51 protein-coding genes (1 of these 51 only partly in view) are annotated in these 55,622 nt (G+C 55.7%); 24 read left to right on the forward strand and 27 right to left on the reverse strand.

The annotated features are described in order from the left end of the window. From rarA to lrp, 4 genes are all read right to left on the reverse strand, one after another. A protein-coding gene (gene rarA, locus ACSEMK_RS16900; RefSeq protein ID WP_113374875.1) for a replication-associated recombination protein RarA crosses the window boundary here: on the reverse strand, positions 1 to 894 show its 5' portion. It extends 450 nt beyond the left edge of the window; only the first 894 of its 1,344 coding nucleotides appear in the window; it begins with the start codon at positions 892 to 894; its stop codon lies beyond the left edge, outside the window. An 8-nt stretch (positions 895 to 902) separates the two neighbouring features. Further along, positions 903 to 1,514 carry an outer membrane lipoprotein chaperone LolA gene (gene lolA / locus ACSEMK_RS16905; RefSeq protein ID WP_015367486.1) on the reverse strand — a complete coding sequence of 204 codons (612 nt, stop codon included), beginning with the start codon at positions 1,512 to 1,514 and terminating at the stop codon, positions 903 to 905. A gap of 122 nt (positions 1,515 to 1,636) precedes the next feature. After that, positions 1,637 to 5,677 (reverse strand): DNA translocase FtsK, encoded by a 4,041-nt coding sequence (ftsK, locus tag ACSEMK_RS16910; protein WP_316424467.1) that lies wholly within the window; start codon positions 5,675 to 5,677, stop codon positions 1,637 to 1,639. A gap of 135 nt (positions 5,678 to 5,812) precedes the next feature. Further along, the gene (gene lrp, locus ACSEMK_RS16915) at positions 5,813 to 6,307 is read right to left on the reverse strand and encodes a leucine-responsive transcriptional regulator Lrp (RefSeq protein WP_000228469.1); all 495 of its coding nucleotides are present in this window, start codon (positions 6,305 to 6,307) and stop codon (positions 5,813 to 5,815) included. A gap of 532 nt (positions 6,308 to 6,839) precedes the next feature. Between lrp and trxB the strand changes: the two genes are divergently transcribed. The 5 genes from trxB (at position 6,840) to infA (ending at position 12,736) form a co-directional block, all read left to right on the forward strand. Next, positions 6,840 to 7,808 carry a thioredoxin-disulfide reductase gene (gene trxB / locus ACSEMK_RS16920; protein ID WP_045374041.1) on the forward strand — a complete coding sequence of 323 codons (969 nt, stop codon included), beginning with the start codon at positions 6,840 to 6,842 and terminating at the stop codon, positions 7,806 to 7,808. Positions 7,809 to 7,922: 114 nt separating this feature from the next. Continuing rightward, positions 7,923 to 9,689: a heme ABC transporter permease/ATP-binding protein CydD gene (cydD, locus tag ACSEMK_RS16925; protein WP_430914971.1), complete on the forward strand. Its 1,767-nt coding sequence runs from the start codon at positions 7,923 to 7,925 to the stop codon at positions 9,687 to 9,689. Then, entirely contained in the window at positions 9,690 to 11,411 is a 1,722-nt protein-coding gene (gene cydC, locus ACSEMK_RS16930; RefSeq protein ID WP_430914970.1) for a heme ABC transporter ATP-binding protein/permease CydC, read from the forward strand. A gap of 42 nt (positions 11,412 to 11,453) precedes the next feature. Further along, positions 11,454 to 12,158, forward strand: coding sequence for a leucyl/phenylalanyl-tRNA--protein transferase (aat, locus tag ACSEMK_RS16935; protein ID WP_430914969.1), 705 nt, complete (start codon positions 11,454 to 11,456; stop codon positions 12,156 to 12,158). A gap of 359 nt (positions 12,159 to 12,517) precedes the next feature. Beyond that, entirely contained in the window at positions 12,518 to 12,736 is a 219-nt protein-coding gene (infA, locus tag ACSEMK_RS16940) for a translation initiation factor IF-1 (RefSeq protein ID WP_001040187.1), read from the forward strand. A 78-nt stretch (positions 12,737 to 12,814) separates the two neighbouring features. Here the strand turns inward: infA and ACSEMK_RS16945 are convergent, their stop codons facing one another. The 3 genes from ACSEMK_RS16945 to clpS form a co-directional block, all read right to left on the reverse strand. Continuing rightward, positions 12,815 to 13,294: a hypothetical protein gene (locus ACSEMK_RS16945; protein WP_087859966.1), complete on the reverse strand. Its 480-nt coding sequence runs from the start codon at positions 13,292 to 13,294 to the stop codon at positions 12,815 to 12,817. A gap of 99 nt (positions 13,295 to 13,393) precedes the next feature. Then, the gene (gene clpA, locus ACSEMK_RS16950; RefSeq protein ID WP_015367493.1) at positions 13,394 to 15,673 is read right to left on the reverse strand and encodes an ATP-dependent Clp protease ATP-binding subunit ClpA; all 2,280 of its coding nucleotides are present in this window, start codon (positions 15,671 to 15,673) and stop codon (positions 13,394 to 13,396) included. A gap of 30 nt (positions 15,674 to 15,703) precedes the next feature. Continuing rightward, positions 15,704 to 16,021, reverse strand: a complete 318-nt coding sequence (gene clpS / locus ACSEMK_RS16955) for an ATP-dependent Clp protease adapter ClpS (RefSeq protein ID WP_015367494.1) — start codon at positions 16,019 to 16,021, stop codon at positions 15,704 to 15,706. A 325-nt stretch (positions 16,022 to 16,346) separates the two neighbouring features. On the opposite strand from clpS, the gene cspD reads away from it, so the two are divergent. Continuing rightward, positions 16,347 to 16,568 carry a cold shock-like protein CspD gene (gene cspD, locus ACSEMK_RS16960; protein ID WP_015367495.1) on the forward strand — a complete coding sequence of 74 codons (222 nt, stop codon included), beginning with the start codon at positions 16,347 to 16,349 and terminating at the stop codon, positions 16,566 to 16,568. Positions 16,569 to 16,636: 68 nt separating this feature from the next. Here the strand turns inward: cspD and macB are convergent, their stop codons facing one another. From macB to ACSEMK_RS16975, 3 genes are all read right to left on the reverse strand, one after another. After that, entirely contained in the window at positions 16,637 to 18,583 is a 1,947-nt protein-coding gene (gene macB / locus ACSEMK_RS16965) for a macrolide ABC transporter ATP-binding protein/permease MacB (protein ID WP_213317966.1), read from the reverse strand. Further along, positions 18,580 to 19,695: a macrolide transporter subunit MacA gene (gene macA / locus ACSEMK_RS16970; protein ID WP_430914968.1), complete on the reverse strand. Its 1,116-nt coding sequence runs from the start codon at positions 19,693 to 19,695 to the stop codon at positions 18,580 to 18,582. The genes macB and macA overlap by 4 nt, the downstream gene beginning before the upstream one ends. Before the next feature lie 154 nt (positions 19,696 to 19,849). Further along, complete coding sequence (locus ACSEMK_RS16975) at positions 19,850 to 21,508, reverse strand: ATP-dependent endonuclease (RefSeq protein WP_430914967.1); 1,659 nt, start codon at positions 21,506 to 21,508, stop codon at positions 19,850 to 19,852. A gap of 395 nt (positions 21,509 to 21,903) precedes the next feature. On the opposite strand from ACSEMK_RS16975, the gene aqpZ reads away from it, so the two are divergent. The 4 genes from aqpZ (at position 21,904) to hcr (ending at position 26,393) form a co-directional block, all read left to right on the forward strand. Further along, on the forward strand, positions 21,904 to 22,599 hold the full coding sequence (aqpZ, locus tag ACSEMK_RS16980) for an aquaporin Z (protein WP_015367500.1): 696 nt from the start codon (positions 21,904 to 21,906) through the stop codon (positions 22,597 to 22,599). 117 nt (positions 22,600 to 22,716) lie between these two features. Beyond that, positions 22,717 to 23,616: a lysine exporter LysO family protein gene (locus tag ACSEMK_RS16985; RefSeq protein ID WP_047065549.1), complete on the forward strand. Its 900-nt coding sequence runs from the start codon at positions 22,717 to 22,719 to the stop codon at positions 23,614 to 23,616. 144 nt (positions 23,617 to 23,760) lie between these two features. Then, positions 23,761 to 25,413, forward strand: a complete 1,653-nt coding sequence (gene hcp, locus ACSEMK_RS16990; RefSeq protein WP_087859971.1) for a hydroxylamine reductase — start codon at positions 23,761 to 23,763, stop codon at positions 25,411 to 25,413. A gap of 11 nt (positions 25,414 to 25,424) precedes the next feature. Next, the gene (hcr, locus tag ACSEMK_RS16995; RefSeq protein WP_087859972.1) at positions 25,425 to 26,393 is read left to right on the forward strand and encodes an NADH oxidoreductase; all 969 of its coding nucleotides are present in this window, start codon (positions 25,425 to 25,427) and stop codon (positions 26,391 to 26,393) included. 225 nt (positions 26,394 to 26,618) lie between these two features. On the opposite strand, the gene ACSEMK_RS17000 is transcribed toward hcr, so the two are convergent. Then, complete coding sequence (locus tag ACSEMK_RS17000; RefSeq protein ID WP_435336610.1) at positions 26,619 to 26,849, reverse strand: hypothetical protein; 231 nt, start codon at positions 26,847 to 26,849, stop codon at positions 26,619 to 26,621. Between the two features lie 11 nt (positions 26,850 to 26,860). Next, positions 26,861 to 27,295 carry a DoxX family protein gene (locus ACSEMK_RS17005; protein WP_087859974.1) on the reverse strand — a complete coding sequence of 145 codons (435 nt, stop codon included), beginning with the start codon at positions 27,293 to 27,295 and terminating at the stop codon, positions 26,861 to 26,863. A 152-nt stretch (positions 27,296 to 27,447) separates the two neighbouring features. Between ACSEMK_RS17005 and poxB the strand changes: the two genes are divergently transcribed. The 4 genes from poxB to ACSEMK_RS17025 all read left to right on the forward strand — a co-directional run bounded on the left by poxB (position 27,448) and on the right by ACSEMK_RS17025 (position 32,760). Then, positions 27,448 to 29,166: a ubiquinone-dependent pyruvate dehydrogenase gene (gene poxB, locus ACSEMK_RS17010; RefSeq protein WP_213794656.1), complete on the forward strand. Its 1,719-nt coding sequence runs from the start codon at positions 27,448 to 27,450 to the stop codon at positions 29,164 to 29,166. Positions 29,167 to 29,204: 38 nt separating this feature from the next. Next, positions 29,205 to 30,206: a low-specificity L-threonine aldolase gene (gene ltaE / locus ACSEMK_RS17015; RefSeq protein WP_087859976.1), complete on the forward strand. Its 1,002-nt coding sequence runs from the start codon at positions 29,205 to 29,207 to the stop codon at positions 30,204 to 30,206. Positions 30,207 to 30,216: 10 nt separating this feature from the next. Beyond that, a complete protein-coding gene (locus ACSEMK_RS17020) occupies positions 30,217 to 31,659 on the forward strand; it encodes an SDR family oxidoreductase (RefSeq protein ID WP_087859977.1) in 1,443 nt (480 codons plus the stop codon). An 87-nt stretch (positions 31,660 to 31,746) separates the two neighbouring features. Next, positions 31,747 to 32,760: an NAD-dependent epimerase/dehydratase family protein gene (locus ACSEMK_RS17025; RefSeq protein ID WP_087859978.1), complete on the forward strand. Its 1,014-nt coding sequence runs from the start codon at positions 31,747 to 31,749 to the stop codon at positions 32,758 to 32,760. A gap of 45 nt (positions 32,761 to 32,805) precedes the next feature. Here ACSEMK_RS17025 and ACSEMK_RS17030 read toward each other — a convergent pair whose 3' ends face one another. Together ACSEMK_RS17030 and ACSEMK_RS17035 are read right to left on the reverse strand one after the other, a co-directional pair. Then, positions 32,806 to 33,648 (reverse strand): N-acetylmuramoyl-L-alanine amidase, encoded by an 843-nt coding sequence (locus ACSEMK_RS17030; RefSeq protein WP_087859979.1) that lies wholly within the window; start codon positions 33,646 to 33,648, stop codon positions 32,806 to 32,808. Next, positions 33,636 to 34,775 carry a GGDEF domain-containing protein gene (locus tag ACSEMK_RS17035; protein ID WP_087859980.1) on the reverse strand — a complete coding sequence of 380 codons (1,140 nt, stop codon included), beginning with the start codon at positions 34,773 to 34,775 and terminating at the stop codon, positions 33,636 to 33,638. Before ACSEMK_RS17035 ends, ACSEMK_RS17030 begins: the two co-directional genes overlap by 13 nt. Before the next feature lie 364 nt (positions 34,776 to 35,139). Here ACSEMK_RS17035 and yahO point away from each other — a divergent pair, with 364 nt between their 5' ends. The 8 genes from yahO to artJ all read left to right on the forward strand — a co-directional run bounded on the left by yahO (position 35,140) and on the right by artJ (position 41,571). After that, positions 35,140 to 35,412: a DUF1471 family periplasmic protein YahO gene (gene yahO, locus ACSEMK_RS17040; RefSeq protein WP_045396302.1), complete on the forward strand. Its 273-nt coding sequence runs from the start codon at positions 35,140 to 35,142 to the stop codon at positions 35,410 to 35,412. Between the two features lie 301 nt (positions 35,413 to 35,713). Then, positions 35,714 to 36,901, forward strand: coding sequence for an OmpP1/FadL family transporter (locus ACSEMK_RS17045; protein ID WP_411326041.1), 1,188 nt, complete (start codon positions 35,714 to 35,716; stop codon positions 36,899 to 36,901). 146 nt (positions 36,902 to 37,047) lie between these two features. Beyond that, complete coding sequence (locus ACSEMK_RS17050; RefSeq protein WP_015367514.1) at positions 37,048 to 37,563, forward strand: lipoprotein; 516 nt, start codon at positions 37,048 to 37,050, stop codon at positions 37,561 to 37,563. Positions 37,564 to 37,789: 226 nt separating this feature from the next. Next, a complete protein-coding gene (gene artP, locus ACSEMK_RS17055; RefSeq protein WP_015367515.1) occupies positions 37,790 to 38,518 on the forward strand; it encodes an arginine ABC transporter ATP-binding protein ArtP in 729 nt (242 codons plus the stop codon). 19 nt (positions 38,519 to 38,537) lie between these two features. Then, positions 38,538 to 39,269 carry an arginine ABC transporter substrate-binding protein ArtI gene (artI, locus tag ACSEMK_RS17060; RefSeq protein WP_015367516.1) on the forward strand — a complete coding sequence of 244 codons (732 nt, stop codon included), beginning with the start codon at positions 38,538 to 38,540 and terminating at the stop codon, positions 39,267 to 39,269. A 6-nt stretch (positions 39,270 to 39,275) separates the two neighbouring features. Beyond that, positions 39,276 to 39,992 (forward strand): arginine ABC transporter permease ArtQ, encoded by a 717-nt coding sequence (gene artQ, locus ACSEMK_RS17065; protein ID WP_015367517.1) that lies wholly within the window; start codon positions 39,276 to 39,278, stop codon positions 39,990 to 39,992. Next, entirely contained in the window at positions 39,992 to 40,660 is a 669-nt protein-coding gene (artM, locus tag ACSEMK_RS17070; RefSeq protein ID WP_015704859.1) for an arginine ABC transporter permease ArtM, read from the forward strand. Before artQ ends, artM begins: the two co-directional genes overlap by 1 nt. Positions 40,661 to 40,839: 179 nt before the next feature. Beyond that, positions 40,840 to 41,571: an arginine ABC transporter substrate-binding protein ArtJ gene (gene artJ / locus ACSEMK_RS17075; protein WP_015367519.1), complete on the forward strand. Its 732-nt coding sequence runs from the start codon at positions 40,840 to 40,842 to the stop codon at positions 41,569 to 41,571. 62 nt (positions 41,572 to 41,633) lie between these two features. Here the strand turns inward: artJ and ACSEMK_RS17080 are convergent, their stop codons facing one another. The 12 genes from ACSEMK_RS17080 to ACSEMK_RS17135 form a co-directional block, all read right to left on the reverse strand. After that, positions 41,634 to 43,106, reverse strand: coding sequence for an ATP-binding protein (locus ACSEMK_RS17080; protein WP_430914966.1), 1,473 nt, complete (start codon positions 43,104 to 43,106; stop codon positions 41,634 to 41,636). Then, complete coding sequence (locus ACSEMK_RS17085; RefSeq protein ID WP_015704857.1) at positions 43,103 to 43,819, reverse strand: response regulator transcription factor; 717 nt, start codon at positions 43,817 to 43,819, stop codon at positions 43,103 to 43,105. Before ACSEMK_RS17085 ends, ACSEMK_RS17080 begins: the two co-directional genes overlap by 4 nt. Before the next feature lie 77 nt (positions 43,820 to 43,896). After that, positions 43,897 to 45,024, reverse strand: a complete 1,128-nt coding sequence (gene rlmC, locus ACSEMK_RS17090) for a 23S rRNA (uracil(747)-C(5))-methyltransferase RlmC (protein ID WP_430914965.1) — start codon at positions 45,022 to 45,024, stop codon at positions 43,897 to 43,899. Between the two features lie 42 nt (positions 45,025 to 45,066). Then, positions 45,067 to 45,555: a YbjO family protein gene (locus tag ACSEMK_RS17095; RefSeq protein ID WP_430914964.1), complete on the reverse strand. Its 489-nt coding sequence runs from the start codon at positions 45,553 to 45,555 to the stop codon at positions 45,067 to 45,069. A 58-nt stretch (positions 45,556 to 45,613) separates the two neighbouring features. After that, the gene (gene potI, locus ACSEMK_RS17100) at positions 45,614 to 46,459 is read right to left on the reverse strand and encodes a putrescine ABC transporter permease PotI (RefSeq protein WP_015367524.1); all 846 of its coding nucleotides are present in this window, start codon (positions 46,457 to 46,459) and stop codon (positions 45,614 to 45,616) included. Continuing rightward, the gene (potH, locus tag ACSEMK_RS17105) at positions 46,456 to 47,409 is read right to left on the reverse strand and encodes a putrescine ABC transporter permease PotH (protein WP_015367525.1); all 954 of its coding nucleotides are present in this window, start codon (positions 47,407 to 47,409) and stop codon (positions 46,456 to 46,458) included. The genes potI and potH overlap by 4 nt, the downstream gene beginning before the upstream one ends. Positions 47,410 to 47,419: 10 nt before the next feature. Next, the gene (gene potG / locus ACSEMK_RS17110) at positions 47,420 to 48,553 is read right to left on the reverse strand and encodes a putrescine ABC transporter ATP-binding subunit PotG (RefSeq protein ID WP_015367526.1); all 1,134 of its coding nucleotides are present in this window, start codon (positions 48,551 to 48,553) and stop codon (positions 47,420 to 47,422) included. A 123-nt stretch (positions 48,554 to 48,676) separates the two neighbouring features. Continuing rightward, the gene (gene potF, locus ACSEMK_RS17115) at positions 48,677 to 49,789 is read right to left on the reverse strand and encodes a spermidine/putrescine ABC transporter substrate-binding protein PotF (protein ID WP_032711260.1); all 1,113 of its coding nucleotides are present in this window, start codon (positions 49,787 to 49,789) and stop codon (positions 48,677 to 48,679) included. Positions 49,790 to 50,119: 330 nt separating this feature from the next. Continuing rightward, the gene (locus ACSEMK_RS17120) at positions 50,120 to 50,605 is read right to left on the reverse strand and encodes a YbjN domain-containing protein (protein WP_015367528.1); all 486 of its coding nucleotides are present in this window, start codon (positions 50,603 to 50,605) and stop codon (positions 50,120 to 50,122) included. Between the two features lie 88 nt (positions 50,606 to 50,693). Beyond that, the gene (gene rimK, locus ACSEMK_RS17125; protein ID WP_015367529.1) at positions 50,694 to 51,596 is read right to left on the reverse strand and encodes a 30S ribosomal protein S6--L-glutamate ligase; all 903 of its coding nucleotides are present in this window, start codon (positions 51,594 to 51,596) and stop codon (positions 50,694 to 50,696) included. A gap of 66 nt (positions 51,597 to 51,662) precedes the next feature. Continuing rightward, entirely contained in the window at positions 51,663 to 52,385 is a 723-nt protein-coding gene (gene nfsA / locus ACSEMK_RS17130; RefSeq protein WP_430914963.1) for a nitroreductase NfsA, read from the reverse strand. Next, a complete protein-coding gene (locus ACSEMK_RS17135) occupies positions 52,369 to 52,659 on the reverse strand; it encodes a YbjC family protein (protein ID WP_047065002.1) in 291 nt (96 codons plus the stop codon). The genes nfsA and ACSEMK_RS17135 overlap by 17 nt, the downstream gene beginning before the upstream one ends. A gap of 186 nt (positions 52,660 to 52,845) precedes the next feature. Between ACSEMK_RS17135 and ACSEMK_RS17140 the strand changes: the two genes are divergently transcribed. Next, a complete protein-coding gene (locus ACSEMK_RS17140; protein WP_015367533.1) occupies positions 52,846 to 53,109 on the forward strand; it encodes a GrxA family glutaredoxin in 264 nt (87 codons plus the stop codon). 6 nt (positions 53,110 to 53,115) lie between these two features. On the opposite strand, the gene ACSEMK_RS17145 is transcribed toward ACSEMK_RS17140, so the two are convergent. Further along, entirely contained in the window at positions 53,116 to 53,499 is a 384-nt protein-coding gene (locus ACSEMK_RS17145) for an inner membrane protein YbjM (RefSeq protein WP_047065001.1), read from the reverse strand. Between the two features lie 266 nt (positions 53,500 to 53,765). Here ACSEMK_RS17145 and ACSEMK_RS17150 point away from each other — a divergent pair, with 266 nt between their 5' ends. Continuing rightward, positions 53,766 to 55,451: an aspartate:alanine antiporter gene (locus ACSEMK_RS17150; RefSeq protein WP_285177975.1), complete on the forward strand. Its 1,686-nt coding sequence runs from the start codon at positions 53,766 to 53,768 to the stop codon at positions 55,449 to 55,451. Positions 55,452 to 55,622: the final 171 nt, after the last annotated feature.

Genomic DNA, 55,622 nt, shown 5'->3' on the forward strand with positions numbered 1-55,622 from the left:
GATAGCTAGACAACGGCGCGCAACATACAGCGGGTCGCCGCCCGCGGTAATGATCCGTGCGTACCAGTACAGCGCCGCATCCGGCGCGCTTCCGCGCACGGACTTATGTAGCGCGGAGATCAGATCGTAAAAACGGTCGCCTTTATTATCAAAACGCGCGCTACGCTCGCCGGCGATTTCGGTAAGCAACTCTGCCTTCAGCACTCGCTTGCCCGAATCATCGTTTTCAGCCATATCGGCCATCATTTCCAGCGTATTCAACGCCCGGCGCGCGTCGCCGTTAACCAGTTCGGCAATCGCCTTGCGGGTTTCATCCGGCAGGACAATATCCTGTCCGCCGTAACCTCGCGCTTTGTCGCTCATCGCCTGGTTGAGCACCTGCTCGATATCGTCCGTGGTCAGTGATTTGAGCAAATAGACGCGAGCGCGGGAGAGCAAAGCGGAATTAAGTTCAAATGACGGATTTTCGGTCGTCGCGCCAATAAAAGTAATAGTGCCGTCTTCGATGTGCGGCAGAAAGGCGTCCTGCTGACTTTTATTGAAACGATGCACTTCATCAACAAACAGGATAGTGCGTCGGCCGGCGTTGCGGTTTTGCCGCGCGCGCTCGATAGCTTCGCGGATCTCTTTGACGCCAGAGGTGACAGCCGAGATACGTTCAACATCGGCATTAGCATAGCGGGCGATCACTTCCGCAAGGGTAGTTTTACCGGTGCCCGGCGGCCCCCACAGGATCATCGAGTGCAGATGCCCGGCCTCAATCGCCCGCGGCAGCGGTTTGCCCGGCGCCAGCAGGTGCTGCTGGCCAATGTACTGCGCTAAATTTTCTGGCCGCATACGGGCGGCCAGAGGTTGAAATGCATTATCGGAAAAATCGAGCGAAAAGTTGCTCACATTCGCCTCTACTTACGTTGATCGTCCACCGTCACCCCTTGCGGCGGCGTAAAAGTGAACTTAGATGCATCGACGGCGCCATTCTGCTGCGACTTCAGCTGATAGCTGCTGCGCTGGTCGTCCTGCTCAACGGCGCTGAACTGATGGATAGTGCCGTCACGACCGACATTGATCGTGAACTGCTTCAGATTGCCGTTACCGCTTTTTGGCGTCAGCACAAAATCATCGCCGTTTTGCTTGATATTATATTGCTGCCAGTCCGCTGACTGGTTGCGGGCGATCAGCATGAACGGCGTGTTGCTGGTCGCGTTTTTCAGCCAGGTCGCGGTTGCCTGCTCGACAAACGGGTTGTAGAACCACAGCGTTTTCCCATCCGACACCAGAATGCTTTCATCCGGCTGGGTCATATGCCAGTTGAACAGATTCGGGCGTTTCACCCACAAATCGCCCTGCCCGTCCTGCACGGCATTACCGCTTGCGTCGGTTACTTTCTGAGTGAAGCTGGCATGGAAGCTGCTGACTTTATCCAGACGGCTTTTTAAGTCGCCGGCAGCGTCTGCCCAAACCTGGCTTACCACGAAGCCAGACAATAATGCACAGGTGATGGCAAGTTTCTTCATTGTTGATCCTTATTGTGCGTCACTCCCGACGCGGGAGCCTGTTCTGTCTCTACTGTAGAGCCGTTGATAGCAACGGAATAGCAGAACAGGCTGATTTTGCGCTTATTTACCGAACTTTGCACTTACTCGAAGGGTGGCGGCGCCAGGACTTCACGGTTACCGTTATGGCCCTGCTCGCTGACGATCCCCTGAGCTTCCATCTGCTCAATGATGCGCGCCGCGCGGTTATAGCCGATGCGGAACTGACGCTGCACCCCGGAGATCGAGGCTTTGCGCTTCTCGGTCACGAAGTTGACAGCCTGGTCGAACAGCGGATCCAGCTCTTCGCCGCCATCAAAGCCGCCACTACCGCCTTCGCTTTCGCTGTCGGAGGTAATGCCGTCAACATACTGCGGACGACCGCGCGCTTTCCAGTCCTGCACCACGGCGTGTACTTCCTGGTCACGGACAAACGCGCCATGCACACGAACCGGCATCGTGGAGTTTGGCCCGGAATAGAGCATATCACCCATGCCCAGCAGCGATTCTGCGCCGCCCTGGTCAAGGATGGTGCGCGAGTCAATCTTGCTTGATACGGTAAAGGCGATACGCGTCGGGATGTTGGCCTTGATAAGACCGGTAATCACGTCAACCGACGGACGCTGGGTCGCCAGCACCAGGTGAATGCCCGCCGCGCGCGCTTTCTGCGCCAGACGCGCAATCAGCTCTTCTACCTTCTTACCGACGGTCATCATCAGATCGGCGAATTCATCCACCAGCACCACGATATACGGCAGTTTTTCCAGCACCGGATGTACGGCATCCATGCTGTCGCCCGGTTTCCAGTACGGATCCGGGATCGGACGTCCCATGCGCGCGGCCTCAGCGATCTTCTCGTTGTAGCCCGCCAGATTACGCACGCCCAGCGCCGACATCAGCTTATAACGGCGCTCCATTTCATTGACGCTCCAGCGCAGCGCATTAGCGGCGTCTTTCATGTCGGTGACCACTTCCGTCAGCAGATGCGGGATACCTTCGTACACCGACAGCTCAAGCATTTTCGGGTCGATCATGATGAAACGCACGTCTTCCGGCTGCGCCTTGTAGAGCATGCTGAGGATCATGGCGTTCACGCCAACCGATTTACCAGAACCGGTGGTACCGGCAACCAGCAGATGCGGCATTTTCGCCAGATCGGCCACCACCGGATCGCCGGCGATATCTTTACCCAGCACCACGGTAAGCGGCGATGGGTTCTCGCGGAATTTCGGACAATCGAGCACTTCGCGCAGGTATACGGTCTGGCGTTTTTTGTTCGGTAATTCCAGGCCAACGTAAGGTTTACCCGGAATGACTTCTACCACGCGCACCGCCACGGTCGACAGCGAACGCGCAAGGTCGCGCGACAGGTTAGAGATACGCGCGGCCTTCACCCCCGGCGCAAGATTCAGCTCAAAACGGGTGATCACCGGGCCCGGCGAGTAGTTCACCACATCCGCTTTAATGCGGAAATCGGCGAGGCGCGCTTCGACCAGGCGCGCCATCTGCTCAAGCGCAAAGGTATCGACAGGTTCAACTTCGCTCGGCGGCGGCGTCAGGAGATCTAGCGACGGCAACGGCGTTGTTGGTCTTTGTAGCGGACGGCTGTCGCCATTACGCATCAGCAATGGATGAATAAGGCTCTCCTGCGGCTGCGGCGCGGGCGGCTGATAACCCTGCGGCGCAACCGGCTGTTGCTGCTGCATTGGCTGTTGAGCCGTCTGATAAGCCTGCGGCTGCGGCGCTACCGGCTGATGGTGTACGGGCTGCTGCGCAGGTTGATAACCCTGCTGCGGCGCGGCTGCCGGTTGTTGATAATGCTGAGCCGGTTGCTGGGGCTGTACTTCCGGCGTCGGCGTAAACAGCGGTTCGCTCGGACCATCATTGACCAGCGTTTTCATCGGCGAGAACTCATAGTCCGCCGGTGAGAAGGGATTAGCTCCCGGCGGCTGCTCGCTGGCATAGCGCTGTTGCTGAGTGGCGGCAAACTGGCGCGCCAGTTCCGCTTCAGCGGCAGCGTCTTCGTCCTGCTCATCGCTTTCTGACTCATAGGACTCGCCATAGCGCTGTTGCTGGGTTGCGGCAAACTGACGAGCCAGCTCGTCCTGTTCCAGCGCATCGGCTTCTTCGTCGCTCAACGGTTCATTATCGTAATGATGTTCAAGCTCGGCCCGACGCGCGCGCTCTTCAGCAATACGCTGAGACGGCAGCTTAATGCCATAGGAAGCCAGTTCCCGACGAGTCGGTACGCGGACGCGATTCGGACGCGGCAATTTCGGACCGATGCCCTCTTTTACCTGTACCCGCGGGCCGCTGGATGCCGGGCTGAAAACGGGCGCTGCGTCAGCGACGGTTGACGCCACTGAGGCGGCCGCGGCTGCGCTTCCAGAAGTCGTGGCCTGATGAACGCCAGCGGCGACGGCTGTCACGGCGGCGGCCTCAACTGATGGCATGGATGGAGCAGTCGGAGTGGTTATCGGTTTGGTCGCCACCGGGCTCGCTGGTTCAGGGATTGGCTGATACCAGGACTCCAGCAACTCGCGTTCGCGCGCGCGCTTCTCTTCGACTTCCTCGAAGTAGTACATCGGCGGGCGTTTAGTTTCTTCCTGAGGTGTCTCAGGCTCAGCGGCTGGCGCCGGTTCCTGATGATAAACAGGTTGTTGAACAGCCGGTTCAGGCTGGTATATCGGCTGCTGTGGGTGCGCGGCTTCCGGCTGGTAAACCGGCGGCTGCTGCGGCGCATACTCAGGCTGATACACAGGCTGCTGCGGCGCATACTGAGGCTGATACGCCGGCTGCTGTGGATGCGCGGCTTCCGGCTGATAAACCGGCGGCTGCTGCGGCGCATACTCAGGCTGATACACCGGCTGCTGCGGGTGCGCGGCTTCCGGCTGGTAAACCGGCGGCTGCTGCGGCGCATACTCAGGCTGGTACACCGGCTGTTGCGGATGCGCGGCTTCCGGCTGGTAAACCGGCGGCTGCTGCGGCGCGTATTCAGGCTGATACACCGGCTGTTGCGGATGCGCGGCTGCCGGCTGGTAAACCGGCGGCTGCTGCGGCGCGTATTCAGGCTGATACACCGGTGGTTGCAGGTGAGCAGCCTCCGGTTGGTATGCCTGCCCTGCCCCCTGCTCCGCCCATGCCTGCGGCACAGCTGCAGCGGCGGAAGCGGCGCCGATTGGGTCGGCCACCGTATGGCCATTCAGCAGCGGATCGTAAGGGTCTAAATCGCCAGGACGTGCGGCGCTGGCGCCTGAGAACAGGACATCATCAGCGGCGACAGGCGCGCCGCTGGCGCTGTATTGTACGGCTTCCGCATCATCCATACGTTTACCGGAGAACAGCGCGGCATCGGTTTTACGCCCCATCGGGTTGGCGAACTTTTCCGCCAGACGCTTACGACGCGCTAACGCGCTGCGTAAGATGCGGGCGCGACGCGATTCCCGCGGCTGCGCGTTATCGTCGTCTTCATCATCTTCATATTCATCATCTTCATATTCGCCTTCATCAACCCAGGTATCGTCCCGACGGGTACGATTACTGGCAAAGGTCAAAATAGAAAGGATGGCGCCGCCGAGTTTCTCGGCAATGCTGACCCATGACCAGCCGGTAAACAGCGTTAAACCTGCAGCCCAGATACAAAGCAAGGCGATAGTGCCGCCGCTGCTGTGCAGCAAGGGTTGTAAGGTGGTGCTAAGCAGGCTGCCAATGACGCCGCCGGAGGCAAAGTACCAGATATCGTCGGCATTGATTGCCGCCAGACCGCAGGAAGTGAGAATGAGCGCCAGCGCGCCGATCAGGCGCAGCGAAACGGCGAAGTAGTCGACATACTCGTCATTTTCCTGATGACGCCATGCAAACCAGCAGCCGCCGATGATAATCACGGGGATGGTGTACGCCATTACGCCAAAGATGAAAAATAGCGTGTCCGCCAGCCACGCTCCGGGCATGCCGCCCAGATTATGGATAGGCTCATGCCAGGCGGTCTGTGACCAACTGGGATCGGATGGATTAAAGCTCAGTAATGCCGCCATCAGCCAGATGGCAAAAAGAGAGCAAAGGATGAGTAACGCCTCAAGAACGCGGCGCCCGCTGCTTAGCTTCGTTAGTTTGACTTCTTTGTCTTCGGTGTATTCCTGGCTCAAGAAAGGCTCTCCAGGTATCAGGCAATTTCCTGCCTGCTGCTAAAACGGACAACAGCGCCGGGTCTCCCCGGCACTGTTGCTGTATGGATTAACAGGAGTGTAATCAAACTACGTCGATTTTGCACCTGTTCCGTGTTAGCGCGTCTTGATTACCAGACGATTACTCTGCTTGACTTCTTCCATAACCACGTAGGTACGGGTGTCGTTTACGCCCGGCAGGCGCAGCAGGGTTTCGCCCAGCAATTTACGATACGCTGACATGTCCGGTACACGGGTTTTCAACAGATAGTCAAAATCACCGGATACCAGATGACACTCTTGAATTTCTTCAAGTTTTTGCACTGCGGCGTTAAATTGCTCAAACACATCCGGCGCACCACGATTCAGAGTAATCTCAACAAATACCAGAAGTGATGCATCCAGATAATGCGGGTTGAGCAGCGCCGTATAGCCCTGAATAAAACCCTGTCTTTCCAGTCGACGCACGCGCTCAAGGCAAGGCGTCGGAGAAAGTCCCACCCGTTTGGAAAGCTCGACGTTGGAAATACGCCCGTCTTTTTGCAGTTCATTCAGAATGTTACGATCGATGCGGTCGAGATCTTTGCCAGGGCGTTTCTTGCTATCTACCATTATTATTGTCTCTCTGTATTCCTTCCCTACTCCTGTTCTGACTCTGCGCCTTCACTGCCAGAGCCCATCCCGTTATTACCCGTACGACGTTGAGTAACCCAGGGGTACGTGAGAAGTCCGTTGCCTAATGGCAGTCACCGACATCACGCATGGCGTCTGTCCACACCATGCGTAGATTTCGCTGACCCGGATAAAAATGGCATTTGCGTGCATGAACATTCGCCACACGCGAAACACTGCTTTTCTTCTTCCATGAATGTTTTCGCAAAAGCACAGGGGATTGTCAAAGCAAAACATCGATTTTTAGTACAAGATGCCAGATATTCATCATCAACCCCCTCTGAATCTCATGTTTTCATCTTATAATCAGGGCGCTAACAGTAGAATTAATTATATTTTCCGCTCGTTAAATCGCCAATCCATCGGCGGGTTCTATTGCACATATCGTTAACAAAATCGCTACGCTCTTTTTTTACGCCCGCAAATTCCCTACAATCCAGCCCAATGTATGCCAATAAAATATGGGGATCTCATGGGCACAGCCAAACACAGTAAACTGCTTATTCTAGGTTCTGGACCTGCAGGATATACCGCGGCGGTCTATGCTGCGCGCGCAAACCTGCAGCCGGTGCTGATCACCGGCATGGAAAAAGGCGGTCAGCTGACCACCACCACTGAAGTGGAAAACTGGCCAGGCGACCCAAACGATCTGACCGGTCCGCTGCTCATGGAACGTATGCACGAGCATGCCACCAAGTTCGAAACTGAAATTATTTTCGATCACATCAGCAGCGTCGATCTGCAGAACCGTCCGTTCCGCCTGGTCGGCGACAGCGGCGAGTACACCTGTGACGCGCTGATTATCGCAACCGGCGCTTCCGCCCGTTACCTGGGTCTGCCTTCTGAAGAGGCTTTCAAAGGCCGCGGCGTCTCTGCCTGCGCCACCTGCGACGGTTTCTTCTATCGTAACCAGAAAGTCGCGGTAATCGGCGGCGGCAACACGGCGGTTGAAGAAGCGCTGTATCTGTCCAACATTGCGGCCGAAGTGCATCTGATCCACCGTCGCGACTCCTTCCGTGCGGAAAAAATTCTGATCAAGCGCCTGATGGATAAAGTGGAAAGCGGCAATATCGTACTGCACACCGATCGCACCCTGGAAGAAGTTACCGGCGATCAGATGGGCGTCAGCGGCCTGCGTCTGCGCGATACCAAAAATAGCGACAACGTTGAAACCCTGGACGTCGCCGGTCTGTTTGTCGCCATTGGACACAGCCCGAACACCGCTATATTTGAAGGTCAGTTAGCGCTGGAAAACGGTTATATCAAAGTGCAGTCCGGCATCCACGGTAACGCCACGCAAACCAGTATCCCTGGCGTGTTCGCGGCAGGCGACGTGATGGACCATATCTATCGTCAGGCAATTACCTCCGCCGGCACCGGCTGTATGGCGGCGCTGGACGCGGAACGCTACCTCGACGGTTTAGCTGACGCTTGCAAATAATCTTTACAAGTCAGTAACAAAGGTAAAGAAGGCGACGAAAAGTCGCCTTTATTTTTGCCGCGTTGTAACATTGCCGTGCCCAAAAATCTCATAACGACACCTGCTAAGCGCGCAATGAATAAAACCCGTCAACAAGAGTTAACCCGCTGGTTAAAAGAAAAAAGCATTATCTCCCGTCGCTGGTTGATGATTTCTCGCCTGCTGGGCGTCGTGAGCGGTCTGTTGATCGTCGCTCAGGCGTGGTTCCTGGCGCGTATCCTTCACCGAATGATTATGGAAAATATCCCGGCGACGGCGCTGCTGCTGCCATTTACCTTGCTGGCGCTGGTGCTGATCCTGCGCGCCTGGGTGGTATGGCTACGCGAACGCGTCGGCTTCCACGCCGGCCAGCATATCCGTTATGAAATTCGCCGCCAGGTGCTGGACCGCCTTCAGCAGGCGGGCCCGGCCTGGATTCAGGGAAAACCCGCCGGCAGTTGGGCGACGCTCATCCTCGAGCAAATCGACGATATGCATGATTACTACGCGCGCTATCTGCCGCAGATGACGCTGGCCGCCTGCGTGCCGCTGCTGATTGTTATCACTATCTTCCCCAGCAACTGGGCAGCCGCGCTAATTTTACTCGGCACAGCCCCGCTGATCCCGCTCTTTATGGCGCTGGTCGGGATGGGCGCCGCCGATGCCAACCGGCGCAATTTCCTTGCGCTCGGTCGCCTTAGCGGCCACTTCCTCGACCGCCTACGCGGCATGGAAACACTGCGCCTGTTCAACCGCGGCGAAGCGGAAATCAATAATATCCGCGACGCGTCGCAGGATTTCCGCCAGCGGACGATGGAAGTCCTGCGTCTGGCTTTTCTCTCCTCCGGCGTACTGGAGTTCTTTACCTCGCTCTCTATCGCGCTGGTGGCGGTCTATTTCGGTTTTTCCTACCTCGGCGAGCTCGACTTCGGCCACTACGGCGTCGGCGTCACGCTGATGTCAGGTTTTTTAACCCTGATACTGGCGCCGGAGTTTTTCCAGCCGCTGCGTGATTTAGGCACATTTTACCATGCTAAGGCTCAGGCCATTGGCGCAGCGGATAGCCTGAAGTCCTTTATGGAAACTCCGCTGGCGCAGGCCGAACGGGGCGAGAAAACGCTGAGCGATCATGAACTGATTCGCCTCGAAGCCCGCGATCTGATAGTCAAATCACCGGATGGCAAAACGCTGACAGGCCCGCTTAGTTTTATCCTGAACGCCGGAGAACGTGTGGTACTGGTTGGCCAGAGCGGCTCCGGTAAAAGCTCGCTGCTGAATACGCTGACAGGCTTTCTTCCCTATGAAGGTTCGCTACAGGTTAACGGCGTGGAGTTGCGCGATCTCGATGCGGAACGCTGGCGTCGGCTAATTAGCTGGGTCGGTCAGAACCCGCAGCTGCCCGCTGCCACTCTGCGTGAAAACGTGCTGCTGGCGTGGCCAGAAGCCACGGAAGCGCAACTGCAGCTAGCTCTGGATAAGGCCTGGGTCAGCGAGTTTATCTCCCAACTGCCACAAGGTATTAATACCCCGGTCGGCGATCAGGCTGCTGGCCTCTCTGTCGGCCAGGCTCAGCGCATTGCCGTAGCGCGCGCGCTGCTGGTGCCGTGCCGGCTGTTGCTGCTTGATGAACCAGCGGCCAGCCTTGACGCCCATAGCGAACAGCGCGTCATGCAGGCGCTGTCTCACGCCTCCACCCAGCAGACCACCCTGATGGTCACCCACCAACTGGCAGGACTCGCCGAGTGGGATGCTATCTGGGTAATGCAGGATGGTCAGATTGTCGAGCAAGGCGACTATGCGCAGCTTTCTGCCGCTGGAGGCGCGTTTGCCTCACTGTTAGCCCATCGCCAGGAGGAAATTTAAATGCGCGCACTGTTACCCTATCTGGCGCTATACAAACGCCACAAATGGCTGCTGACCCTCGGCGTGGTGCTGGCTATCGTTACGCTGCTGGCAAGTATCGGGCTGTTAACGCTTTCCGGTTGGTTCCTTTCCGCCTCGGCGGTCGTCGGCGTCGCCGGTATCTACAGTTTTAACTACATGCTGCCCGCCGCAGGCGTTCGCGGCGCAGCGATTATTCGTACTGCAGGCCGCTATTTTGAGCGTCTGGTAAGCCACGACGCGACTTTCCGGGTATTGCAGCACCTGCGCGTCGCCACGTTTAGCAAACTGCTGCCGCTCTCCCCCGCCGGGCTGGCGCGTTTTCGCCAGGGCGAGTTACTCAACCGCATCGTGGCTGATGTCGACACGCTGGATCACCTCTATCTACGCGTGATTTCGCCGCTGATTGGCGCGCTGGTGGTCATTCTGGTGGTAACCATCGGCTTAAGCGTACTCGATGTCACCCTGGCGCTCACGCTTGGCGGTATTATGCTGGCGACGCTACTCCTGCTGCCACCGCTGTTTTACCGTGCCGGTAAGCCGACCGGGGAGCATATCACCCAGCTTCGCGGGCAGTATCGCCAGCAACTCACCTCCTGGCTACAGGGGCAGGCCGAGTTGATGCTTTTTAATGCCAGCGATCGCTACCGCGAACAGATGGAAAAAACGGAACAGCGCTGGCAAGAAGCGCAGCGCCGTCAGGCAGAGCTTACCGCCCTGTCGCAGGCGCTGATGCTGTTGATTGGCGGCATCGCGGTGATCGCCATGCTGTGGATGGCATCTGACGGCGTTGGCGGTAATAGCCAGCCGGGCGCGCTCATCGCTCTCTTCGTTTTCTGCGCCTTGGCGGCATTTGAAGCGCTGGCGCCGGTCACCGGCGCCTTCCAGCATCTCGGCCAGGTCATCGCGTCCGCGCGTCGCATCACGCAGATTACCGAGCAGCAGCCCGAGGTGACATTCAGCCAGCAGACAGCGCAAAGCTTCTCCCAGGTAGCGCTTACCCTGAATGAGGTAACCTTCAGCTACCCGCAACAATCGGCCCCGGCGCTGAAAGATATTTCGCTACAGGTCGCGGCAGGCGAGCATATCGCCATTCTTGGCCGTACCGGCTGCGGTAAATCAACTCTGCTACAGCTATTGACCCGCGCCTGGGATCCGGCCAACGGTCAGATTCAACTAAATGGCCAGCCGCTTAGCGCACTGTCTGAAACGACCCTGCGCCAGGCGATGAGCGTCGTGCCGCAGCGGGTACATCTCTTCAGCGCGACGCTGCGCGATAATCTGCTGCTTGCCGCGCCGCAGGCCAGCGACGGCGAGCTTGCCAATATCCTGGAGCGCGTCGGCCTGGAGAAACTGCTGGAAGATAGCGGTCTGAATAGCTGGCTTGGTGAAGGCGGACGTCAGCTTTCCGGCGGCGAGCTACGTCGTCTGGCCATCGCCCGCGCGCTATTGCACGATGCGCCGCTAATGCTGCTTGATGAGCCCACCGAAGGTCTGGATGCGACAACGGAAAGCCAGATCCTTGATTTACTAAGCGAAGTGATGCACGAAAAAACCGTACTGATGGTCACCCACCGCCTGCGTGGACTGGCGCGGTTTAATCAGATAATAGTCATGGACAACGGACAAATTATTGAGCAAGGTAGTCACGCAGAGCTGCTGGCGAAACAGGGCCGCTATTACCAGTTTAAGCAACGTCTGTAAGCTATTATTGTCAACAATTGCTGGTGCGTATTGAGGTCAAAAATGCGTCTGGTTCAGCTCTCTCGTGACTCTATCGCCTTCCCTTCCCCGGAAGGCGCCCTGCGTGAACCAAATGGCCTGCTGGCGCTGGGCGGCGATCTGAGCCCCGCTCGCCTGCTCATGGCCTATCAGCGCGGTATTTTTCCATGGTTTTCTCCCGGCGACCCTATTTTATGGTGGTCGCCCGACCCACGCGCCGTACTGTGGCCGGAGCAATTCCACTTTAGCCGCAGCATGAAACGTTTTCATCAGCGCTCTCCCTATCGGGTGACGCTCAACCACGCCTTCGGCCAGGTTATCGAGGGCTGCGCCAGCCATCGTGATGAAGGCACCTGGATCACCCCCAGCATCGTGCAGGCCTATCACCAGTTACATGAACTCGGTCACGCTCATTCAATCGAGGTATGGGATGAAGACTCGCTGGTCGGCGGCATGTATGGCGTGGCGCAGGGAGCGCTGTTTTGCGGCGAATCGATGTTTAGCCGGGCGGAAAATGCCTCCAAAACCGCGCTGATGATCTTCTGTCAGGCTTTTGCCCAGGATGGCGGCAGATTAATTGACTGCCAGGTTCTCAACGCGCATACCGCCTCTTTAGGGGCGATTGAAATCCCGCGCCGCGATTATCTCGATTACCTTTCCGTATTACGTACCTACCGCTTACCGGAGCGATTTTGGGTACCAAGGGTGCTATTTACCGGTAATGGATAAATGTTTTCAGCACATTTCTTAGCGTGGTGGTATAATTGCGCGGTAGAGTAGCTTCTGCCTGTTGCCCCGCCGCCGTTTGGGAATAATAAGAGTCAGATAACGCCCATCGTTCTGTCACTGCCCTTTACGTTTGCGCCTGTCATGCGGTTTCACCGCGTGTATTCCGGGCAATGCGCCAAAACTACTTCGGCGATTTATACCCGTCATGTTTTAAGCTACAGGCGCTGGCTGCGCGCAATTATTTATCGCCAGCCTGCGACGCGAACTGTTTTGGGTATACGTAAAACTTTACATACTTGCTGAACTTCGGCATTATCTTGCCGGTTCAAAACTACGGTAGTGATACCCCAGAGGACTAGATGGCCAAAGAAGACAATATTGAAATGCAGGGCACCGTACTTGAAACGTTGCCTAACACTATGTTCCGCGTAGAACTGGAAAACGGTCACGTGGTAACTGCGCATATTTCCGGTAAAATGCGTAAAAACTACATCCGCATTCTGACGGGCGACAAAGTGACTGTTGAGCTGACCCCGTACGACCTGAGCAAAGGCCGCATTGTCTTCCGTAGTCGCTAATTGTTTCCGCCGCTAAGGCGTCAGATGCTGAAGGCCGGGCTCATGCCCGGTCTTTTCATTTCCGCTTCCCGCGCTGATTTACTCTGTCATCTCTTTATCTATCGGCAGGGTATTATTTAGCGCTTCTTTCGGCACATGAGCGCTCAATTTGTCGATACCAATAAGCTCTGAAGCGAAGCCGGAATAAACCATTAAACCATAATCGGTAGTAATGGTTTTCTCAGTCATATAATTTTGCGACTGACTCGTGGTGGTAATTTTCTTTCCCTTCTCCGTTTTCACCAACATCCCAGCGCCTTTGATTAGCAAGGCACATTGCGGGATTTGCTCCTCTAACCGTTTTTCCTCGGGGATATCAATGGTGTATGTGCTCACATACTTACCTGATCCGGTGGGGAAAAACGCCTTATAGGTTGGCCCCCCGGCAGCCTTAACCAGATAGAAGGGATTTTCAGCGCCGCTAAACCGATAACTTCCTGTCATATCCGGACATTGCGCCTGAGCGGCAATGGAAAACAGCGCCAGCGAGGCGCAGAGCAAAAATTTGCCGGGTTTCATGGTTCATCCTTGTGATTTTATCCGTCCCGTCCCACGCTAATAAAAAAAGACCGGGCTGTCACCAGCCCGGTCTTTATCATTGAACAATTCAGAATTTATTTAATGCGCCGCTTCTGGTTTGTGCTTTTGCGCGCTGTGGAAGCCGTAGGTCAGCACGTTGTTGGCTTTATCCAACTCAACGGTGACCTGGCCGCCGTCCACCAGCGAACCAAACAGCAGCTCATTCGCCAACGGTTTCTTCAGGTTGTCCTGAATCACCCGCGCCATTGGACGCGCGCCCATTGCCCGGTCATATCCCTTCTCTGCCAGCCAGTCACGCGCTTCCTGGCTCACTTCCAGCGACACGCCTTTCTGATCCAGCTGTACCTGCAGCTCGACGATAAACTTATCGACCACCTGATGGATCACGGTCGTAGAGAGGTGATCGAACCAGATGATATTGTCGAGACGGTTACGGAACTCCGGCGTAAAGATCTTTTTGATCTCTTCCATCGCATCGGTGCTGTTATCCTGCTGGATAAGACCAATCGATTTACGCTCGGTTTCACGCACCCCGGCGTTGGTGGTCATCACCAGCACCACGTTGCGGAAGTCCGCTTTACGGCCGTTGTTATCGGTCAGCGTACCGTTATCCATTACCTGCAGCAGGATATTGAAGACATCCGGATGCGCTTTTTCGATCTCATCAAGCAGCAGCACCGCGTGCGGATGTTTGATAACCGCATCGGTCAACAGCCCGCCCTGATCGAAACCAACGTATCCCGGAGGCGCGCCAATCAAGCGGCTAACGGTATGACGTTCCATATACTCGGACATATCAAAGCGCAGCAGCTCAATGCCCAGCGCTTTCGCCAGCTGCACGGTGACTTCGGTTTTCCCGACCCCGGTCGGCCCGGCAAACAGGAAAGACCCAACCGGCTTATGCTCATGTCCAAGCCCGGCACGCGCCATCTTGATAGCTTCAGTCAGCGCTTCAATCGCTTTATCCTGACCGAAGACCAACATTTTCAGACGGTCGCCAAGGTTTTTCAGCGTATCGCGATCGCTGCGGGAGACGCTCTTCTCCGGAATACGCGCAATGCGCGCAACCACAGATTCGATATCCGCCACATTGACCGTTTTCTTGCGCTTACTGACCGGCATCAGCCGCGCCCGCGCCCCCGCTTCGTCGATCACGTCAATCGCCTTATCCGGCAGATGACGATCGTTGATGTATTTCACCGCCAGCTCGACCGCCGCACGTACCGCTTTGGCGGTATAACGCACATCGTGGTGCGCTTCGTATTTCGGTTTCAGACCGTTGATGATCTGCACCGTCTCTTCGACAGAAGGCTCGGTCACGTCGATTTTCTGGAAACGACGCGCCAGCGCGCGATCTTTTTCAAAAATGTTGCTGAACTCCTGGTAGGTCGTGGAGCCAATCACCCTGATCTTGCCGCCGGAAAGCAGCGGTTTAATCAGGTTAGCCGCATCAACCTGACCGCCGGAGGCCGCGCCTGCGCCGATGATAGTATGGATCTCATCGATAAACAGGATGCTATTGGTATCCTGCTCAAGCTGTTTCAGCAGCGCTTTAAAGCGTTTTTCAAAATCGCCGCGATATTTGGTGCCCGCCAGCAGCGAACCGATATCCAGCGAGTAAATGGTGCAATCCGCCATCACTTCCGGTACGTCGCCCTGGACGATACGCCAGGCGAGCCCTTCCGCAATCGCGGTCTTGCCGACGCCGGACTCACCCACCAGCAGCGGGTTGTTTTTACGGCGGCGACACAATACCTGAATAGCACGCTCCAGCTCTTTATCACGGCCGATCAGCGGATCGATGCCGCCCACGCGCGCAAGCTGGTTGAGATTGGTGGTGAAGTTTTCCATACGATCCTCCCCGCCTGCTTGCTCTTCGTTACCCGGCTGGCTCGCGTTATTTTCCGAAGGCTGGCTGGGCTCGTCTTTGCGCGTGCCGTGAGAGATGAAATTCACCACATCAAGGCGGCTGACTTCATGTTTACGCAGCAGATAGGCGGCCTGCGACTCCTGCTCGCTGAAAATCGCGACCAGGACGTTGGCGCCGGTGACTTCGCTGCGACCGGAGGATTGGACGTGAAAAACCGCACGCTGCAGCACGCGCTGAAAACTTAGCGTCGGCTGGGTGTCTCGCTCTTCTTCCGTAGCCGGAAGGACGGGAGTGGTCTGTTCGATGAAGGCTTCAAGTTCCTGACGCAAAGCGACCAGGTCCACGGAACAGGCTTCCAGCGCTTCGCGTGCCGAGGGGTTGCTGAGCAAAGCCAGCAACAAGTGCTCGACGGTCATAAATTCATGACGGTGCTCGCGCGCTCTGGCGAAAGCCATGTTTAAACTGAGTTCCAGTTCTTGATTGAGCATAGGCACCTCCCCCAATTTTCATGCCTGTAATCAGGCTTTCTCTAGCGTACACAGCAATGGATGCTCGTTCTCCTTGGCGTACTGGTTCACCATAGCGACTTTGGTTTCCGCAACTTCGGCGGTAAAAACGCCGCAAATCGCCTTACCTTCATAGTGAACCGTGAGCATCAGTTGCGTTGCACGTTCTACATCATAAGAAAAGAATTTTTGTAACACGTCAATAACAAACTCCATTGGAGTGTAGTCATCATTGACTAATATCACTTTATACATAGATGGTGGTTTAAGCGCATCACGAACTTCATCTTCTACCAGTTGATCGAAGTCCAGCCAATCTCTCTTACTCATCGTCAATGTTCGTCATCGGTTGCTGTTGCCAACAGGCCGCGGCCTGTCGATGATCTGAGGTTATGCACGTTACAAATCTACAATAGATCATAGATAACTATCATCTATTGCTTCCATCCGCGACGCCTGTCACATTCCCCAGCAATAGCGTTAACTGCTTCAAATTTTGACGCATTTTTCACCGTCCACCCTCGTCAATTGCTTGACGCATTTCCGTATTTCTCTAAATTGTACTGGCGAGAGTTGGCGAGCAATTGTACAACTCGTAACTCCCCTACCGGTTCATTCCATCTTACTTATAAAGATTTACGAAGGATGTCGAAGTATGGAAATGGGTACTGTTAAGTGGTTCAACAATGCCAAAGGGTTCGGTTTTATTTGCCCTGAGGGCGGCGGCGAAGACATTTTCGCCCATTACTCCACCATCCAGATGGATGGTTACAGAACGCTAAAAGCCGGGCAATCCGTTCGGTTTGATGTTCACCAGGGGCCGAAAGGCAATCACGCCAGCGTGATTGTTCCTGTGGAAGCAGAAACGGCTGCATAACTCTTTTGCTTCATTGTGTACATCCTGCTAATAAAATGCCAGTCCTTCTGACTGGCATTTTTATCTCCTTACTCACGCGCCAACGCATCAACCGGGTCTAATCGCGCGGCATTACGCGCCGGCAACCAGCCAAAAAGCACTCCGGTTAACGTCGAACACAAAAATGCGGTCAACAGCGCCAGCGGCGAAAAACCAATTTCCCAACCGGGTAAGAACAGTTGCAAAATGAACGCGATCATCAACGACAAACTCACGCCGATGGCGCCGCCCACCAGACAAACCAGCACCGCTTCAATAAGAAACTGCTGCAGAACATCCCTGGCCCGAGCGCCAACCGCCATTCTGATGCCGATTTCACGGGTGCGCTCCGTGACTGACACCAGCATGATATTCATCACCCCAATTCCGCCGACGACCAGCGCGATCACCGCCACCAGGGTCAGGAACAGCTGTAAAGTATGTGTGGTCCTTTCCGCCGTTTTCAAGACACTGTCCATATTCCAGGTGAAAACATCTTTTTTGCCATGGCGGAGCTCCAGCAACCGCACCAGTTGCTGCTCAGCGGTGGCGCTATCGTAGCCCTCCTGCACGCGGACGGTTATCGAGTTAAGCCACGATTGCCCCATCACCCGCCCGGCCATCGTGGAATAGGGCAGCCAGACGCGGAGGATTTTGCTGCTGCCGAACATCGATTGTTTCTCATCGGCCACGCCGACAATCGTCGCCGGCATATTACCGACCAAAATCACCTCGCCAACCACTTTCGCCTTGTGGGGGAATAGCTGGCGACGGGCATTGCTATCCAGCACCACCACCTGCGCCCGGCTATTCAGCTGCAGCTCATTGAACGTATTTCCCTCGCTGAACGTCATGCCATAAACGTTGAAATATTGCGCGCCAACGCCTTCGGCGCTGGCGGCCACATCGATGTTATTAGCGCGCAGGCGCAGGCTTTTCGATACCGCCGGCGTCGCGGAGCTCACCCATGGTTGTTTTTGAATCGCCAGCAGATCGTCATATTTTAACGCCTGCTGATAACGCGGATCGTCATCGCCAAAATCTTTACCGGGATAAACATCAATGGTATTGGTGCCGATGGCGCGAATATCGGCTAAAACCAACTGTTTCGCGGCATCGCCGACGACCACGATAGAGACGACCGAAGCGATACCAATAATGATGCCAAGCATAGTTAACAGCGTGCGCATTTTATTCGCCGCCATCGCCCGCCAGGCCATCACCAGCGCCTCACGAAAACCACTGCTGAACTGACGCCAGATGGTAGGCTCCGCGCGGTCTTCGGCGCGAAGCACGCCGCCTTTTTCCAGCGATGACGGCGGTGGGTTACGCACAATTTCACCGTCGCGCAGTTCGATGATTCTTTCCGCCTGCGCCGCGACCTGCGGGTCGTGGGTGACGATAATCACCGTATGCCCTTGCGCCTTAAGCTGATGCAGGATGGCCATGACCTCTTCACCTGAGTGGCTATCCAGCGCCCCGGTCGGTTCATCGGCAAGGATCACCTCGCCGCCGTTCATCAGGGCGCGGGCGATACTCACGCGCTGCTGCTGCCCGCCGGATAGCTGCGACGGGAAGTATTCCGCCCGCTCGCCCAAACCTAATCGGGTGAGTAAATCCCGCGCCCGTTCAAGGCGAATCCGGCGCTCTTTGCCGGCATAGATAGCAGGTACCTCGACGTTTTGCGCCGCCGTCAGGTGCGATAACAGATGGTAACGCTGGAAAATAAAGCCAAAGTGCTCACGGCGTAGCCTGGCCAGTTCATCGCCGCTCAGATGCGACACATCGACCCCGGCAACCTGATAGGTACCGCTGGTGGGTTTATCAAGGCAGCCAAGGATGTTCATCAGCGTTGATTTGCCGGAACCTGAAGCCCCAACGATCGCCACCATTTCCCCGGCGGCAATACTGAGGGTGATGCCCTTTAGGACTTCAACTTCACCGTCGCCCGAGGGGTAACTGCGGCGAATATCACGCAGTTCGAGCAGCGCCGTCATTTTGCCGCTCCGGGCGTGCTTTCGCTGATAATGACCTCATCACCCTCTTCCAGCCCTTTCGCCACCGCCACATCGGTATCGTTACGCGCACCGATAACGATTTCACGCTCTTTCACTTCCCCGTTGCGCAGCAAGCGCACGTTGTAGCGGTTATCGCCGATGGCGTCGCCCAGCGCGCTGAGCGGAATAGTAATCACGTTTTTCACTTCCGCCAGCTGGATATGCACCTGCGCCGTCATTTCAAGACGCAGGATCCCCTGCGGGTTGGGAACTTCAAACCGCGCATAATAAAATATGGCATCATTGACCTTTTCCGGCGTCGGCAGAATATCCTTCAGCGTACCTTCGTAACGGGTCAGAGGGTCGCCGAGTACCGTAAACCAGGCCTTTTGCCCCGGCTTAAGATGGATCACGTCCGCTTCCGAAACCTGCGCTTTGACCAGCATGGTACTGAGGTCCGCCAGCGTCAGGATGTTTGGCGCCTGCTGAGCGGCAATCACCGTCTGTCCCTGCAGGGTAGTGATTTGCGTCACTTCGCCGGACATCGGCGCCAGGATACGCGTATAGTCGAGGTTGGTTTTCGCGGTGTCGAGGGTCGCCTGGTTGCGTTTAATCTGCGCCTCTATGGTGCCGATTTGCGCCTCTTTCACCGCCACATCGGTGGCGGCGGTATCCAGATCCTGGCGTGAGACCAGTTGGCGCTGCGCCAACTGCTGCTGGCGCGCTAAGGTTACCTGCGCAAGCTTACGTTCGGCCTGCGCCTGTTTTAACTGAGCGCGCAGCTCCATGAGCGTCGCTTCGACTTCTTTAATCTGGTTTTCAGCCTGCTCCGGGTCGATAACTCCCAGCAGCTGGTCCTTCTGTACTTTATCGCCAATATTGACGCGCAGCGTCTTCAACTGGCCGCTGACCTGCGCGCCGACGTCGACTTTACGCAGCGCATCTAACTTGCCCGTCGCCAGTACGCTCTGCTGCAGATCGCCTTTACGCGCCACCAGCGTTTGATACTGCGGCAACGGCACGTTCAGAACGCGCCATCCCCAAACGGCCGCAATAACCACCACCAGCGCCAACAGCCACCAGACTTTCCTGCGTTTTCCATTCAATGTCATAAAAAATTCCTGATCTATTCCCCGCAGCTCGGATGATGATTCTAACGGAAGCGGCGGCGAACAGAAGCCAGAATTTTAGCAATGCTTAATGTTTATTGATGTTGGGCTGCCGCGATGTCTTGCGGCGAGACATGGCACGGTTTTCGCTGCTGGGCTAATCAGCGCGCCCGCGCGCCAGCCACAACACCCGGGAAAACATCTTTTTCAGCAACGTCGGGACGGCGTCGATTCCCCGCCGTCCAGCCTCCATCGCGACCTCTATCGCCAGGTCGGGTTTCGATGAACGGTGAATGGCTTTGGTGATCACTCGGCGCATGTTCATCGGCATATTATCCGGGATCTGCGCCACCCGATGGTAAACATCATCGAACCCCTGACGATACATAAAGTGTTCCATGTCCATCGCCGGAAGCATGGTTAAGTGTACGCGTTCCAGTTCGTTATCATTGTTGAGTAGTCCGCGCACCGTAGCGGCGTACTTCTTTCCTGCCTCATCGCCGTCGACCAGCACATGCCATTCAATCCCCATCCGGCGGGCAAATTTAATCAGCGGCTTGAGCCCGGATTGGGCAAATTCAATCACCTTCACCCCTTCAGCGTCGAAATGATGCCCGCACTGGCGCGCCAGTTCGTTGATAACCCAGGTTTCCGTTTCGCCTTCCACCAGCAACCAGCAGCGGGCAAACAGCGATGACGCGCGGTTGAAGCGAATGTGAAACGCAATGCGACGGCTATCTTCCGCATTCATCCCGCCGGGACCGAGCCGCCACGCCGAGACGCGGGACGATTCACGCACCAGCCGACACACCTGCTCGACCGGCGTCAACGATAAAAGTTCGCCGGAATTGGTTGTAGTGACTCGCTGCAGCGGCAGGAGATTCAGTAAATGCCAGGCGACCGAAAGCATGATCGGATGCAACCGCGTTTCTGGATCTTCAATCAGCAGCAGCGGCCGCGCATCGCGATCGAGGCGGACGGCCCCTTTCGCCTGCAATAAAGTGGAGAACAACCCAAGTAAGATCACCCGATGACTACGACCGCCGGGTTTATCAATCATTCGGTTAATAATATCGAGATAGCGCCAGCTGCGTTGTTCATCATGAGAACGTCGGCGCATCAGGCGATTGCGGCTTTGCGCGCTGCTCTGCTCGGCGAAGTAATGTTCTAGCAGTTGCACCATCGCCGACAGCCCTTCGCGGATTTGCCCATCGGTGAGATTTTGCGGATGATTGACCAGTTCGCGGGAGAGAAAATCCAGCTGCCGGGCGGTAATCTCAATTTGCGGCGAATGCGGCACGGTTCCGTTGTGAATTCGGCGCATAAAGCGGGCGTCGCGCAGGCGCAATACCGGCATTAAGCGCACCAGATGGCGCGCCAGATCGTCGATATCTTGCATCTCCAGCGCCTCTCCCTGGCAGTTAATAAAACTACGCAGGGTCATCACGCTGCCGTCGTCCGCCAGCTCCCCCTCAAGGCGATAGAAAATGCGCTGATAGCCGTCATCACAGGGCACCCAGCAATCGCTAAGCGGTCGAAAACGGCGCACGCGATGGCGCCCGGGTTCATTTTCGCGGAAAGTTAAAATGATATGCAGATGATGCTCCCGCCCCTGAATATCGCCGGGGGGAAACCAGAAGTCATCGCGTACGAAATGGTACAGGTCAAACTCAGGCGATAAAAGCAGCGTCAGAGCGTCCAGCAGGCTGGATTTACCCCATGCGTTTTCGCCGATTAGCACATTGTTTTGCTCGAGCATCAACGATAAACGGTTGATACCGCGAAATCCGACGATCTCTACACGCTCAAGATGCATATCCCCTCCGCCTGGCCCACATTCTCCTTCAGTAATCAGTAGTATAGCGAGGCGCAGACAACATGGCACCCCCTGCTTCCCGCACCGACAATTGAACTCAGAAGCAAATGAGTTTGTAAGGTATCAGCTCTTGATTTCATATAATTAATAAATTAATTCATCTTCGGTAGTAGTTTATTTTTCAGCGTTGTGTTCTACACTTGCATAAATCATGCATGGTGAAAGGAAAATCATCTCATTGCTCTAAATCAAATTACATCAATTTATTTAACTAGTCCGAGGGTGGCGTTCGTCCCTAGAATAGCGACGCTTTATTTTTATCGTCATCCTTTGCGTCGATAAATAAAGACCGGCACGTCAAAACGTGTTCGTTTACATTATTATTTGAGGTGGTTATGTTCAGAAAATTAGCAGCAGAGTGCTTTGGCACATTCTGGCTTGTATTCGGCGGCTGCGGCAGCGCAGTGCTGGCAGCGGCTTTCCCGGAATTGGGAATTGGTTTTGCCGGCGTCGCCCTGGCCTTCGGTTTAACCGTATTAACCATGGCTTTTGCCGTGGGTCATATTTCCGGCGGGCACTTTAACCCAGCGGTCACTTTAGGCCTGTGGGCTGGCGGTCGTTTCCCGGCTAAAGACGTAATTGGTTATATTATCGCCCAGGTTGTCGGCGGTATTATTGCTGCCGCAGTGCTGTACGTCGTCGCCAGCGGTAAAGCCGGTTTCGACGCTGCCGCGAGCGGCTTCGCTTCAAACGGTTTCGGCGAACACTCTCCGGGTGGCTACTCCATGCTGTCCGCTATCGTTATCGAAATCGTGCTGACCTGCGGATTCCTGCTGGTTATTCACGGTGCGACCGATAAAAACGCCCCGGCGGGCTTTGCGCCGATCGCCATCGGCCTGGCGCTGACCCTCATTCACCTGATTAGCATTCCGGTCACCAACACCTCCGTAAACCCGGCGCGTAGCACCGCGGTCGCTATCTTCCAGGGCGGCTGGGCGCTGCAACAGCTGTGGCTGTTCTGGGTGATGCCAATCATCGGCGGTATCCTCGGCGGCGTGCTGTACCGCACCCTGCTCGAAAAACGCGACTAACCCTCGCAAAAAGCCCGGCGACGCCGGGCTTTTTCTTTTTGTCGACAGCTTTACTCGGCCTGGCGAATTGGGTAGTGTCAGTGGCGCTATTCTTATTTTGCAAGGACCTTGCCGTTCATGTTTTCGGGACTATTAATCATTCTGCTGCCGTTGATTGTCGGCTACCTTATTCCTCTGCGTCACCCTTCCGCACTGAAACTGATTACCCGGCTGCTTAGCTGGATTGTTTACGTTATCCTCTTTTTCATGGGGATTAGCCTTGCATTCCTCGATAATCTCAGCAGCAATCTGTTATCAATACTGCATTACTCCGCGGTCAGCATTGTGGTTATTATTCTGTGCAATATTGCAGCACTGCTATGGCTGGATAAAAAAATGCCGTGGCGAGTCAAGCATCGTCCGGAAAAATTACCCTCGCGCCTGGCGATGGCTCTCGAGTCACTACAGCTGCTTGGCGTAGTGCTAATTGGTTTCCTGCTGGGATTAAGCGGCCTCTCTTTTTTACAGCATGCGACTGAAGCCAGCGAATATACTTTAATTTTCTTATTATTCCTCATCGGTATTCAGCTACGTAATAATGGAATGACTTTACGCCAAATTGTGCTTAATCGCCGCGGAATGATTGTCGCGGTGGTGGTCGCGGCCAGCTCATTATTTGGCGGAGTGATTAATGCCCTTATTCTTGGTCTGCCCATTAAAACCGGTCTGGCGATGGCATCCGGCTTCGGCTGGTACTCCCTTTCCGGAATTCTAATGACCGAATCCTACGGCCCGGTCATTGGCAGCGCGACATTCTTTAACGATCTGGCCCGCGAACTGCTGGCGATAATGTTAATCCCCGGCATGGTAATGCGCAGCCGCTCTACCGCGCTTGGGCTGTGCGGCGCAACCTCGATGGACTTTACTCTGCCGGTGCTACAGCGCTCCGGCGGCGTGGAAATCGTGCCTGCAGCCATCGTCCACGGTTTTATCCTCAGCCTGCTGGTGCCGGTGCTGATGGCGTTCTTCTCAGCCTGATCCCCCTATGGCGGTAGGCTCCCTACCGCCAAAATTGCGCTAAATCAATCTCCCTTTAAGTTGTGTCAGAAATACCTTTTCTCCATACGGCGACAGGCATAACCTTAAACATGTATCTAAAATATAACTTTAAAAGGTGTGATCATGTTTTGTGTGCAATGTGAACAAACTATCCGTACGCCGGCAGGAAATGGCTGTTCTTACGCGCAGGGTATGTGCGGTAAAACCGCTGAAACCTCCGATTTACAGGATCTGCTGATTGCTTCGCTGCAGGGCCTATCCGCATGGGCCGTTAAGGCACGTGAATACGGCATCATCGATCATGAGGTGGATAATTTCGCCCCGCGGGCGTTCTTCTCTACTCTAACCAACGTGAACTTCGACTCGCCGCGTATCGTCGGCTACGCCCGTCAGGCCATCGCGATGCGCGAGGCGCTGAAAGCGCAATGCCTGAATATTGATGCCAAGGCCTCGGTCGACAGCCCGGTAGCCGATCTGCAGTTGGTTAGCGATGATCTGGGCGAGCTGCAACGTCAGGCGGCGGACTATACGCCAAATAAAGACAAGGCCGCGATCGGTGAGAATATCCTCGGCCTGCGCCTGCTGTGCCTGTACGGCCTGAAAGGCGCCGCGGCCTATATGGAACACGCGCACGTGCTCGGTCAGTACGACAACGACATTTACGCCCAGTACCATAAAATCATGGCGTGGCTGGGTACCTGGCCTGCCGATATGAACGCTCTGCTGGAATGTTCGATGGAAATCGGCCAGATGAACTTCAAAGTGATGAGCATCCTCGACGCCGGTGAAACCACGAAATATGGCCACCCGACGCCGACCCAGGTCAACGTTAAAGCGACCGAAGGTAAGTGCATCCTGATCTCCGGGCACGATCTGAAAGATCTGTATAACCTGTTAGAGCAGACTGAAGGCACCGGCGTTAACGTCTATACCCACGGTGAAATGTTACCGGCTCACGGTTACCCGGAGCTGCGTAAGTTTAAACATCTGATCGGTAACTACGGCAGTGGTTGGCAAAACCAGCAGGTTGAATTCGCCCGCTTCCCGGGGCCCATCGTGATGACCTCGAACTGCATCATCGACCCAACCGTCGGCGCCTACGACGACCGCATCTGGACTCGCAGCATCGTCGGCTGGCCGGGCGTCAATCATCTGGAAGGCGAAGATTTCTCCCCGGTTATCACCCAGGCGCAGCAAATGGCCGGCTTCCCGTATAGCGAAATCCCGCATCTGATCACCGTTGGTTTCGGCCGCCAGACGCTGCTCGGCGCGGCGGATACGCTGATTGATCTGGTCAGCCGTGAAAAACTGCGCCACATCTTCCTCGTCGGCGGCTGCGACGGCGCGCGCGGCGAACGTAACTACTTCACTGATTTCGCTACCAGCGTACCGGACGACTGCCTGATTTTGACTCTCGCATGCGGTAAATACCGCTTCAACAAACTGGATTTCGGCGATATCGAAGGCCTGCCGCGTCTGGTCGACGCCGGTCAGTGTAACGATGCCTACTCGGCGATTATTCTCGCAGTAACGCTGGCGGAAAAACTGGGCTGTGGCGTAAACGATCTGCCGCTGTCGTTGGTGCTCTCCTGGTTCGAACAAAAAGCCATCGTCATCCTGCTGACGCTGCTGTCGCTCGGGGTGAAAAACATCGTCACCGGCCCGACCGCGCCTGGCTTCTTCACGCCAGACCTGCTGGCTGTCCTCAACGAGAAGTTCGGTCTGCGTTCCGTCACTACCGTAGAACAAGATATGCAGCAGTTGCTGAGCGCATAAGGAGTCACCGCATGACAATGCCAACTCAACAGTGCCCGTGGCGAATGCAGGTTCATCATATTCAGCAGGAAACGCCGGACGTATGGACGATTTCGTTGCTGTGCCATGACTACTATCCCTATCGCGCCGGGCAGTACGCGCTGGTTAGCGTGCGCCATTCGGCGGATACGCTGCGCGCCTACACGCTCTCCTCAACGCCGGGGGTCAGTGAGTACATTACGCTGACCGTTCGTCGTATTGACGATGGCGCAGGCTCACAGTGGTTAACCCGCGATGTAAAACGCGGCGACTATATCTGGCTGTCGGATGCGATGGGCGAGTTTACCTGCGAAGATAAAACAAGCGATCGTTTTCTGATGCTGGCCGCAGGCTGCGGCGTGACGCCTATTATGTCGATGCGCCGCTGGTTGGCGAAGTACCGCCCGCAGGCGGATGTGCAGGTTATCTTTAACGTGCGTTCGCCGAAGGATGTCATTTTCGCCGAAGAGTGGCGTCAATACCCGGTAACGCTGGTGGCGGAAAACGACGCGACGCCGGGCTTTATCGCCGGGCGCCTCACCCGCGAGCTGTTGCAAAGCGTGCCGGATCTCTCCAGCCGTACCGTGATGACCTGCGGCCCGGCGCCTTATATGGAGATGGTGGAACAAGAAGTGACGGCGCTTGGCGTGACGCATTTCTTTAAAGAAAAGTTCTTTACCCCGGTGGCGGAAGCCGCTACCGACGGATTGAAATTCACCAAGCTGCAGCCGGCGAAAACGTTCTACGCGCCGGTCGGCACCACGTTGCTGGACGCGCTGGAGAGCAATAAAGTACCAGTGACCGTCGCCTGCCGCGCTGGCGTCTGTGGCTGCTGCAAAACCAAAGTGGTTGCCGGCGAATACAGCGTAACCAGCACCATGACGCTGACCGATGCGGAAATCGCCGACGGCTACGTGCTGGCCTGCTCCTGCCATCCGCAGAGCGATCTGGTTCTCGCCTGAGGTCAAAATCCCCGGTGGCGCTGCAGCTTACCGGGGCTACAGGACCGTAGATACTGTTATCGGTTTGCAACGGTTTTGGTCGGGGAAAACATGTGCTTTGTGTTAATTCTGAGCACATTGCGCTCCGATATTTCTTCTGCGTTATGCCCCTCATGGCGCAGGGAGCGCACAGGGGGCGGCCAGTCGCCGCCAACACCGACAGTTTCAGCCAGCATGGTGAATAAATTAAAGGCAGGCCACACTGTTATCGGTTTGCACCTTTTTAAGGGTTTTCCCGGACGCGGCGCGTTGCGCCTTCTCCGGGCTACCAAATCGCATCGTACTGTAGCCCCGGTAATCTGCAGCGCCACCGGGGGATTTTGAGATCACCAGCACCAGTAGTGTCAGCCCGCGTGGTGAATAAATTAAAGGCAGGCCGCACGGACCGTAGGCCGGATAAGGCATTAATGCCGCCATCAGGCACTTTTTTACCGCCAGACCGACTGACCGGCCAACGAATAACGACCTGCCCCTAATAGCGCAATCGCCAGCGCGCCGATAAAGAAATAGACCAGGCTTTCAATCGCCCATGCGCCGACGGCATCCAACTCGAATGTCTTACCTGTCCCAACCATCAGCCAGGCCACCACCATGGTAAACGCCAGCACCAGCGCCGCCGGGCGCGTCAATACGCCAAGAATAAGCAAACAAGGCGCGACGACTTCCCCCACCAGCACGCCGTAGGCAATAAATCCCGGCAGCCCTTTCGCGACCAGCATACCGCTGATGCCATCCACGCCGTCGATTAGCTTATGCAGACCGTGAAATAACATTAAGCCGCCAACGGCAAGTCGTAACAAGAGTTTACCGGCGTCTTCATGCGATAGCGTTTTATTTACTGTATTTAACAATCCCTTAACCATTTGATGTTCTTCCTGTTTTACACCCTGTGTGCTCCCAGAGTATGCGCAATATTCCATCAATAAAACCAGCGAAAAATAAGGGGCAATCGGCAACACAACCTGCAGTTTCATCTAAGCTTGATAGCGTTATCACAAAAAGGAGATGGAAAACCATGAAACAGACCGTGGCGTCATACATTGCAAAAACGCTTGAACAAGCGGGCGTGAAACGTATTTGGGGAGTGACCGGGGATTCCCTCAACGGCTTGAGCGACAGTTTAAACCGCATGGGTACCATCGAATGGATGCCGACCCGCCATGAAGAGGTTGCCGCCTTTGCCGCCGGCGCGGAAGCACAGCTCACCGGCGAACTGGCGGTGTGCGCCGGTTCCTGCGGGCCTGGCAACCTTCATCTGATTAACGGTCTGTTTGATTGCCATCGTAACCACGTACCGGTGCTGGCCATTGCGGCTCATATTCCGTCGAGCGAAATCGGTAGCGGCTATTTCCAGGAAACGCATCCGCAGGAGCTGTTCCGCGAATGTAGCCACTACTGCGAGCTGGTCTCCACTCCTGAGCAAATTCCGCAGGTGCTGGCTATCGCCATGCGTAAGGCGGTGATTAACCGCGGCGTGTCGGTGGTGGTCCTGCCCGGCGACGTGGCGCTAAAACCGGCTCCGGAAAGCGCCAGCAGCCACTGGTATCATGCCCCGCTTCCCACGGTCACTCCGGCGGACGAAGAGCTGCACAAGCTGGCGCAGCTTATCCGCTACTCGAGTAATATTGCCCTGATGTGCGGCAGCGGCTGTGCCGGCGCGCACCAGGAGCTGGTGGATTTTGCGGCGAAAATTAAGGCCCCTATCGTCCATGCCCTGCGCGGGAAAGAGCACGTCGAATACGACAATCCTTACGATGTTGGCATGACCGGGCTTATCGGCTTCTCTTCCGGTTTCCATACCATGATGAACGCCGACACGCTGATCCTGCTCGGCACCCAGTTCCCCTATCGCGCGTTCTATCCCACCGACGCCAAAATTATCCAGATCGACATCAACCCCGGTAGCATCGGCGCGCACAGTAAGGTGGATATGGCGCTGGTGGGCGATATCAAATCGACCCTGAAAGCGCTGCTGCCGCTGCTGGAAGAGAAAACCGATCGCCGCTTCCTCGATAAAGCGCTGGAGGATTATCGCGAAGCGCGTAAAGGGCTTGACGATCTCGCCAAACCCAGCGAAAAAGCGCTCCATCCCCAGTATCTGGCGCAGCAGATTAGCCGCTTTGCCGACGACGACGCGATCTTTACCTGCGACGTCGGTACCCCCACCGTCTGGGCGGCGCGCTATCTGAAAATGAACGGCAAACGCCGCCTGCTGGGTTCGTTTAACCACGGCTCGATGGCCAACGCCATGCCGCAGGCTATTGGCGCCAAAGCGACCGCGCCGAATCGCCAGGTCATCGCGATGTGCGGCGATGGCGGTTTCAGCATGCTAATGGGGGATTTTTTATCGCTGGCGCAGATGAAGCTGCCGGTGAAAATCGTCATTTTTAATAACAGCATTCTCGGCTTCGTGGCGATGGAGATGAAAGCCGGCGGCTATCTGACCGACGGTACCGAGCTGCACGACACCAACTTCGCCCGCATTGCCGAAGCCTGCGGGATCAAAGGGATACGCGTCGAGAAAGCCTCGGAGGTTGATGAGGCGCTGCAAACGGCCTTTAGCACCGACGGCCCGGTGTTAGTCGATGTGGTGGTAGCCAAGGAAGAACTGGCGATCCCGCCGCAAATTAAGCTGGAGCAGGCCAAAGGATTTAGCCTGTATATGCTGCGGGCGATTATCAGCGGACGCGGCGATGAAGTGATCGAACTGGCGAAAACCAACTGGCTCAGGTAAAACAATGCTATCACCCTGAATCAGAACAAGGATATGCCGTGATAGATCTTCGCAGTGATACCGTAACTCGCCCCGGGCGCGCCATGATGGAGGCCATGATGGCCGCCCCGGTCGGGGACGATGTGTATGGCGACGACCCAACCGTCAATGAACTCCAGCGCTATGCCGCTGAGCTCGCTGGTAAAGAGGCGGCGCTGTTTCTGCCTACCGGCACCCAGGCCAACCTCGTTGGCCTGCTTAGCCACTGCCAGCGCGGCGAAGAGTACATCGTCGGCCAGGGCGCGCATAACTATCTGTATGAAGCCGGCGGCGCAGCGGTGCTGGGCAGTATTCAGCCGCAGCCGATCGATGCCGCGGCGGACGGTTCGCTGCCGCTGGATAAAGTCGCGGCCAAAATTAAGCCCGACGATATCCATTTCGCCCCCACCCGCCTGTTAAGTCTGGAGAATACGCACAACGGTAAGGTGTTGCCGCGGGGCTATCTGCAAGAGGCCTGGGCGTTCACCCGCCAGCGTAATCTGGCGCTACACGTCGATGGCGCGCGTATCTTCAACGCCGTTGTAGCGTACGGCTGCGAGCTGCGCGATATCGCGCAATACTGTGATTCGTTCACCATCTGCCTGTCAAAAGGGCTCGGCGCGCCGGTCGGTTCTCTGCTGCTGGGCAGCGAAGCGTACATCCGACGCGCCATTCGCTGGCGTAAAATGGTCGGCGGCGGGATGCGTCAGGCTGGCATTCTGGCCGCCGCCGGTCTGTACGCTCTGCGAAATAACGTTACCCGTCTGCAGGAAGATCACGACAACGCCGCGTGGATGGCGGAACAGCTACGCGCCGTCGGTGCTGACGTGATGCGCCACGACACCAACATGCTGTTCGTGCGCGTCGGTGAGGAGCAGGCACGCGCCCTCGGCGAATTCATGCAGGCTCGCGGCGTGTTGATCAACGCCTCGCCAGTCGTGCGTCTGGTCATGCATCTCGATGTTAACCGCCAGCAGTTGACGGAAGTGGTCGGCCACTGGCAAGCCTTTTTACAACGCTAAGGAGTCAGGCGTGTCGCAATCTATTCTGGTGCTCGGCGCCAGCGGCTATATTGGCCAGCATCTGGTGCGCGAATTAAGCGCACGAGGTTATCCGGTGTTGGCGGCGGCACGCCATATCGACAGGCTGCAGAAGCTCGATCTTCCCGGCGTCACCTGCCACGCTATCGACCTCAATCAGCCGCAGGATCTCCCTGCTCTGCTTCGCGGGGTTGATACCCTTTACTACCTGGTACATGGCATGGGCGAAGGCGGCGATTTCATCGCCCATGAACGCCGCGTCGCCGTTAACGTGCGAGATGCCTTGCGTCAGACGCCGGTGCGCCAGGTCATCTTTCTCAGCTCGCTGCAGGCGCCAGCCCAGGAGCAGTCCGACCATCTGCGCGCCCGCCAGGTGACGGCCGATGTCCTACGCGAGTCAGGGATCCCCGTTACCGAGTTACGGGCGGGTATCATCGTCGGCGCCGGATCCGCCGCTTTTGAAGTGATGCGCGACATGGTTTACAACCTGCCGGTGCTGACGCCGCCGCGCTGGGTACGATCGCGCACCACGCCCATCGCGCTGGAAAACCTGCTCTACTATCTGGTGGAGTTACTTAACCATCCGGCTCGCGAGCACCGCGTCTTCGAGGCTGCCGGTCCGGATGTCCTGAGCTATCAGCAGCAGTTCACCCATTTTATGGCGGTCAGCGGCAAGCATCGCCTGTTGATCCCTATCCCCTTTCCGACCCGCTGGATTTCGGTGTGGTTCCTGAACGTTATCACCTCGGTCCCCCCCACCATCGCTAAAGCGCTGATTCAGGGGCTAAAACACGATCTGATCGCCGACGATCGTTCGCTACGCGCGCTGATCCCGCAAACGTTGATTCCCTTCGATCAGGCGGTGCGTCGTACCCTGAAAGAGGAAGAACAGCTGGTGAACTCCAGCGACTGGGGCTACGACGCTCAGGCTTTCGCCCGCTGGCGGCCGGAGTATGGCTACTACCCAAAGCAGGCAGGCTGCACCGTCAGCACCCAGGCGAGCCGTAAGGCACTGTGGCAGGTGGTGAACCAAATCGGCGGCAAAGAGGGCTACTTCTTCGGCAATATCCTGTGGAAAATCCGCGGCGCTATGGACCTGCTGGTCGGCCACCGCCTGGCCAAGGGGCGACCGCAGCATGATTATCTGCAAACCGGCGATACGGTAGATAGCTGGAAGGTGATTATTGTGGAAGAAGAACAACAGTTAACCCTATTGTTTGGCATGAAAGCTCCCGGTCTGGGTCGTTTAAGCTTTACTATTAGCGATAAAGGCGACCATCGCGAACTCGACGTTCGCGCCTGGTGGCATCCACACGGCATGCCCGGCCTGTTCTACTGGCTACTGATGATCCCGGCGCATCTGTTTATTTTTCGCGGCATGGCGCGACGCATCGCCCGCCAGGCCGAGCAAATCACAGGCAAAAACGAAGATTAAGCGTTATTCTTTCATGATTCTCATTGCATACTCGGGAGAATCACGGAAAAATGCGCACGAAATTCTTTTCTGGGACAGTAGATTGATATGAAGGTACTGGTTACCGGTGCGACCAGCGGATTAGGCCGTAATGCGGTGGAATATCTGCGCAACAAGGGCATCAGCGTGCGAGCGACCGGGCGCAACGAAGCGATGGGTAAGCTTCTGAGCAAAATGGGCGCGGAATTTATTCCCGCTGATCTAACCGAACTGGTCTCTTCGCAGGCTAAAGTGATGCTCGCCGGTATTGATACGCTTTGGCACTGTTCCAGCTTTACCTCGCCGTGGGGTACCCAGCAAGCCTTCGATTTAGCCAACGTTCGTGCGACTCGTCGTCTTGGCGAATGGTCCGTTGCCTGGGGCGTACGCAATTTCGTCCATATTTCATCGCCTTCGCTCTATTTCGATTATCACCACCATCGCGATATTCAGGAAGATTTCCGCCCGCACCGCTTCGCCAATGAGTTCGCCCGCAGCAAGGCGGCCAGCGAAGAGGTTATCAACCTGCTGGCGCAGGCGAACCCGCATACCCGCTTTACGATATTGCGCCCGCAAAGCTTGTTCGGGCCGCATGATAAAGTCTTTATTCCGCGCATGGTGCAGATGATGCGCCACTACGGCAGCGTGCTCTTGCCGCGCGGCGGTAACGCGCTGGTGGACATGACTTACTACGAAAACGCGGTGCATGCGATGTGGCTTGCCAGTCAGCCGCAGTGCGACCACTTACCTTCCGCGCGGGCGTGGAATATCAGCAACGGCGAGCCGCAGACGCTGCGCAGCATTGTGCAGAAGCTCATCGACGAGCTGGGCATCAAGTGCCGAATCCGCTCGGTGCCCTATCCGATGTTGGATATTATTGCCCGCAGCATGGAGCATTTCGGTAATAAATCGGCAAAAGAACCGGCTTTCACCCATTACGGCGTTTCGAAGCTCAATTTCGACTTTACCCTCGATATCTCCCGCGCTCAGCAGGAACTTGGCTATCAGCCGATCGTTACCCTGGATGAGGGGGTTACCCGTACCGCCGCGTGGTTAAAGGACCACGGCAAACTGCACGATTAAAACCATCGCTTACGGCAGCAAACCATCCTGTTTGCTGCCAAAGGTTTACCCTTGCCCATATTTTTCCAGCAACGCCTCGGCGATGGCCTGCGTTTGCGCATCGGCCACGCCGTCCCAGCGTGCCGGCCTGAAGTGCATCTGGAAGGCCATAATCACCCGTTTTTGCTGCGCCGGAGTCATCTCTGGGGTGACCTGATAGCCGTAGCGCGACAGCAGGTCTAACAATTCTCCGCTATCAACCGGTTGCCAACTCGGACGCCCTTGCAAATAAAAGGCGACACGTGAATCATCAGGCCAGGCGCCAATCCCCTGCTGCGCCAGCGCTCGCCACGGGAACAGCGGGCCAGGGTCATCCTTGCGCTGCGGCGCGATATCGGCATGAGCGACGACGTTTTGCGGCTGAATGTGATAGCGGGCAATGATATCTTTCGCCAGCGGGATAAGCGCTTCAATTTGCGCCGGATTGAATGGGGTAAAACGTTTTATATCGCCATTTTTTTGCCAGCCGCGATTTTCCAGCTCAATACCGATCGAGGTATCATTGATGCGCGTGCTGCCGCGCCAGAAGCTGATGCCGGCATGCCAGGCTAAATCTTCCTCCGGCACCAGTTGCCAGATACGCGGTTTACCGTGGTGCAGCGGCGGCTGCTCGGGAATTAAATAGTGTGAACTGACCTCTTTGTCGGTCAGGGTCGCCAGCGAGACATCAAAGTTATCGGCGGTATAGTGAATGACCAGGACTTTAATACGCGGATAGGCCGCCTGTGCCGGATGGCGGGTATCCAACTGATAACCCTGTTTGTCGACAATACCCTGCTCCTGCGCACAGCCTGCCAGTAGCAAAGCGGCAAGCGCAAGCTGGAGAATACGCTTTCCTAATAAGACCATCGATTACGCCCTTCCTGCTTAGCTTTATACAGCGCAGCATCCGCCTGCGCGATCAACTCTGAAGGTGGAGTGCTTCCCTCTGAGGCAACAATTCCCATACTGACCGTCACCAGCGGCCCGGCATCGGATTTGGCATGCGGCAGCGCCGCTTCGCGAATCTTCTGTTGGATCCGCTGCGCCACCGCCGTAGCGTTATCTAATGATTGCAGCGGCAGAACAATCACAAACTCCTCGCCGCCATAGCGCGCCACCATATCATCCTGCGCGCGCACCGACATTTTCAATACCGAGGCGATACAGGAAAGGCAATAATCTCCCGCCTGGTGCCCGTAGTGATCGTTATAACGTTTAAAGAAATCGACATCGAGAATAATAAGCGCCAGCGGCTCTTTACCTTCCCACGCCTGAGCTAAAAAATTGTCCAACGCCCGGCGGTTCGCGGTCGCCGTCAACGCATCCTGATTAGCCATGTTTTCCAGACGGTTAATCAGCTGAATATTCTCCTGATGGGTGTTCCAGGCCTCGTCATACCAGCGCTGCAAGATCTGACGACCGTATACCATAATAGCGGTACATATTCCCCAAAGGATTAAAAAACGTAAATCGACGCCGTGATGTATTTGCACCCCTGCAAGCAACGAGGTAACCCATAAAGGAACAAGATAAGCCGCAATGCCCACCGGGAAATAATAGAGCGCGGCAAGACCGGTGGTCATTAAAATAACCAGCAGCGGCCACGCGAACGGCAATGACCAGAAAATGATGAAGCAGTAACTACTCATCGACCAACATAAACTGAGGATCAACAAGATAGCGGAAATCACTTTTGTAGCATAGGCACCACTTAATATCCGCCCGGAGATAACCATCAGGCAAAGCGCCAGCGAGAAAACAATAATGGCCCCAAGCGCCATTTCCAGATAAGGAATAATATAATGGTTAGACAACCTTTGGTGATCGAACTCGGTGAACAGAACGTTGCGGAAGATGACCATCAAGGCAAAGGAGATATTGACGAACGCCAGCCACGGCATGCTGCGCGACAGCGCGTGCTTTTGTACATTTTCGCGATTGGCCCACAGCATCGTTCGATTTTCGCGCGGATCCAGCCGTTGTTCTGTCGGCATAGCTACTCCTTTTTCAGCTTCCGGACAATGCGTTAAGCTACCTGCGGTGACTTTTCTATATGATAAACCATCAGCCCGGGAATGTCTGTTGCCGGCCGCTTCAGCCACTCGCTGCTTAACGTCATTTTCAGCTAACGACAGATAAAAAAGGTCTTACGACCCGATACAGTCTATTGCGCAATAAAAAGCAAGCGTTATCAATGAGAACCACGTCATCTTTTCTTTAAAAAATCGTTAATTAAAGGTCATAAAAATGCAGCATTTCGCTTGAAAAAAAGACGGGCTTGATTCACTCTGAGGGCGCTCATTGGTTAGTTAAAACAAGGGCATGATGATAGCAAGATAAACAATGGAGATTAATAATATGAAATATGCAGCTTTAGTGGCAGGTGCAGCATTGTTTTTAACCGCGAACGCATTTTCTGCAGAAATTCTGAGCAAAGAAGATTTCGCTAAAGTACAGGGTCAATACCACAAAATTGGTACCATCTCCTCTACCGGACAAACTGCGCCGAGCGATGCGCGCGAAGAACTGATCAAAAAAGCCGATGAAAAAGGCGCTGACGTTGTGGTTCTCTCTTCCGGCAATACCGATAAGAAACTGCACGTATCCGCGAATATCTATAAGAAGAAATAATTAGTTATTACTGATATAGAAACATTATCATCGCATGGTGATAATGTTTCTTACTTATTACTCGACGAACGTTTATTTTTATACTCTTTTTCCATTTACCCCTCGTTAATAGTCATATCAAATATGCGCCATCATCAGGATGGTCATTCGCATAACGTTTAAAATAGCTAAACCACTCCGTTATCGGACTCGCAATACATCCCCCGGACTATCAATATAAATCCGATGCTATAACAGATATGCCCACTATACTTTTGTGGCATAAGAATATGCTCGCGTTTTACATTACCGCAGGTGGCAAATGAAAAAAATCGCATTCCTTATTTCTGGGTTGCTCTGCTCTGGCTTCAGCCATGCCAGCGCACTCTATTTTTATGAAATCGGCACCGAAGACGTCGGCCTGGCAGGCGCAGGTCAGGCCGCCCGCGCGCAGGACGCCTCCACCATCGTCACCAACCCAGCCGGCATGACCCGGCTGCCTGACCATATGTTTACCGGCGGCGCGCAGGTCATGGGCGGCGATATCCCGTACCAGATGAATAACGACCACGGCGGCAATAGCCCTGGTAACGTGATGAATCTGTTCCCGAACGCCAGCGGCTTTTACGCACAGAAAATTAACGATGATTTATATGCCGGGATTGGCTTGTACGGCAACTACGGTTTAGGCATTGATTTTGGCAACTGGGCCGGCGACCGTCTTATCAAGAAAAGTACCATGGTGGCGATGACGCTGAGCCCGTCGCTGGCGTGGAAACTTAACGATCGTCTCTCTGTCGGCGCATCCGCCAACCTGAACTACGGTTATTTATCGCTGACGCGCAACGTCGACGGTAATGACGAGAAAGATAAAGACCATGACTGGGCGATGAGCTACCGTCTGGGCCTGCTGATGCAGTTAACCGACCAGACGCGCGCCGGCATCACCTGGAACAGTAAAACCGATTATGACTTTAACGTTAAGGGCAAAGCGCGTTTTCCCAATTTACCGAACGTTGCGTATGATTTGCCGATCTCCGCCCAGGTCCGCGCGCCGCAGCAGATCATGCTCAGCATGGTCCACGATATTAATAAACAGTGGTCGGTGATGGGCGATCTCGGCTGGCAGGACTGGAGCCAGTTCGGCAGCCCGCAAATCACCGTTGCCGGTCACGAAAGTAGTAAAAATAACCGCCTGAAGGACTCCTGGCATAGCGCCGTCGGCGTGCAGTACCGGCCGACCGAGCAGTGGCGTCTGAACGCCGGCGTCGGGTTCGACAGCACGGTTTATGATTCGCAAAGCGACACGGCGCTCTCCCTGCCAACCGGCGATGAGTGGCGCTTCGCTACCGGCGCGCAATACCAGATAACCCCGGCCAGCAATATCGGCGTCGCGGTCTCTTATCTGCACATGCAATCTTCCCACGTAAAATCACCGGAAATCGTCTCCGGCAGCTACGATCACCCTTACCTGTGGTTCGCCAGCGTCAACTATAGTTATCAATTCTGATACGCCGGCTGCCCGCGCAAGAGGCGCGGACAGCCGATGGTCGTTGTCACATCAAGGTCTTAGCTCTTTGCGTCAAGTACAATTGTCGCGCTTACGCTATGCTTTAGCAGAATCTAACAACGTAGTGAGTTCATAAGGAAATCATCATGCGCTACAACATTCTTGCACTTGTTTTGCCTTGCGCACTGGCGCTGAGCGCCTGTACCACCGTGACCCCGGCTTATAAAGACAACGGCACCCGCAGCGGTTCCTGCATCGAGGGCGGCCCGGACGAGGTAGCGCAGCAGTTCTATGATTATCAAATCCAGCACCGTAATAACGATCTCACCGCGCTGCGCCCGTATCTGAGCGACGATTTGGCTAAACTGCTGAACGACGCTCGTCAGGACCCATCGCGTAACGCGCTGCTGCAATCAAATCCATTCTCCAGCAGTTCCACCCCGGCGGATAGCGCCGACGTCGCCAGCGCCTCAACCATCCCGAACCGCGATGCGCGCAATATTCCGCTGCGCGTTGAATTAAAACAGGGAACCCAGAGCTGGAAAGATGAAGTGCTGATGATTCAGGAAGGCCAGTGCTGGGCGGTTGACGATGTCCGCTACCTCGGCATAAACAGCCACGCTCCGGCCGGCTCGCTGCGTCAGAGTCTTGAGAAACGCTAATTTCGGCGTTAAAGCCACCCCGCTGAAACGATAACCCCGGTAAAATGTCGGTATTCCGTGTGGTAATGCCGACATTTGTTCCCCCCTACCACACGAACCCATATTTTGTGCTAACTTTAGTGATAAATGTGGTTTACATTTAACTTTTAACGCATAAATATTGCATAACTATTCTGTCAAAGGTACTATTTGCGGCCTCAATAGCTATTTGTATCAGACTGCCCAGATGAGTATTAAACTAAACGGCATTAATTGCTTCTACGGCGCGCACCAGGCGCTGTTCGACATCACGCTGGATTGCCCGCAGGGGGAAACGCTGGTGCTCCTCGGCCCAAGCGGCGCCGGTAAAAGCTCGCTGCTTCGCGTACTCAACCTGCTGGAGATGCCGCGTTCCGGTACCTTAAACATCGCCGGTAATCAATTCGACTTCACCAAAGCGCCGTCTGACAAAGCTATTCGCGAGCTGCGCCAGAATGTCGGGATGGTCTTCCAGCAGTACAACCTGTGGCCACATCTGACCGTGGTACAAAACCTGATCGAAGCCCCGTGCCGCGTGCTGGGCTTAACCAAAGATCAGGCGCTGGCGCGCGCCGAAAAACTACTTGAGCGTTTACGCCTTAAACCTTACAGCGACCGCTATCCGCTGCATCTGTCAGGTGGTCAACAGCAGCGCGTAGCGATAGCCCGCGCGCTGATGATGGAGCCGCAGGTGCTGCTGTTTGATGAACCCACCGCCGCGTTGGATCCGGAAATTACCGCCCAGATCGTCAGCATCATTCGCGAACTGGCGGAAACCGGAATCACCCAGGTTATCGTTACCCACGAAGTGGAAGTGGCGCGTAAAACCGCCAGCCGCGTGGTGTATATGGAAAACGGGCATATCGTTGAGCAAGGGGATGCTAACTGCTTCGCGCATCCGCAAACCGACGCCTTTAAAAACTATCTTTCACATTGATGTTTTCGGGGAAATAACGATGAAAAAAGTACTGATTGCCGCTCTGCTCGCGGGCATGAGCCTTTCCGCTACCGCAGCCCAGACTATCCGTTTCGCCACCGAGGCCTCCTACCCTCCGTTTGAGCTGGTAGACGCCAACAACAAAATCGTCGGCTTTGACGTCGATCTGGCTAACGCGCTGTGTAAAGAGATGGACGCGACCTGCACCTTTACTAACCAGGCTTTCGATAGCCTGATCCCAGGGCTGAAATTCCGCCGTTTCGACGCCGTCATGGCCGGTATGGATATCACCCCTGAGCGTGAAAAACAGGTGCTGTTCAGCACCCCGTATTATGAAAACTCGGCGCTGTTTGTCGGCCAGCAGGGCAAGTTCACCGGCATTGACCAGCTGAAAGGCAAAAAAGTTGGCGTGCAGAACGGTACTACCCATCAGAAATTTATTACTGATAAACATCCGGAAATCACCACCGTTCCTTATGACAGCTACCAGAATGCCAAACTGGATCTGCAAAACGGCCGCATTGACGCCGTCTTCGGCGACACGGCGGTAGTGACCGAATGGCTGAAGAGCAATCCGAAGCTGGCCCCGGTGGGTGATAAAGTGACGGATAAAGACTACTTCGGTACCGGCCTCGGCATTGCGGTTCGTCAGGGCAATACCGAGCTGCAGCAGAAATTTAACGCTGCGCTGGAAAAAGTGAAGAAAGATGGGACGTACCAGACCATCTATAGCAAATGGTTCCAGAAGTAACGCTGAATGAACGAATTTTTTCCATTAGCAAGCGCCGCCGGGATGACCGTCGGTCTTGCCGTTTGCGCGCTGGTCATCGGCCTGGTGCTGGCGATGCTTTTCGCCGTGCTGGAGTCGGTGAAATGGCGCCCTGTGGCATGGCTGGCGACCGGCATCGTGACGATTTTACGCGGCCTACCGGAAATCCTGGTGGTGCTGTTTATCTACTTTGGTTCCTCGCAGCTGCTGCTGACGCTGTCTGACGGTTTTACTCTCAATCTTGGGTTTGTGCAGATTCCGGTACAGATGCAAATTGAAAACTTCGACGTCAGCCCGTTCCTCTGTGGCGCCATTGCGCTTTCCCTGCTCTATGCCGCCTATGCCTCGCAGACCCTGCGCGGCGCCTTGAAAGCGGTGCCGCAGGGGCAGTGGGAGTCCGGACAAGCGCTGGGTTTGTCAAAGGCGGCGATATTCTTTCGCCTGGTGATGCCGCAGATGTGGCGCCATGCCCTGCCGGGCCTGGGCAACCAGTGGCTCGTATTGCTGAAAGATACCGCGCTGGTCAGCCTTATCAGCGTCAACGACCTGATGCTGCAAACCAAAAGTATTGCTACCCGTACTCAGGAGCCGTTTAACTGGTACATCATTGCAGCAGCGATTTATCTCGTCATCACCCTGTTGAGTCAATACATCCTCAAGCGTATTGACCAGCGTGCGACGCGCTTCGAACGGAGACCAGGTTGATGCTCGATTACTTACCCGAACTGCTGAAAGGGCTGCATACTAGCCTGACGCTGACGGCGGCATCGATCGTCGTGGCGCTGATCCTGGCGCTGATCTTTACCATCGTCCTGACGTTAAAAACGCCGGTGGTGGTATGGATCGTCCGCGGCTATATCACGCTGTTTACCGGTACGCCGCTGCTGGTACAGATCTTCCTGATCTACTATGGACCAGGACAGTTCCCGTCATTACAGAATTACCCGGTGCTGTGGCATCTCATCTCTGAGCCCTGGCTGTGCGCGCTGATCGCCTTGTCGTTAAACAGCGCGGCTTATACTACCCAGCTGTTCTATGGCGCCATCCGCGCCATTCCGGACGGCCAGTGGCAGTCCTGCAGCGCGCTGGGGATGAGCAAGAAGGATACGCTGGCGATTCTGCTACCGTATGCTTTTAAACGCGCCCTCTCCTCGTACTCTAACGAAGTGGTGTTGGTCTTTAAGAGCACCTCGCTGGCTTACACCATCACGCTGATGGAAGTGATGGGCCATGGCCAGCTGCTTTACGGGCGCACCTATGACGTGATGGTCTTCGGCGCAGCCGGCATCATTTATCTGGTAGTGAACGGCCTGCTGACGCTCTTGATGCGTCTGGTGGAAAGAAAAGCGCTGGCCTTCGAGCGCCGTAACTAACATCACGAAATGCATAAACAGTAAATAATGAAACGGGTAAGTGCTATTACTTACCCGTTTTTTTTATAACCAATAAAATAAACATACAACTTTATTGCATATAAATTCATTTAGTGGCATTGTGAACTTCAGCCGTAAACCGGCACAACATCATAAGATTGACCGACGGGAGTCCCACTATGAAAAAGTTAGTTCTGGCCGCACTGCTTAGCTCTTTCGCCTTTGGCGCCGCTGCCGCGGAAAAAATCAGCTTTGGCGTTTCCGCGACCTATCCGCCATTTGAATCCATGGATGCGAATAACCAGATTGTCGGTTTCGATCTCGATCTGGCCAAAGCGCTGTGTAAGCAAATGCAGGCCGACTGTACTTTTACCAACCACGCTTTCGACAGCCTGATCCCGGCGCTAAAATTTAAAAAGTATGATGCGGTGATTTCCGGCATGGATATCACGCCTGAGCGTAGCAAACAGGTCGCGTTTACCGACCCGTACTATGCCAACTCGGCGCTGGTGATCGCCAAAAAAGACGCGTACCACTCTTTTGATGACCTGAAGGGTAAGCGTATCGGCATGGAAAACGGCACCACGCACCAGAAATACCTGCAGGATAAGCACCCGGAAGTCAAAACCGTCGCTTACGATAGCTACCAGAATGCCATTATCGACCTGAAAAACGGCCGTATCGACGGCGTCTTCGGCGATACCGCGGTGGTCAACGAATGGCTGAAGACCAACCCGCAGTTAGGCGCGGCGACGCCGAAAGTAACCGACCCGCAGTACTTCGGTACCGGCCTCGGCATTGCGGTGCGCCCGGATAATAAAGCGCTGCTGGAAAAACTCAATGCCGCGCTGAAAGCGATTAAAGCTGACGGAACCTACCAGAAAATTAGCAACCAGTGGTTCCCGGAGTAAGACCTGCGCTTCCCGGCTTACGGCGCAACCGCCTGAGCCGGGCCTATCGGCAACGCTCTCCCTCACAACGGCAGGGTAAACTGGAAACAGGCCCCTGCCGGTACTTCCAGCAGGCGAATATCGCCCCCGTGCAGTTGCAGCATCCGGCGAACAATCATCAACCCCAGCCCGCCCCGTGAGGCGCTCTGCTGCCCCGGTTCCAGTACCGATGGCCGCTCAAACAGATTGGCCCGTAATTCACCGGCGACGCCCGGGCCGCTATCGGCCACCTCGACCACCACCTGCGTCCCCTGCAGGCGCGACGACAGACGAATTTCGCCCCCATGCGGAGTGTGGCGGATGGCGTTATCCAGCAGATTGGTTAATACCCGCTCCATCATCGAAAGGTCAGCCTCAACTAAAGGCAAGCCTGACGCCAATTCCAGGCGCAGACGGATTTCGCGGGTGGCAATCGCCAGATCGAATTTTTGCGCCACGTCCTGAATCAGCTCAGCAAGGATAAACTTTTCCGGCTGCGGCTTAATACCGCCATGTTCAAGGCGAGCCAGCTCAAATAGCTGTTGTGAGAGATGACGGACTTTATTTCCCTGGCGTAGCGCGATATTCAGATACTGCTTGCGCTCCTGCGCCGTCAGGCGATCATCCTTAAGCGATAACGTCTCCAGATATCCCAGCAGCGAAGTCAGCGGCGTGCGCAGGTCATGCGAAATATTGGCAATGAATTCCCGGCGCTGACGATCGCTATCAGCCAGCCGATCCCATTGCCCGGCGATCTGCTGCGCCAGTTCGATAAACCGGTTATGCAGCAGCGCCACTTCATTTCCGGGATGCGGGTCCGGCGCCTGCGCCGCCAGCGCCTTAATCGCGCGAATGCTGTCGCTATCACCCGCCGCCACCAGTGCCGTCAGCTGGCGTACAGGGCGTGTCACCCAGTACCACGCCAGGCCGCCGGCCAACAGGCCAAACAACGCCACCAGCAGCAGGGTCCATAGCAGCAGGCTCCACAGCGTCTTCTGCCAGGCGCTCTGTGCCAGTTCATTAAACGTTTCGCCCTGCAGAATAATATAAAGATAGCCATGTAGCTGGCCGTCAAGGCGTAGCGGCGCGGCGCTAAATACTTTTTGCTGGTCCACGCTGCGCGGATCGTCGCCATAAATCGGCCACGCGCCGCCGGAGAGAAACGTCTGCACCGGCGCCATGGCAATGCGCTGGCGTTTAATGTGCCCCGGCGGCGCGGCATCCGCCAGCAGCTCGCCATCCGGCGAAACGAGGTACAGCTCGACGCTTGGGTTAAACACCATCAGACGGTCGAAGAGTGGTTTCAACGCCGCGCGATCCACCTCGCCGTGGGCGTTGAGCAGCGGCTCGCGGGTGGCAATCTGCTGCGCCAGACCGGCGGAAAGCCGTTGCACCATGACGTTACCGTACTGCGCGCTGCTATAGAGCTGGAGCAGACAAACGGACAGCGCGCACAGCAGCAGCAAGGCGATAAACACCAACGACAGCCGCTGGCTGAGGCTGAGTCGGCGGATCATGATTGCGCCCCGGCGCTATAGGGCGCAAATTTATAGCCCTTCCCCCAGACGGTAAGAATAATGTCCGGCTCTGCCGGGTCGCGCTCTATTTTCGTACGCAGGCGATTGATATGCGTGTTGACAGTATGTTCGTAGCCTTCATGCTGATAGCCCCAGACGCTATCCAGCAGCGCCAGGCGCGAAAAAACTTCGCCGGGATGGCGGGCAAAGTAATAGAGCAGATCGAATTCGCGCGGCGTGAGGTCTACCAGTTCACCGCGCAGCCTGACCTCCCGGGACAGCGGGTCGATATTCAGGCCGTGGCAGGCGATACGTCCGGCATCCATCAAGAGATTTTGTCCCATCGCTTCCTGACGGCGAAAAACCGCCTTCACCCGGGCAATCAGCTCCAGCAGAGAAAAAGGTTTCGCCAGATAATCATCGGCCCCCATTTCCAGCCCCTGCACGCGCTGGGTTTCGCTGGAACGGGCGCTAATAATAATCACCGGTAGATAGCGCGTTTGCTGACGGATGCGACGGCAAATCTCCAGCCCGTCGACGTTGGGCAACATCAGGTCAAGAATCACCGCATCCCAGACGCCGTTATCCAGCTGGCGCAGCGCCTGCGCGCCGTCCGCCTCGTGCACGATTTGATACCCTTCATCCTGCAGATTCAGGCGCAACAAAGCCGCGATATCATCATCATCTTCCACCAGCAGGATTTTTTTACTCATCAGATTGGCTCCACGAATTTCACGCTCGTTTCATAAAGCTTACCCGATTTCAGCCGCTTAAAGAGTTCACATTTTGTTTAAACTTCACGAACCAGCAGCGTCAGCACTTCATAATGCGCGGTATGTGGAAACATATCGAACAACTGTACTCGCTCAAGGCGATAGCCCTGCAGAAGATCAATATCTGCGGCCATTGTCCGGGCGTTACAGCTCGAATAAATGATATACGGCGGCGCCATGCGGCTTAAATAATCGCACAGTTCGGCGCCGATGCCGCGCCGCGGCGGGTTGACCAGCACCAGCTGTGGAATATCGTCTTCATGCGTCGCGAATTGTGTGGAATCCAGCGCCTGAAAATGAAGATTGGTTAATCCCAACTGGGCCGCGGATTGCTTCGCGCAGGCGATGGCTTCCGGGGCGATTTCGATCCCGGTAAGACGCATCTGCGGGGTGGCGCAGTGCAAGCCGAAACCGCCGACGCCGCAAAATAGATCCCACATGTGGTTGACCGGCAGCGCGCGTACCCAGTCGCGGGCGGTCGCATAGAGCTGGCTCGCCACCGTCGGGTTGGTCTGGAAAAAGCTTTGCGGGCGGATCCACAGCGGTACGCCGTTAAAGTTCTCCGCCAGCGCCTGTTGATCGCTGAGGAAAATCTCCTCCTCCCCTTCCATGATAGCCATGTGCACGGGCTGAATATTGGCGGTAATCACCTTAAGCTGCGGCAACTGCTGCTGTAACCACGGCAGCGCGGCACGCAGCTGTTCAAGCTTAGCCGCAGAGCGCAGGACGAAACGCAACATCATGCCGCCCTGCTGGCTTTCGGTCAGCAGCAAATACTTCAGTTCGCCGCGCTTGCGGGCAACGTTATAGGGGGTGAGTCCGGCGCGGGCGATAAACGGCTTCAGCGCGGCGAAAACCGGCGCGAAACTCGGCGGGTACAGCGGGCAATCGGTGAGATCTTCCGGGGTGCCATCGCGATGCAGCATGCCGAGCAGCGGGCGCTCTACGCTACCGCTTACGACCATTTTCGCTTTGTTGCGAAACGCCGTCTCCGGACCTGAGACCGGAGCAAGCCATGTCGCCACCGGATGACTCGCCAGCAGTTCGCGCAGGTTCGCCATTTTATCGGCGAGCTGTTGCGTCAATGGCAATTCCAGCCACTGACAGGAACGGCAGCAGCCCGCGTCGTAAAGTGCGCAATGCATAAGAAGACCTTCAAGAAAACCGGGGCGGGGATTGTATCACCGTTATTGCAAGCGGAAAAACCGTCGGCACGACGCCGGGATAAACAATAGCGCCAGCACCAGCAGATCCGGCAGCTTTTGCAGAAACAGCGCATGGAGAATTTCCCGCTTCGACTCGCCGGCCACGCTGAACAGTTCCGGATAGCCGTAGCCAATCGAGGCCCCCCACAGATAAGAGATGACGATGATTTGCGTCAGCAGGTAGAGCCAGCGCGCCCAGTTGCGGCCTTTCACCAGCGAAAAGGCGCACCAGATCTCGATAAACACCAGCGCCAGGCTCGCCAGAAACACCAGCGTCAGGGCCCAGGTTTGCACACTACGATGAATAAAATCGGCAATCCCCTGCACGCCGAGCTGATTGAGGATCATTAACAGGTCGAGACCGCGAATTAAGATAATAGCGAAGGCCGCCACCTGTACCAGCACAGGGACGTTAAGACGAGCATGAGACGATCGAGTTTTTGTAAACAATCCCAACGTAAAGTCATCCATGAAAACGGCGCCACGAGTGCGGCGCCGATAATAGGCTCTGTTAGCGATTTTAGTGGGTTCAGCCCCTTCTTGCACGCTGGATATCGCGCACGCGCTGCTTTTCTGCGCGAGCCATTAAATACCAGGCGATAAAACCGACAATTCCCACCACGCCAAGGATTAAGGTTGCCAGGGCGTTAATTTCCGGGTTGACGCCCATCCGCACGCTGGAGAAAACCAGCATCGGTAGCGTCGTCGCCCCCGGCCCGGAAACGAAACTGGCAATGACCAGGTCATCAAGAGACAAGGTAAATGCCAGCAGCCAGCCGGAAATGACCGCGGGCATAATCATCGGCAAGGTTATCACAAAGAACACCTTCAGCGGCGCGGCGCCGAGATCCATCGCCGCCTCTTCGATTGACCTGTCCAGCTCGCGCAGACGTGAAGAGATAACCACCGCCACATAGGCGGTACAGAAGGTGACATGCGCCAGCCATATCGTCAACATGCCGCGATCCGATGGCCAGCCGATGGAATGCCCCAGCGCGACGAACAGCAGCAGCAGCGACAGCCCGGTAATCACATCGGGCATCACCAGCGGCGCGGTGATCATAAAAGCAAAACCGTTGGAACCGCGAAAACGGCCAAAACGCACCAGCACCACCGCGGCAATCGTGCCGAGGATCGCCGCCGCCGTCGCCGCGCAGGCGGCAATGGTCAGGCTTAACCCCACCGCGCTCATCATCGCGTCATCATGAAACAGCTCGCTATACCAGCGCGTCGACCACCCTGCCCATACCGTCACCAGCTTCGAACTGTTAAATGAATAGATAACCAGCATCAGCATCGGCGCATACAGGAAGGTAAAACCGAGCACGAGGATCAGAATCCGCCACGGCGAACGTACTACCGGTAAGTCATTCATCCATGATCCCCCATCTGTTTTTGCTGATGTTTGTGGAACCACATGATCGGCACGATCAGCAACAGCAACATCACAATCGCCACCGCCGATGCTACCGGCCAGTCGCGGTTATTAAAGAACTCCTGCCACAGCACGCGGCCAATCATAATGCTGTCGGGGCCGCCGAGCAGTTCCGGGATCACGAACTCGCCCACCGCCGGAATAAACACCAGCATCGAACCGGCGATAATGCCGCCTTTCGTTAACGGAACAATCACCTGGAAGAACGTTTTTAATGGCCGGGCGCCGAGATCCAGCGACGCTTCCACCAGCGAATAGTCGATACGCGTCAGCGCGGTATAAATCGGCAGCACCATGAACGGCAGGTAGGCGTAAACGATACCGATGTACACCGCCAGGTTGGTATGCAAAATCTCCAGCGGCTGATCGATAACACCAAGCCACAACAGGAAATTATTGAGCACCCCGTTGCTTTTCAGCAGCCCCATCCAGGCGTAAACGCGAATGAGGAACGAGGTCCACGAAGGTAATATCACCAACAGTAGCAGGATATTTCGCGTCGATGGTTTACTATGCGCCACCGCCCACGCCAGCGGATAGCCCAATAGCAGACAGCAAAAGGTGGAAATAGCCGCCACCTGCAACGACTGCAGATAAGCCTCAAAGTACAGCGGATCGTCGGTCAGTTGCAGGAAGTTGCCGAGGTTGAGCGTCAACGTCAGTTGACCGTCGGCCCATGACAGTAACTCGGTATAGGGTGGGATCGCCCGCGCCATTTCGGCCAGACTGATTTTAAAAACGATCAGGAATGGCAGTAAAAACAGCAGGATTAACCACAGATACGGCAGCGCAATCACCAGCTTACGCCCGTGGGCCATCTGCTGGCGCGCCAGCCACAGGGCAAAACCGCCGGGCTTTTTGCCGCCGGCTGGAGGTTCTAATGTGCTCATCGCCCTCTCCTTACACCGTCAGAACAACGCAGCTATCGGCGTCCCAGCACAAGCGAACTTCATCACCCCAGGTCGGCATGCCTTTGCGATGGCGATGTTCGTTTTGCAGCTGGGCGCTTATCATCTGCCCGCTTTTGAGACGGACATGATAGATAGACAGATCGCCGAGGTAGGCAATATGGATAACCTCGCCTACCGCAAAGTTAAAGCCGTCCGCCGGCGGTTCGTCGCAGAGCATGATTTTCTCAGGACGCAGCGCCACCCAGACCGGCACGTTATCCACCACCGAGGCATCCGGATCGACCTTCAGCGGATGTACCAGCCCCGGCGCATTCAGTACCAGACCATCTTCCAGCCGCTCTTTGACCAGCCCTTCGAAGACGTTTACCGAACCGATAAACTCGGCGCTATAGCGAGTCGTCGGATGTTCATAGATCTCCTCCGGCTCGCCTATCTGCACGAACTTGCCGCGGTTCATGATGGCGATACGACCCGCCATGGTCATCGCCTCTTCCTGATCATGGGTGACCATCACGCAGGTGACGCCGACGCGCTCAAGAATATCCACCACCTCAAGCTGCATCCGGTCGCGCAGTTTTTTATCTAACGCGCCCATCGGTTCATCGAGCAGCAGCAGTTTCGGCCGCTTCGCCAGACTACGCGCCAGCGCCACGCGCTGACGCTGGCCGCCGGAAAGCTGGTGCGGCTTGCGTTTGGCGAACTCCTGCATATGCACTAACGCCAGCATCTCCTGGACACGGGCGTTAATCTCCGCCTTCGGCAGCTTGTCCTGCTTGAGACCAAAGGCGATATTTTGCTCAACAGTCATGTGCGGAAACAGCGCGTAAGACTGGAACATCATATTGATCGGCCGTTGATACGGCGGCACGCGCGCCAGGTCGACGCCATCCAGCACAATCTGCCCGGCGGTGGGCAACTCAAAACCTGCCAGCATGCGTAGCAACGTCGATTTCCCGCAGCCGGACGCGCCCAGTAAGGCAAATATTTCGCCTTTATAAATGGTGAGATTGACATCATCGACGGCGTGTTGCCCATCGAAGGATTTGGTTAAATTACGGATTTCCAGCAGCGGGGTCAGCGCTTTGGGGGCTTTCGCCTGTGGGCGGGGCATTGCGTCATTCACTCGGGTGCTCTCCGGCAAATACAATCACCGTATGGCCCGGTTGCCATACATTCTTCAGTTCTATGTCCGCCAGCGAATAGCAGGTCAGACCTTTACAGGCCCGGCGTACCGGGCCTGATGGCGTTATTTTCCGCTTTTCACTTTGGTCCATGCGCGGGTGCGCACGCGATCAATCTTCGGATCCTGCACCTTGAGGGTGAACAGCTTGGCGAAGACATCCTCCGGCGGGTAAATCGCTGGGTTGTTACGGATATCGGCGCTGACCAGCGGCGTCGCCTCTTTGTTGCCGTTAGCGTAGTAGACGTGATCGCTGATGTGGGCGATGACCTCCGGGCGCAGCAGATAGTTCAGGAACTGATAGGCTTCGTCTTTATTTTTGGCATCCGCCGGCATGGCGAAGACATCAAAGAAGGCCAGCGCCCCCTCTTTCGGAATGAAGTAGGAGATATTGACGCCGTTCTTCGCCTCTTTGGCCCGATTCGCCGCCTGCCAGACATCGCCCGCCCAGCCAATCGCGACGCAGATATCGCCGTTTGCCAGGTCATTAATATATTGCGAAGAGTGGAAGTAACGGATATTGGGCCGCAGCTTCAGCAGCAGATCGGTTGCCGGTCCGGTGTAATCATCGGCTTTGGTGCTGTTTGGATCTTTACCGAGATAGTTCAGCACCGTCGAGAAAATCTCTTCCGGGGCATCAAGGAAGGAGACGCCGCAGCTTTTCAGCTTCTCAAGGTTTTCCGGTTTCAGCACCAGATCCCAGCTGTTTAACGGCACGTCTTTACCCAGCGCCGCTTTCACTTTATCGACGTTATAGCCGATGCCGGTGGTCGCCCACATGTACGGCATCGCATATTTGTTATCGGGATCGTGACGCGCCACCAGTTGTAAAACTTTCGGGTCGAGGTTTTTCCAGTTCGGCAGTTTACTTTTATCAAGCGGCTGGAACACTCCGGCCGCCAGCTGGCGTTCAAGGAAGCTTGCCGACGGCACCACCAGATCGAACCCGGTGCTGCCGGCCATTAATTTACCTTCCAGCACCTCGTTGGAATCAAATACGTCATACACCACTTTAATTCCGGTCTCTTTTTCAAAATTGGCGACCGTGTCCGGCGCAATATAATCAGACCAGTTATAGACGTGCAGCGTTTTTTGTTCCGCTGCGAGCGAGCCGGCAGAAACGGCCATCAGCGCACCCGTAATCACACCTGTTAACCATTTTTTACCCAAGGCGGTCATATCTCTGTTTCCTTCTCAAGGCCCGTTAATTCACGGACGCAATAGACGAACCTGAACGCATGCAAGAATCATGCATATTTTTCATTGCCTGAGATAAGGAGAGGAAACCTCTCCCTGATTGGCTGCCCGCAAATGGACGCCTCGCCAGAATAACTGTAGCCAGAATAAGAGGATATAGCCCAGGCAAAAAAACGCCCTGGATCATATTTCCAGCCAATAAAGGTCTACGAGATAAAAGCGAAGCGGTAAAACAGCAGTGAATAATTCTTTAAATGAGGGTTTGTGACAGAATAAATAAGCAACCGCCATCGCAGCGGCTGCTTTTATTAATTAGTGCAGAAAATGGTATTGCACTTCTTCGGCTGCGGCCTCTTCTTCCTGCTCTTCCGCTTTATACAGTAGTTGATTGGCGCCGGCTTCCAGAATGACCATCGAGACCTGCTCTTCGCTCTGGCGGAAGAACCAGGCAAACTGTTCGAGAGTGACGCCCGCGCCAACGGGCAGCGCCTGGCAGACCACCAGCTTCGGCAGGTTATCATCCTGAATATCAAGGAACGCTTTTACGGTCAGCGAACTGGCGTTAATCGCCGACAGATCCGCCGACAGCGGCAGCAGCGCAGAGGGCTTCACTTCCGCCAGCGCCGAAAACAACACCACGTTGTCCAGCAGGTCGATTTTGGCATCGAAAATACCGTCGAAATTCTGCATATGCGGCAGGTGCAACGCCTGGCAGGAGTCGCACTCAAAAAAACTGATGCCTAACTCGTCGAGCCAATGACGTAATGTATCAAGACCCGGAACGACCAGTGAATCCATAGTGCCTGTGACCTCTTGCTGGATAAAAAACGACGCATAGCTTACGCAAAAAATGCGTCGCATTCCATGAAAGGATAACGAAGTGACGCTACCCTCCCATTTTTAGACAATATCCAGGCGTGGCCTGGCGCTCGATCCACGCGATCATTCGCCCGGCAATATCGACGTGAGTGGTGGTTTCAATCCCTTCCAGCCCCGGTGACGCGTTAACTTCCATCACCAGCGGACCGCGGTGGGCGCGCAGGATATCCACGCCTGCCACGTCCAGACCCAGCGTTTGCGCTGCTTTAATCGCCATCTCCCGCTCCTGATCGCTAAGCGTGGCCGTAGTGGCGACGCCGCCGCGGTGCAGGTTAGAGCGAAAATCGCCCTCCTTCGCCCGCCGCTCAATCGCCGCCACTACTTCATCGCCAACCACCAGGCAGCGGATATCGCACCCTTTTGCCTCAGCGATATATTCTTGCACCAGAATGTGCGCATTAAGGCCCCGGAAGGCGTCAATCACGCTTTCCGCCGCCTGCCGCGTTTCCGCCAGCACCACGCCGATCCCCTGCGTCCCCTCCACCAGTTTAACCACCAGCGGCGCGCCGCCGACCATGGCGATCAGATCGCTGGTGTCGTCCGGGGAATGGGCAATGCCGGTGACCGGTAGGTCGATCCCCTGACGCGCCAGCAACTGCAGCGAGCGCAGCTTATCGCGGGCGCGGGTAATCGCCACCGACTCGTTTAGCGGATAGCTGCCCAGCAGTTCGAACTGCCGCAGCGCGGCGGTGCCGTAATAGGTGATAGCCGTGCCGATGCGCGGAATGACTGCATCAAAATGGGGCAACTGCCGCCCTTTGTAGTGAATCGAGGAGGCCACCGGGCTGACGCTCATATAGCAGGAGAGCGGATCGAGGATCTCGACCTGATGCCCGCGTTTTTGCGCGGCTTCACGCAAGCGGCGGCAAGAATAAAGCGTTCCATCCCGGGATAATATAGCGATTTTCACCCAACACCTCTTAGAAAATAACTGGCAGCCAGCACTCTGCGTTTGCAGGGTGAAGTGTATAGGGAATCAGCGCGTTGCCCAGCCCTGTTTATGCAAATAGTCGAGAATAAACGGCCGGCTCTCTTTGATGATGGTGCGGCGGATATGGTCGCTCCAGGTATCGCGGCGGGTATTGCTGCCGCGCGACAGATAATAGTCCGCCAGCTGTTCGTCGTACTGCGCCAGCACCTGTTGATCAAGCGGCTGGTAGTGATTCTCATGCACCAGCATCGCAGGCGGAATACGCGGCTTAACCTGCGGGTCGTCAGCAGGCCAGCCAAGGCACAGGCCAAACAGCGGCAACACGTGTTTCGGCAGCTGCAGCAGCTCGGTTACCGCGTCAATGTTATTACGCAGGCCGCCAATATAGACGCCGCCTAATCCCAGGGATTCCGCGGCGATTAAGGCATTCTGCGCCATTAGCGCGGTGTCGACGACGCCCAGCAGCAGCTGTTCAGCCAGTCCCAACTGCGCTTGCGGGCAAATTTGCAGGTGGCGATTGAAATCGGCGCAGAATACCCAAAACTCCGCCGCCTGCGCCACGTGCTGCTGGCCGCCGGTCAACGGAACCAGCTGCTCACGCATCTGCGGGTCGGTAATGCGAATAATCGAGGTACATTGTAAAAAGCTGGAGCTGGATGCCCCTTGCGCCCCGGCGATGATAGCCTCACGCTGTTCGTCGCTAATCGGCGCGTCGGTAAAATGGCGGATGGAACGGTGGTTGCGCAGCAGATCAATGGTCGGCGTCATGGCGTTTTTCTCTTTCGGACGGGGTAGAAGATGAGGTCTTATTATCGGTCAACTGCGGCGCGACAATTTTCGCTATTCGCCACATTAAGGCTATCGCCGCCGGGATCATCAGCAGGATCCCGGCAAAGATCATGATGAGCGCCGCCGTCGGGCTGGCAAACGGCGCCGGCAGCTGAACATACTGGTTCAATGACAGCCAGGCCAGCGTCAGCAGCGCCATGCCGACGAGCTCAACAATCAGAATACTTTTGGGTAATGCGGCAGGCGATCGCATAACGCTCCTCAATATACTCATGCCGCGCACATCGCTGGCGGGTCTGTATAGGGTCTTGCAGCAGATGATATTTATCAAGCATAACCCGCAACCATCGCTATAAAAGGTAAAACCTTCTTCCCCTTGCTAACGGAACGCGGCATCATAGCCACATTCGCCATCCGGCTGAGATTTAAGGAGAGAAGCATGTTTACCGTTATTTTTGGTCGCCCAGGTTGCCCGTATTGCGTTCGCGCCAAAGAGCTGGCTGAAAAACTGAGCACCGAGCGCGATGACTTCAGCTATCGCTACATTGATATCCACGCGGAAGGCATCAGCAAAGCCGATCTGGAAAAAACCGTCGGTAAGCCGGTAGAAACCGTACCGCAGATTTTCGTCGATCAGAAACACATCGGCGGCTGCACGGATTTCGAAGCCTGGGCGAAAGAAAATCTCGGCCTGTTTGCTTGAGAGACTTCACTCTTCCATTGAGTGCCTGCGTCTGGCGTCCAGCCAGACGCTAATAAATAAAAAGCATAGCGCCCCGAGCGCGCACCAGAACACCGCGCTAAAAAGCCACGCCAGTTCCTGCCAAAACGATCGATGAGTAATAAAGAACATCCGCATCACCACCAGACAAACCGGTGCCGCCAGCATGGCGCCAATCAGCGGACGTATGACGCGCCGGCCTGGGGATAAACAGCTCGCCACCGCGCCAGGCAGCACAAAGAACAGCAGCCCAAGCTCGGGGTTGCCCGTTTGCCGAAAAGCCCCTTTCATATGCAGCAACAGCGATAAACAGACCACAATAAACAGAAAGAACCCACAAATTATACCGGCCCACGCGCGCTCAGATTTCACGACATCCTCCTGATTTCGCCTCTAACTATCTTTCACTTCATCCAGTCAGAAATAGCATTCTGGCAGTCCATGCTTATAACGCTCCCGTCAGAGTAAAACGATTGTGACTAGCCGCAGCAACCAGGAAAGATTAAACTAGCGGCACTGTTTTATCGGTATTAACGGGATGCCAGAATAACGTTCGGCATAGTGCGAACGCTTGAGCAACCTTAGACCAAAAAACCATTTCCTTCAACAACTTACTAGTAAACGAGAAGTTGGCTTTCGTGAATATAAACGTCGCAGATTTGTTAAACGGGAATTACATCCTGTTATTGTTTGTTGTACTCGCACTGGGTCTTTGCCTGGGGAAACTTCGCCTCGGGTCAGTACAACTTGGTAATTCCATTGGCGTTTTAGTCGTTTCTTTATTATTAGGTCAGCAGCACTTCGCCATTAACACTGATGCGCTAAATCTTGGCTTTATGCTGTTTATTTTCTGCGTCGGCGTCGAAGCTGGCCCCAACTTTTTTTCGATTTTTTTCCGCGACGGCAAAAACTATCTGATGCTGGCGCTGGTGATGGTGGCCAGCGCGATGTTAATCGCTATGGGGCTGGGCAAATTGTTTGGCTGGGACATCGGCCTGACCGCCGGGATGCTGGCGGGAGCCATGACTTCCACCCCGGTGCTGGTGGGCGCTGGCGATACCCTGCGCCACTTCGGCCTGCCCAGCGATCGGCTGGCGCAGTCGCTTGACCACCTGAGCCTCGGTTACGCCCTGACCTACCTGGTTGGCCTGGTGAGCCTGATCGTCGGCGCGCGCTATATGCCGAAGCTGCAGCATCAGGATCTGCAGACCAGCGCCCAGCAGATCGCCCGCGAGCGCGGTCTGGATACCGACTCCAAGCGTAAAGTCTATCTGCCGGTTATCCGCGCCTACCGCGTCGGCCCGGAATTGGTCGCGTGGGCGGACGGCAAAAATCTTCGTGAGCTGGGGATTTACCGCCAGACCGGCTGCTATATCGAACGTATTCGCCGTAACGGTATCCTGGCGAACCCGGATGGCGACGCGGTACTGCAGATGGGCGACGATATCGCGCTGGTTGGCTACCCGGACGCCCATGCCCGCCTCGACCCAAGCTTCCGTAACGGTAAAGAGGTGTTTGACCGCGACCTGCTCGATATGCGTATCGTCACCGAAGAGATTGTGGTTAAGAATCATAACGCCGTCGGCCGCCGCCTGGCGCAGCTGAAGCTGACCGATCACGGCTGCTTCTTAAACCGGGTGATCCGCAGCCAGATTGAAATGCCAATCGATGATAACGTGGTGCTTAATAAAGGCGACGTGCTGCAGGTGAGCGGCGACGCCCGCCGCGTAAAAACCGTCGCTGACCGCATCGGCTTTATTTCGATTCACAGCCAGGTGACCGACCTGCTGGCTTTCTGCGCCTTCTTTATCGTCGGCCTGATGATCGGCATGATCACCTTCCAGTTCAGCTCGTTCAGCTTCGGTATCGGTAACGCTGCCGGCCTGCTATTCGCCGGTATTATGCTCGGTTTCCTGCGCGCCAACCATCCGACCTTCGGCTATATCCCGCAGGGGGCGTTGAATATGGTGAAGGAGTTCGGCCTGATGGTGTTTATGGCCGGTGTCGGCCTGAGCGCCGGCGCGGGTATTAATAACGGTCTGGGCGCCATTGGCGGGCAAATGCTGGCCGCCGGTCTTATCGTCAGCCTGGTGCCGGTGGTGATCTGCTTCCTGTTCGGCGCCTATGTGCTGCGCATGAACCGCGCGATGCTGTTCGGCGCGATGATGGGCGCGCGTACCTGCGCCCCGGCGATGGAAATTATCAGCGATACCGCGCGCAGCAATATTCCCGCGCTCGGCTACGCTGGCACCTACGCTATCGCCAACGTGCTGCTCACCCTTGCCGGTACGCTGATCGTCATCATCTGGCCGGGCCTTGGCTAGCCCCGGCCGAAAATTTTTAACTTTTTCGCAAAAAAATCGGTGATGAACAGAACTTTTTCCCAGGATGTCAGTCATAACTAGTGCCACTGCTTTTCTTTGATGTCCCCATTTTGTGGAGCCCATCAACCCCGCCGTTTAGGTTCAAGGTTGATGGGTTTTTTGTTGCCTGAA

The sequence above is a fragment of the Klebsiella sp. K-3 genome, assembly GCF_051207495.1.
GTDB classification, from domain to species: domain Bacteria; phylum Pseudomonadota; class Gammaproteobacteria; order Enterobacterales; family Enterobacteriaceae; genus Klebsiella; species Klebsiella aerogenes.

Excerpts from the sequence above, each read along its gene's own strand:
- ACSEMK_RS16985 (WP_047065549.1), top strand. The coding sequence starts at position 22,717 with ATGTTTTCGGGACTATTAATCATTCTGCTGCCGTTGATTGTCGGCTAC.
- artJ (WP_015367519.1), top strand. The coding sequence starts at position 40,840 with ATGAAAAAGTTAGTTCTGGCCGCACTGCTTAGCTCTTTCGCCTTTGGC.
- ACSEMK_RS17120 (WP_015367528.1), bottom strand. The coding sequence starts at position 50,605 with ATGGATTCACTGGTCGTTCCGGGTCTTGATACATTACGTCATTGGCTC.
- hcr (WP_087859972.1), top strand. The coding sequence starts at position 25,425 with ATGACAATGCCAACTCAACAGTGCCCGTGGCGAATGCAGGTTCATCAT.
- aat (WP_430914969.1), top strand. The coding sequence starts at position 11,454 with ATGCGTCTGGTTCAGCTCTCTCGTGACTCTATCGCCTTCCCTTCCCCG.
- artM (WP_015704859.1), top strand. The coding sequence starts at position 39,992 with ATGCTCGATTACTTACCCGAACTGCTGAAAGGGCTGCATACTAGCCTG.
- poxB (WP_213794656.1), top strand. The coding sequence starts at position 27,448 with ATGAAACAGACCGTGGCGTCATACATTGCAAAAACGCTTGAACAAGCG.
- ACSEMK_RS17045 (WP_411326041.1), top strand. The coding sequence starts at position 35,714 with ATGAAAAAAATCGCATTCCTTATTTCTGGGTTGCTCTGCTCTGGCTTC.
- ACSEMK_RS17005 (WP_087859974.1), bottom strand. The coding sequence starts at position 27,295 with ATGGTTAAGGGATTGTTAAATACAGTAAATAAAACGCTATCGCATGAA.
- ACSEMK_RS16975 (WP_430914967.1), bottom strand. The coding sequence starts at position 21,508 with ATGCATCTTGAGCGTGTAGAGATCGTCGGATTTCGCGGTATCAACCGT.
- macB (WP_213317966.1), bottom strand. The coding sequence starts at position 18,583 with ATGACGGCGCTGCTCGAACTGCGTGATATTCGCCGCAGTTACCCCTCG.
- ACSEMK_RS17025 (WP_087859978.1), top strand. The coding sequence starts at position 31,747 with ATGAAGGTACTGGTTACCGGTGCGACCAGCGGATTAGGCCGTAATGCG.
- cspD (WP_015367495.1), top strand. The coding sequence starts at position 16,347 with ATGGAAATGGGTACTGTTAAGTGGTTCAACAATGCCAAAGGGTTCGGT.
- rlmC (WP_430914965.1), bottom strand. The coding sequence starts at position 45,024 with ATGCATTGCGCACTTTACGACGCGGGCTGCTGCCGTTCCTGTCAGTGG.
- ACSEMK_RS17135 (WP_047065002.1), bottom strand. The coding sequence starts at position 52,659 with ATGCGATCGCCTGCCGCATTACCCAAAAGTATTCTGATTGTTGAGCTC.
- artI (WP_015367516.1), top strand. The coding sequence starts at position 38,538 with ATGAAAAAAGTACTGATTGCCGCTCTGCTCGCGGGCATGAGCCTTTCC.
- nfsA (WP_430914963.1), bottom strand. The coding sequence starts at position 52,385 with ATGACGCCGACCATTGATCTGCTGCGCAACCACCGTTCCATCCGCCAT.
- artQ (WP_015367517.1), top strand. The coding sequence starts at position 39,276 with ATGAACGAATTTTTTCCATTAGCAAGCGCCGCCGGGATGACCGTCGGT.
- ACSEMK_RS17035 (WP_087859980.1), bottom strand. The coding sequence starts at position 34,775 with ATGCCGACAGAACAACGGCTGGATCCGCGCGAAAATCGAACGATGCTG.
- ACSEMK_RS17085 (WP_015704857.1), bottom strand. The coding sequence starts at position 43,819 with ATGAGTAAAAAAATCCTGCTGGTGGAAGATGATGATGATATCGCGGCT.
- cydD (WP_430914971.1), top strand. The coding sequence starts at position 7,923 with ATGAATAAAACCCGTCAACAAGAGTTAACCCGCTGGTTAAAAGAAAAA.
- artP (WP_015367515.1), top strand. The coding sequence starts at position 37,790 with ATGAGTATTAAACTAAACGGCATTAATTGCTTCTACGGCGCGCACCAG.
- potH (WP_015367525.1), bottom strand. The coding sequence starts at position 47,409 with ATGAGCACATTAGAACCTCCAGCCGGCGGCAAAAAGCCCGGCGGTTTT.
- ACSEMK_RS17050 (WP_015367514.1), top strand. The coding sequence starts at position 37,048 with ATGCGCTACAACATTCTTGCACTTGTTTTGCCTTGCGCACTGGCGCTG.
- ACSEMK_RS17080 (WP_430914966.1), bottom strand. The coding sequence starts at position 43,106 with ATGATCCGCCGACTCAGCCTCAGCCAGCGGCTGTCGTTGGTGTTTATC.
- ACSEMK_RS16945 (WP_087859966.1), bottom strand. The coding sequence starts at position 13,294 with ATGAAACCCGGCAAATTTTTGCTCTGCGCCTCGCTGGCGCTGTTTTCC.
- hcp (WP_087859971.1), top strand. The coding sequence starts at position 23,761 with ATGTTTTGTGTGCAATGTGAACAAACTATCCGTACGCCGGCAGGAAAT.
- ACSEMK_RS17140 (WP_015367533.1), top strand. The coding sequence starts at position 52,846 with ATGTTTACCGTTATTTTTGGTCGCCCAGGTTGCCCGTATTGCGTTCGC.
- trxB (WP_045374041.1), top strand. The coding sequence starts at position 6,840 with ATGGGCACAGCCAAACACAGTAAACTGCTTATTCTAGGTTCTGGACCT.
- ACSEMK_RS17030 (WP_087859979.1), bottom strand. The coding sequence starts at position 33,648 with ATGGTCTTATTAGGAAAGCGTATTCTCCAGCTTGCGCTTGCCGCTTTG.
- aqpZ (WP_015367500.1), top strand. The coding sequence starts at position 21,904 with ATGTTCAGAAAATTAGCAGCAGAGTGCTTTGGCACATTCTGGCTTGTA.
- lrp (WP_000228469.1), bottom strand. The coding sequence starts at position 6,307 with ATGGTAGATAGCAAGAAACGCCCTGGCAAAGATCTCGACCGCATCGAT.
- potI (WP_015367524.1), bottom strand. The coding sequence starts at position 46,459 with ATGAATGACTTACCGGTAGTACGTTCGCCGTGGCGGATTCTGATCCTC.
- infA (WP_001040187.1), top strand. The coding sequence starts at position 12,518 with ATGGCCAAAGAAGACAATATTGAAATGCAGGGCACCGTACTTGAAACG.
- clpS (WP_015367494.1), bottom strand. The coding sequence starts at position 16,021 with ATGAGTAAGAGAGATTGGCTGGACTTCGATCAACTGGTAGAAGATGAA.
- lolA (WP_015367486.1), bottom strand. The coding sequence starts at position 1,514 with ATGAAGAAACTTGCCATCACCTGTGCATTATTGTCTGGCTTCGTGGTA.
- macA (WP_430914968.1), bottom strand. The coding sequence starts at position 19,695 with ATGACATTGAATGGAAAACGCAGGAAAGTCTGGTGGCTGTTGGCGCTG.
- potF (WP_032711260.1), bottom strand. The coding sequence starts at position 49,789 with ATGACCGCCTTGGGTAAAAAATGGTTAACAGGTGTGATTACGGGTGCG.
- clpA (WP_015367493.1), bottom strand. The coding sequence starts at position 15,673 with ATGCTCAATCAAGAACTGGAACTCAGTTTAAACATGGCTTTCGCCAGA.
- yahO (WP_045396302.1), top strand. The coding sequence starts at position 35,140 with ATGAAATATGCAGCTTTAGTGGCAGGTGCAGCATTGTTTTTAACCGCG.
- ACSEMK_RS17095 (WP_430914964.1), bottom strand. The coding sequence starts at position 45,555 with ATGGATGACTTTACGTTGGGATTGTTTACAAAAACTCGATCGTCTCAT.
- ACSEMK_RS17000 (WP_435336610.1), bottom strand. The coding sequence starts at position 26,849 with ATGGCGGCATTAATGCCTTATCCGGCCTACGGTCCGTGCGGCCTGCCT.
- cydC (WP_430914970.1), top strand. The coding sequence starts at position 9,690 with ATGCGCGCACTGTTACCCTATCTGGCGCTATACAAACGCCACAAATGG.